43 protein-coding genes and 1 pseudogene are annotated in these 44,919 nt (G+C 60.8%); 34 read left to right on the plus strand and 10 right to left on the minus strand.

Features of this window, described 5'->3' with window-relative positions:
• A pseudogene (locus LO50_RS16210) lies at positions 1 to 391 on the plus strand (phosphoketolase family protein); the annotation flags it as partial.
• A 55-nt stretch (positions 392 to 446) separates the two neighbouring features.
• Here LO50_RS16210 and LO50_RS16215 read toward each other — a convergent pair.
• Positions 447 to 845 carry a PA3611 family quorum-sensing-regulated virulence factor gene (locus LO50_RS16215; protein ID WP_014819882.1) on the minus strand — a complete coding sequence of 133 codons (399 nt, stop codon included), beginning with the start codon at positions 843 to 845 and terminating at the stop codon, positions 447 to 449.
• 127 nt (positions 846 to 972) lie between these two features.
• Here LO50_RS16215 and LO50_RS16220 point away from each other — a divergent pair, with 127 nt between their 5' ends.
• Complete coding sequence (locus LO50_RS16220; RefSeq protein ID WP_044315645.1) at positions 973 to 1,683, plus strand: tRNA-uridine aminocarboxypropyltransferase; 711 nt, start codon at positions 973 to 975, stop codon at positions 1,681 to 1,683.
• Between the two features lie 13 nt (positions 1,684 to 1,696).
• On the opposite strand, the gene LO50_RS16225 is transcribed toward LO50_RS16220, so the two are convergent.
• Complete coding sequence (locus LO50_RS16225; protein ID WP_042925694.1) at positions 1,697 to 2,608, minus strand: DMT family transporter; 912 nt, start codon at positions 2,606 to 2,608, stop codon at positions 1,697 to 1,699.
• Positions 2,609 to 2,854: 246 nt separating this feature from the next.
• On the opposite strand from LO50_RS16225, the gene erdR reads away from it, so the two are divergent.
• Positions 2,855 to 3,505 (plus strand): response regulator transcription factor ErdR, encoded by a 651-nt coding sequence (erdR, locus tag LO50_RS16230; protein WP_003299411.1) that lies wholly within the window; start codon positions 2,855 to 2,857, stop codon positions 3,503 to 3,505.
• A gap of 14 nt (positions 3,506 to 3,519) precedes the next feature.
• Here the strand turns inward: erdR and LO50_RS16235 are convergent, their stop codons facing one another.
• Complete coding sequence (locus tag LO50_RS16235) at positions 3,520 to 4,446, minus strand: LysR family transcriptional regulator (protein WP_042925690.1); 927 nt, start codon at positions 4,444 to 4,446, stop codon at positions 3,520 to 3,522.
• Between the two features lie 113 nt (positions 4,447 to 4,559).
• Here LO50_RS16235 and fpr point away from each other — a divergent pair, with 113 nt between their 5' ends.
• The gene (gene fpr, locus LO50_RS16240) at positions 4,560 to 5,336 is read left to right on the plus strand and encodes a ferredoxin-NADP reductase (RefSeq protein ID WP_014819886.1); all 777 of its coding nucleotides are present in this window, start codon (positions 4,560 to 4,562) and stop codon (positions 5,334 to 5,336) included.
• Between the two features lie 55 nt (positions 5,337 to 5,391).
• Here fpr and LO50_RS16245 read toward each other — a convergent pair whose 3' ends face one another.
• Entirely contained in the window at positions 5,392 to 5,877 is a 486-nt protein-coding gene (locus LO50_RS16245) for a YchJ family protein (RefSeq protein WP_044315646.1), read from the minus strand.
• Position 5,878: 1 nt separating this feature from the next.
• On the minus strand, positions 5,879 to 6,376 hold the full coding sequence (locus tag LO50_RS16250) for a DUF6231 family protein (protein ID WP_042925687.1): 498 nt from the start codon (positions 6,374 to 6,376) through the stop codon (positions 5,879 to 5,881).
• 132 nt (positions 6,377 to 6,508) lie between these two features.
• Between LO50_RS16250 and LO50_RS25600 the strand changes: the two genes are divergently transcribed.
• The gene (locus LO50_RS25600) at positions 6,509 to 7,147 is read left to right on the plus strand and encodes an OmpA family protein (protein WP_473243922.1); all 639 of its coding nucleotides are present in this window, start codon (positions 6,509 to 6,511) and stop codon (positions 7,145 to 7,147) included.
• Between the two features lie 59 nt (positions 7,148 to 7,206).
• Here the strand turns inward: LO50_RS25600 and LO50_RS16260 are convergent, their stop codons facing one another.
• Positions 7,207 to 7,671, minus strand: coding sequence for a CopD family protein (locus LO50_RS16260; RefSeq protein WP_023444824.1), 465 nt, complete (start codon positions 7,669 to 7,671; stop codon positions 7,207 to 7,209).
• 87 nt (positions 7,672 to 7,758) lie between these two features.
• On the opposite strand from LO50_RS16260, the gene dinG reads away from it, so the two are divergent.
• The 4 genes from dinG to pdxH all read left to right on the plus strand — a co-directional run bounded on the left by dinG (position 7,759) and on the right by pdxH (position 12,768).
• Entirely contained in the window at positions 7,759 to 9,903 is a 2,145-nt protein-coding gene (gene dinG / locus LO50_RS16265; RefSeq protein ID WP_044315647.1) for an ATP-dependent DNA helicase DinG, read from the plus strand.
• 109 nt (positions 9,904 to 10,012) lie between these two features.
• Positions 10,013 to 11,161 (plus strand): EstA family serine hydrolase, encoded by a 1,149-nt coding sequence (locus LO50_RS16270; RefSeq protein WP_044315661.1) that lies wholly within the window; start codon positions 10,013 to 10,015, stop codon positions 11,159 to 11,161.
• 136 nt (positions 11,162 to 11,297) lie between these two features.
• The gene (locus LO50_RS16275; protein ID WP_014819893.1) at positions 11,298 to 11,924 is read left to right on the plus strand and encodes an OmpA family protein; all 627 of its coding nucleotides are present in this window, start codon (positions 11,298 to 11,300) and stop codon (positions 11,922 to 11,924) included.
• 196 nt (positions 11,925 to 12,120) lie between these two features.
• The gene (pdxH, locus tag LO50_RS16280; protein WP_014819894.1) at positions 12,121 to 12,768 is read left to right on the plus strand and encodes a pyridoxamine 5'-phosphate oxidase; all 648 of its coding nucleotides are present in this window, start codon (positions 12,121 to 12,123) and stop codon (positions 12,766 to 12,768) included.
• Between the two features lie 224 nt (positions 12,769 to 12,992).
• On the opposite strand, the gene LO50_RS16285 is transcribed toward pdxH, so the two are convergent.
• Positions 12,993 to 13,229 carry a hypothetical protein gene (locus LO50_RS16285; RefSeq protein ID WP_014819895.1) on the minus strand — a complete coding sequence of 79 codons (237 nt, stop codon included), beginning with the start codon at positions 13,227 to 13,229 and terminating at the stop codon, positions 12,993 to 12,995.
• Between the two features lie 164 nt (positions 13,230 to 13,393).
• Here LO50_RS16285 and LO50_RS16290 point away from each other — a divergent pair, with 164 nt between their 5' ends.
• The 7 genes from LO50_RS16290 (at position 13,394) to LO50_RS16320 (ending at position 19,780) form a co-directional block, all read left to right on the plus strand.
• Positions 13,394 to 13,855 (plus strand): outer membrane lipoprotein, encoded by a 462-nt coding sequence (locus LO50_RS16290; protein ID WP_041754299.1) that lies wholly within the window; start codon positions 13,394 to 13,396, stop codon positions 13,853 to 13,855.
• Between the two features lie 216 nt (positions 13,856 to 14,071).
• Entirely contained in the window at positions 14,072 to 16,864 is a 2,793-nt protein-coding gene (locus tag LO50_RS16295; protein WP_044315648.1) for a monovalent cation/H+ antiporter subunit A, read from the plus strand.
• Complete coding sequence (locus LO50_RS16300; protein ID WP_003299385.1) at positions 16,864 to 17,193, plus strand: Na+/H+ antiporter subunit C; 330 nt, start codon at positions 16,864 to 16,866, stop codon at positions 17,191 to 17,193. The genes LO50_RS16295 and LO50_RS16300 overlap by 1 nt, the downstream gene beginning before the upstream one ends.
• Positions 17,190 to 18,689 (plus strand): monovalent cation/H+ antiporter subunit D, encoded by a 1,500-nt coding sequence (locus LO50_RS16305; RefSeq protein ID WP_044315649.1) that lies wholly within the window; start codon positions 17,190 to 17,192, stop codon positions 18,687 to 18,689. The genes LO50_RS16300 and LO50_RS16305 overlap by 4 nt, the downstream gene beginning before the upstream one ends.
• Positions 18,686 to 19,186, plus strand: a complete 501-nt coding sequence (locus LO50_RS16310; RefSeq protein ID WP_044315650.1) for a Na+/H+ antiporter subunit E — start codon at positions 18,686 to 18,688, stop codon at positions 19,184 to 19,186. The genes LO50_RS16305 and LO50_RS16310 overlap by 4 nt, the downstream gene beginning before the upstream one ends.
• Positions 19,171 to 19,440, plus strand: coding sequence for a K+/H+ antiporter subunit F (locus tag LO50_RS16315; protein ID WP_003299380.1), 270 nt, complete (start codon positions 19,171 to 19,173; stop codon positions 19,438 to 19,440). Before LO50_RS16310 ends, LO50_RS16315 begins: the two co-directional genes overlap by 16 nt.
• A 10-nt stretch (positions 19,441 to 19,450) precedes the next feature.
• On the plus strand, positions 19,451 to 19,780 hold the full coding sequence (locus LO50_RS16320) for a Na+/H+ antiporter subunit G (RefSeq protein WP_003299378.1): 330 nt from the start codon (positions 19,451 to 19,453) through the stop codon (positions 19,778 to 19,780).
• Positions 19,781 to 19,833: 53 nt separating this feature from the next.
• Here LO50_RS16320 and LO50_RS16325 read toward each other — a convergent pair whose 3' ends face one another.
• On the minus strand, positions 19,834 to 22,536 hold the full coding sequence (locus tag LO50_RS16325; RefSeq protein ID WP_023443743.1) for a [protein-PII] uridylyltransferase: 2,703 nt from the start codon (positions 22,534 to 22,536) through the stop codon (positions 19,834 to 19,836).
• 31 nt (positions 22,537 to 22,567) lie between these two features.
• A complete protein-coding gene (gene map / locus LO50_RS16330; protein WP_044315651.1) occupies positions 22,568 to 23,350 on the minus strand; it encodes a type I methionyl aminopeptidase in 783 nt (260 codons plus the stop codon).
• Positions 23,351 to 23,636: 286 nt separating this feature from the next.
• On the opposite strand from map, the gene rpsB reads away from it, so the two are divergent.
• From rpsB to LO50_RS16415, 17 genes are all read left to right on the plus strand, one after another.
• Positions 23,637 to 24,377: a 30S ribosomal protein S2 gene (gene rpsB / locus LO50_RS16335; RefSeq protein ID WP_014819902.1), complete on the plus strand. Its 741-nt coding sequence runs from the start codon at positions 23,637 to 23,639 to the stop codon at positions 24,375 to 24,377.
• A gap of 127 nt (positions 24,378 to 24,504) precedes the next feature.
• Positions 24,505 to 25,368, plus strand: coding sequence for a translation elongation factor Ts (gene tsf / locus LO50_RS16340; RefSeq protein ID WP_042925668.1), 864 nt, complete (start codon positions 24,505 to 24,507; stop codon positions 25,366 to 25,368).
• Between the two features lie 200 nt (positions 25,369 to 25,568).
• A complete protein-coding gene (gene pyrH / locus LO50_RS16345) occupies positions 25,569 to 26,312 on the plus strand; it encodes a UMP kinase (protein WP_014819904.1) in 744 nt (247 codons plus the stop codon).
• On the plus strand, positions 26,309 to 26,866 hold the full coding sequence (gene frr / locus LO50_RS16350) for a ribosome recycling factor (protein ID WP_014819905.1): 558 nt from the start codon (positions 26,309 to 26,311) through the stop codon (positions 26,864 to 26,866). The genes pyrH and frr overlap by 4 nt, the downstream gene beginning before the upstream one ends.
• A gap of 137 nt (positions 26,867 to 27,003) precedes the next feature.
• A complete protein-coding gene (gene uppS / locus LO50_RS16355; RefSeq protein WP_014819906.1) occupies positions 27,004 to 27,765 on the plus strand; it encodes a polyprenyl diphosphate synthase in 762 nt (253 codons plus the stop codon).
• Positions 27,759 to 28,574, plus strand: a complete 816-nt coding sequence (locus LO50_RS16360) for a phosphatidate cytidylyltransferase (RefSeq protein WP_044315652.1) — start codon at positions 27,759 to 27,761, stop codon at positions 28,572 to 28,574. The genes uppS and LO50_RS16360 overlap by 7 nt, the downstream gene beginning before the upstream one ends.
• Complete coding sequence (gene ispC, locus LO50_RS16365; protein ID WP_044315653.1) at positions 28,571 to 29,761, plus strand: 1-deoxy-D-xylulose-5-phosphate reductoisomerase; 1,191 nt, start codon at positions 28,571 to 28,573, stop codon at positions 29,759 to 29,761. The genes LO50_RS16360 and ispC overlap by 4 nt, the downstream gene beginning before the upstream one ends.
• Positions 29,762 to 29,820: 59 nt before the next feature.
• Positions 29,821 to 31,173, plus strand: coding sequence for an RIP metalloprotease RseP (gene rseP, locus LO50_RS16370; RefSeq protein ID WP_044315654.1), 1,353 nt, complete (start codon positions 29,821 to 29,823; stop codon positions 31,171 to 31,173).
• A 69-nt stretch (positions 31,174 to 31,242) separates the two neighbouring features.
• Positions 31,243 to 33,594: an outer membrane protein assembly factor BamA gene (gene bamA / locus LO50_RS16375; RefSeq protein WP_044315655.1), complete on the plus strand. Its 2,352-nt coding sequence runs from the start codon at positions 31,243 to 31,245 to the stop codon at positions 33,592 to 33,594.
• Between the two features lie 48 nt (positions 33,595 to 33,642).
• Positions 33,643 to 34,146 carry an OmpH family outer membrane protein gene (locus LO50_RS16380; protein WP_044315662.1) on the plus strand — a complete coding sequence of 168 codons (504 nt, stop codon included), beginning with the start codon at positions 33,643 to 33,645 and terminating at the stop codon, positions 34,144 to 34,146.
• Position 34,147: 1 nt separating this feature from the next.
• On the plus strand, positions 34,148 to 35,206 hold the full coding sequence (lpxD, locus tag LO50_RS16385; RefSeq protein ID WP_044315656.1) for a UDP-3-O-(3-hydroxymyristoyl)glucosamine N-acyltransferase: 1,059 nt from the start codon (positions 34,148 to 34,150) through the stop codon (positions 35,204 to 35,206).
• A gap of 103 nt (positions 35,207 to 35,309) precedes the next feature.
• Complete coding sequence (gene fabZ / locus LO50_RS16390; protein WP_003299359.1) at positions 35,310 to 35,750, plus strand: 3-hydroxyacyl-ACP dehydratase FabZ; 441 nt, start codon at positions 35,310 to 35,312, stop codon at positions 35,748 to 35,750.
• The gene (gene lpxA, locus LO50_RS16395) at positions 35,747 to 36,523 is read left to right on the plus strand and encodes an acyl-ACP--UDP-N-acetylglucosamine O-acyltransferase (RefSeq protein WP_003299358.1); all 777 of its coding nucleotides are present in this window, start codon (positions 35,747 to 35,749) and stop codon (positions 36,521 to 36,523) included. Before fabZ ends, lpxA begins: the two co-directional genes overlap by 4 nt.
• Position 36,524: 1 nt before the next feature.
• Complete coding sequence (gene lpxB, locus LO50_RS16400; RefSeq protein WP_003299357.1) at positions 36,525 to 37,658, plus strand: lipid-A-disaccharide synthase; 1,134 nt, start codon at positions 36,525 to 36,527, stop codon at positions 37,656 to 37,658.
• On the plus strand, positions 37,658 to 38,296 hold the full coding sequence (gene rnhB / locus LO50_RS16405; protein ID WP_044315657.1) for a ribonuclease HII: 639 nt from the start codon (positions 37,658 to 37,660) through the stop codon (positions 38,294 to 38,296). The genes lpxB and rnhB overlap by 1 nt, the downstream gene beginning before the upstream one ends.
• A 155-nt stretch (positions 38,297 to 38,451) precedes the next feature.
• Positions 38,452 to 41,973 (plus strand): DNA polymerase III subunit alpha, encoded by a 3,522-nt coding sequence (dnaE, locus tag LO50_RS16410; RefSeq protein ID WP_044315658.1) that lies wholly within the window; start codon positions 38,452 to 38,454, stop codon positions 41,971 to 41,973.
• A gap of 182 nt (positions 41,974 to 42,155) precedes the next feature.
• Entirely contained in the window at positions 42,156 to 43,106 is a 951-nt protein-coding gene (locus LO50_RS16415) for an acetyl-CoA carboxylase carboxyltransferase subunit alpha (RefSeq protein ID WP_044315659.1), read from the plus strand.
• Between the two features lie 341 nt (positions 43,107 to 43,447).
• On the opposite strand, the gene LO50_RS16420 is transcribed toward LO50_RS16415, so the two are convergent.
• Complete coding sequence (locus LO50_RS16420) at positions 43,448 to 44,170, minus strand: TorF family putative porin (RefSeq protein ID WP_003299352.1); 723 nt, start codon at positions 44,168 to 44,170, stop codon at positions 43,448 to 43,450.
• 343 nt (positions 44,171 to 44,513) lie between these two features.
• Here LO50_RS16420 and tilS point away from each other — a divergent pair.
• On the plus strand, positions 44,514 to 44,919 hold a 406-nt coding region (gene tilS / locus LO50_RS16425), incomplete at its 3' end, for a tRNA lysidine(34) synthetase TilS (protein ID WP_044315660.1).

Consider the following 44,919-nt stretch of genomic DNA (forward strand, 5'->3'; position numbering starts at 1 on the left):
GCTGGTCTATCTGCAGGAGCCGGGCCGCTTCCGCGGGCCGCGCGATCATTGGGAAGTCGGGGTGCGCGCCAGCGAAGGCGTGGTGGAGCGGTTGTTCCCGGATGCGATGGAAATGCGCGTGCTGTTGACGCACATGCGGCCGGAAGTGGCGCGCGGTCACCTGTGGCCGATTCTGCCGGACGCGCGCAAGTGCTCGGCGCTCGGCTATCGCAACCGCGGCGGCACGCTGGATGAATTCGGTATGCAATTCGCCAACCGCGCCAGCTGGGCCAACGTGCTCGCGGCCTGCGCACGCCTGCGTAACGTGCCGCGCACGGCGCTGCTTACCAGGGACGAGGCTGCCGCTGTAGCTGGCAGGGGGGATCCGCAGATACTGCGGGGCGACGCTTGATAAATAAACCTGGCAGGACGGCGGGCCGTGGCCTGCTCCTGCCAGCGTTCACCTGTTAGCGGTCGCAGTCCGAGGCCTTGTAGCGCTCGCTGGCGATGGGCTTGTTGCTCTGGTACTCGCTGAAGTCATAGCGCAGGACTGCGCCCTGGCTCATCAGCTTGCGTAGTCCTTCATTGCCACAGACGCTAACAGCGAGCTGGCTGCGCACATCGGCCGGGTTATCGCGCATCTGCGCCGCATGCCGCGGCTGTACGCTGAGATGGTTTACCAGCATGTTGTTTTCTACGGTGTAGCCCTGATCAAGAATGTCTTCGTTGATCGCGCGAGGCGTTCCGACACTGCTTTCGCGGGCGACCTGCTCGAGCAGCTGATTCAGCTGTTGCTCCTGCAGCGAGGCAGCGTGGGCAACGGGGAGGGCGAGGCTCAGAGCGAGCAGGGTGGTCAGACGATACATGGCGGTCTCCTTTTGACTGCGCTATTTCGACCGGCTGCCTGTGGTGCGGTTCATTTAACGGTGCTGGGCAGAAGTCTCGCTGGCGCTGGTAGACTGCCGCGCTTCATCGTCACCCTCGAGTCAATTCATGCCCCATGCCGTAGCCCGTCTGCGCAGCGAACGCCTGGCGAAAAGCCTCAAGCCCTTCGTTGCCCGCGGCTCCCGGGCGCCGCGCTGCGAGCGCTGCCGGGTACCATTCAGCCATTGCCTTTGCCCTTGGTTGCCGACGATCGAGAGCGATTGCGGCGTCTGCCTGCTGATGCACGATATCGAGCCGCTCAAGCCTAGCAATACGGGCTGGCTGATTGCCGATGTGGTGCGCGATACCTTCGCCTTCACCTGGCAGCGCACGGGCGTGGACCCGCGATTGCTGGCGCTGCTGGCCGATCCGCAATGGCAGCCACTGGTGATCTTTCCGGGCGAATACGCCGAGTCGAGGCGGGTGGTCGAGCAAGTTGAGCGGGATAACGCTAAGCGCCCGCTGTTCATACTGCTCGATGCCACCTGGACCGAGGCGCGCAAGATGTTTCGCAAGAGCCCTTACCTGGATGGCCTGCCGGTGCTGAGCCTGCGACCGGAGGCGCTGTCGCGCTACCGGCTGCGCCGGTCGACCCGCAGTGACCATCTGTGCACCGCCGAGGTCGCAGCGCTCTGTCTGGATCTGGCTGGAGATTCGGCCGCGGCGAACACGCTCGATGCCTTGCTCGACGTGTTCACCGAGCACTATCTGGGCGCCAAGTATCATCGCCAGCCGGACCTGCAGAACGCCGCGCATCTGGCATTGAAGCCTGCGCGCTGAACTCGATTGGCCGTCAGGCCTTGGCAGGACTGGCTGCGGTTAGCGGCTCGGCTTTGCGCGGCCAGAGCTGTGCGGCGAGCATGCCGATGAACATCAATACGCAGCCCATGTAGCCGCGCAGCGTCAGGCTTTCCTCAAGGAACAGTGCGCCCGCGATGGCTGCGAACACCGCTTCCAGTGAGAGGATGATCGCCGCATGGGAGGCGATCGCATGCTTTTGCGCAACAACCTGCAGCGTGTAGCCAACCGCAACGGCGAACAATCCGCCATAGATGAGGGCCGGCCCGGCGAGCCAGATGCTGGTCGGCTCGATCTCTTCAAAGATCAATGCCAGCAGCAGGCTGACCACGGCACAGGTGGCGAACTGCAGGAAGGCCAGGCGAATCGCGTCGTGGCGGCTGACGAAGTAGCTCACCAGCAGCACATGCAGGCCCCAGACGAAGGCGCCGGCCAACTGGATCCAGTCACCAGAGGCAACGGTGAAATCCTCGCCGATGCTCAGCAGCGCCATGCCGGCAACGGCGAGAAAGGCGCCGACCCAGGTTCCGAGGCCTGTCCTGTGGCCAATGATCAGTCCCAGCAGTGGCACCACGATCACGTACAGGCCAGTGATGAATCCCGAGTTGGTCACGCTGGTAAACAGCAGGCCCACCTGCTGCAGGTTGATTCCCACGGTCAGCGCAAGCCCCATGCTCAGGCCGCCGAGCAGCAGGCCACGTTGCAGAAAGGGTTCGTGCCGGGCTTTGGTGCGGCCCAGGTAGATCACCAGTGGCAGCAGCGCGAGAGCGCCCAGGGCGAAGCGCAGGCCGGTAAATAGAAACGGGCCGATGTTGTCCATGCCGATGCGTTGGGCGACAAAGGCCGTGCCCCAGATCATGGCGGTGATCAGCATCAGGAAGTCGGCGCGGAGGGCTTGGCTACGCATGTTTCGGCTCGGTCGGGAAAAGTCGCAGACTTTGCTACAAAGCGCCGCGCTTGACCACTTATTCATGGGTGGGCATGCTTGCGCCGCTTGATTTGTTGTGGCGGGCGGCCGATATTCGGTCTGGCCGGCCGAAAATTTCACATCGGACCATCCCCGGAGCGTTGTCTCGGGGTTTCTGCCGTCATCTTGTCGGCATCGGCTGCTCAAGCCGATGAAAAAGCGCCAATAAAAACTACAGGTCTGCCAATGGCTGCTTACGAAATAATCATTGCCGATGATCACCCGCTTTTCCGCAGCGCGCTGCAACAGGCGCTCACCATGGGGCTAGGGGAAAACGTACGTCTGGTGGAAGCGGCCAGCATCGCCGAACTGGAAAGCCTTCTAAATCAGGGCGCCGATTGGGATCTGGTGCTGCTGGATCTGAACATGCCTGGAGCCTATGGTTTCTCGGGGCTGGTACTGCTGAGGGGGCAGTATCCGCATCTACCGGTAGTCATGATCTCGGCACAGGAGGACGCGGCGGTCGTTGCGCGCTCCCGTGAGTTCGGTGCCAGCGGTTTCATTCCCAAGTCCAGTTCTCTGGAAACCATCCAGGAAGCGGTACGTGCTGTTTTGGATGGCGATGTCTGGTGGCCTAGCAACATCCAGGATGTAGCCAACGTCAGCGATGAGGCCAAGGCTGCCAGCGCCGGGCTTGCCAGCCTGACGCCGCAACAGTTCCGAGTGCTGACCATGGTCTGTGACGGGCTGTTGAACAAGCAGATCGCCTACGAACTGAGCGTTTCCGAAGCGACCATCAAGGCCCACGTTACCGCTATCTTCCGCAAGCTCGGCGTGCGTACCCGCACCCAGGCAGCCCTGTTGCTGCAGCAGATGGGTTCCATTCCAACCAGCTGATCCGGATGCGGGTCTCAGGCGATCGGCGGCAGCTGGATTTCATCGCTGCGGCGCACGCCTGAGGTCAGGGCGCGGCACTGTTCGACGAACTCGAGCATGGCCGCGGTCTGATACTTGTGCGAATGCCATATGAAGTAGAACTGGCGGCGCAGGTCCAGCTCGGGCGTCGCCACCGGTACCAGGCTGCCACGGCGAAAGGCGTCACGCAGCGCCAGTCGAGAAATACAGCCGATCCCCAGTCCCGACTCCACCGCGCGTTTGATCGCTTCGGTGTGCTCCAGCTCGAGCCGCACGTTCAGCTTGCCTGGCCGATGTCGCACAGCCTGTTCGAAGGTCATCCGCGTGCCGGAGCCCTGCTCGCGGAGAATCCACGCTTCGCTGGTCAGCTCGTCCAGGCCCACCTCGCTGCGCCCGGCCAGCGGGTGCTGCGGCGCGCAGAACACCACCAGCTCATCTTCGATCCACGGCTGGACCTCAAGGTCCGGGTGCTGGCAATCACCTTCGATCAAACCCAGATCAAGTTCGTGTTGCGCGATCTGATGCACGATGTGCGCAGTGTTGTGCACGTGCAGCTTCACTCGGCATTCCGGGTGGCGCTGCATGAAGCTGCCAATCAGCAACGTGGCGAGGTAGTTGCCGATCGTCAGCGTCGCACCGACCGCCAGTGAGCCGAAGCCGCTCTTGCCGTTGAGCAAATCCTCGATGGCGCGTGCCTGATCGAGCAGGGCAACCGCCTGCGGCAGCAGCTGTTGTCCGAGCGCGTTCAAGCAGAGCCTTTTGCCGGCTCGGTCGAAGAGCTGGCAGCCGGACTGGCGTTCCAGTTCGGCCAGCGACGTACTGGTTGCGGACTGTGACAACGAGAGGCTCTCGGCTGCGCGCGACACGCTTTCCTGGCGGGCGACAGCGGCAAACACTTCGATCTGGCGGAGAGTAAAATGCATATCTATATAACCGATAACCTATATCTTTATTATCCAGTTAACGAATAAAGACGCCATCGCTAGACTGGCGCCACGTAACGACGCCCGTCGCGACACCACGAGGAATTCGTAGCATGAGCAATCTGAACGTAGAGCGCGTTCTCAGTGTGCACCATTGGAACGACACGCTGTTCAGCTTCAAGACCACCCGCAATGCAGGCTTGCGCTTCGAGAACGGCCAGTTCGTCATGATCGGCCTAGAGGTCGAGGGCCGTCCGCTGATGCGCGCCTACAGTATCGCCAGTCCCAACTACGAAGAGTATCTGGAGTTCTTCAGCATCAAGGTGCAGAACGGCCCGCTGACTTCTCGACTGCAGCACCTGCAGGAAGGCGACCAGATCATGGTCAGCCGCAAGCCAACCGGAACACTGGTGCTCGACGACCTGCTGCCTGGCAAGCATCTTTACCTGCTCAGCACCGGCACGGGCCTGGCGCCATTCATGAGTGTCATCCAGGACCCGGAAACCTACGAGCGCTTCGAAAAAGTCGTGCTGGTGCATGGTGTTCGCTACGCAAACGAAGTCGCCTATCGCGAATTCATCACCGAGCACCTGCCGCAGAACGAGTTCTTTGGTGAGGCGGTGAAGGAAAAACTGATCTATTACCCGACTGTGACGCGCGAGCCTTTCGAGAATCAGGGTCGCCTGACCGAGCTGATGCGCAGCGGCAAACTGTTCAGCGACATCGGCCTGCCTCCGATCAATCCGCAGGACGATCGCGCGATGATTTGCGGCAGTCCGAGCATGCTGGACGAAACCAGCCAGGTGCTGGACAGCTTCGGTCTGAGCGTCTCGCCGCGCATGGGCGATCCGGGGCACTACCTGATCGAGCGCGCATTCGTCGAGAAGTAGCGCATCCGCTCCACGCCGCCGCCTCGCGCGGCGGCTATCCCGGTGCGGTCTGGCATCAGACGTAGGCGGCGCAGCACTTCTTGAATTTCGAACCGCTGCCGCATGGGCAGGGATCGTTGCGTCCGGCCCTGAGTGGCACCGTCGGATCGATGAAATACCATTTTCCGTCGCATTGAACGAAGGCCGAGCGTTCCTGGTGGACATGCTCGCCCGCCTGGTCGTGCCAGCGGGCGGTGAAGGTCACCCGTGCATGTTCAGGCTTGCCGCCGAGCACTGCACTCTCGTTCACTTCCAGCCCCAACCAGGTGCTGTCCAGGCTCCAGCGGCGCATGCCGTCCATGTCCAGCGCCGTCTGTTGCACCGGCAGCGTGGTGGCCTGCAGATAGTCGACCAGACCCAGCACGTAGGCGCTATAGCGCGAGCGCATCAGCAGTTCGGCGCTGGGTGCCGGTGTGCCCGCGTGATAACGGCCGCAGCACTGCTCAAGCGTATTGCCGCTGCCGCAAGGGCAGTTAGGCGCGAGGGGGCGCTGTTCGCTCATGTCACCACCAGTACTTTCCGAAGTTTTCCGGGTTGGCCCAGAACCTGGCATTCAGCCAGTCCGGAACCTGCTTGTATTGGAGCAGGTCGTAGGTGAAGAGCGTCAAGGTCTGTCCGTCGCGCTGGAAGCGCTCGCTGACTTGCAGGGCTAGTGCATAGAAGTCTGTGGTCTGCCATTCGGATGCGTCGAGATCCACGAGTACCGCCATACGGCTGGCATTCAGATTGCGAACGCTGCCGAGCAGCTCCAGGCCGTTACGCTTGGGCATGTGCTCCAGACAGTCGACGAACAGGGCCAAATCGTAGCGCTGAGAGGCCAGTTGTTCTGATAGCGGCGCGGCATCGGCGCGGTCTAGCTGAAACTCCGGATGACATTCGGCGTAGGCAGCCAGAGCAGGTTGATCACTGCGCCCCACGTGCAATAGACGGCCTGGGGCATAGTGCTCGAGCATCGCCGCAAGCGCTTGTTGTGGCGTGTGCACTACAGGGTTTTCAGTCAATCGAGAATCCTCGTTTCAAAGGTGAAGACTAGCGCGGTGCCGTTTGTCGGCCTAGTCTGAAAATAACCGGAGCCGCCCGGATTTCCGTACGTGGCGATTCTGGCTGAATGTCCACACTGGAGGTTTTGATCGATGAGTACATTACGGACAGCAGTACCCGTTATTGTCATGACCACGTTCCTGGCTGGTTGTGCAGGCGTGCAGAAACAGGATTGGCCGACATGTGCGGCCGTGGGTGGCGTGAGCGGTGCCGCGCTGGGGGCCATCGAGAGCAGCTCCTATGCCGGTTGGGGTGCGCTGATCGGTGGTGGTGTCGCGGCAGCCTATTGTTGGGCCAACGGCATGGAAGAGGAAACGGTCGCCGTCGTCGAGACGGTCGAGCCGATGCCTCAGTCCGAGCCGGAACCGGAGCCTGCGGCAGAGCCGGTGCGCGTCGAACTGGACGTCAAGTTCGACTTCGATCGTGATGTGGTCAAGCAGGATAGCTATGGCGACATCCAGAATCTGGCTGATTTCATGAAGGAATATGGCCAGACCACGACCGTGCTCGAAGGCCACACCGACTCCGTCGGTACCGATGCCTACAATCAGCGCCTTTCCGAGCGCCGCGCCAATGCGGTTCGTAAAGTGCTGGTCGACGAGTATGGCGTTGGTGGCGATCGGGTGAATGCGGTTGGCTACGGTGAGTCGCGCCCGGTGGCCGATAACGCAACCGAAGAAGGCCGAGCTATCAACCGTCGCGTAGAGGCTGAGGTCGAAGCACGCCCTTGAGTCGAATGCGGTAACAGATCCAGCCGGGCCCAGTGTCCGGCTGTTTTATTTTACGGCTGTCAGAACGACGGCCGTACGCTGGCCAGCGCGATCACCAGCAGGCCGAGCACGAGGTTGATGCCCACCAGTCGGCGAATCTGCCCGAGGACCGCACCACCGTCCGGCCACCGCTCGGCCTCGACCGCGCGCTTGAGGACCGGCAACTGCAGTAGCTGGATACGCAGAAACAGCGCCAGCATCACCAGATACAGACCGGCCATGATGTGAACGTAGCGCGGTGCGCTTTCCAGCGGGCCGAAACGCATGTGCCACATGCCGATGCCGCTTAGCGGCAATACCAGCACCGCCACCCAGACCCAGACGAAAAAACGTCGGAACACATCTGCCCATAAGGTCAACCGTTCCGGTGCCTGCAGCACCGCCACCGCCGCCGGGCGCAGCACCATCCAGGCGAAAAACATTCCGCCCACCCAGACCGTCGCGGCGAGTACATGCAGGGTGTAAAGCAGGGCAAATGACGTCATGGGGCAAATCTCCGGTGGCGGCAGGGCGAACGCGCGCTATCATAGCCGCCCCATTGAAGTACTGAAAATATATACAGCTCCGCGCCCATGCTCAGCACCGAACTCAAGTCCCAGATCCAGGGCGCCTACAGCCGTTTTCTCGAAGCCAAGGGGCTCAAGGCCCGCTATGGCCAGCGCCTGATGATCGCCGAGGTCGCCAAGGTGCTCGGCACTATCAAGACCGACGATGAAGGGCGTCGCGAGAGCGAGCCCGCGGTCGTCGCGGTCGAGGCGGGCACCGGTACAGGCAAGACCGTCGCCTATAGTCTGGCGGCGATCCCCACCGCCAAGGCGGCTGGCAAGCGGCTGGTGATCGCCACGGCAACGGTCGCCCTGCAGGAGCAGATCGTGCACAAGGATCTGCCGGACCTGATGCGCAACAGCGGACTGAATTTCAGCTTCGCATTGGCCAAGGGCCGCGGGCGCTACCTGTGCCTGTCAAAGCTGGATCTGTTACTGCAGGAAGGCCAGGCGCAGAGCGCGACCGCCCAGTTGTTCGAGGAAGAAGGCTTCCGCATCGAGGTCGACGAGCGCAGCCAGAAGCTTTTCACCGGCATGATCGAGAAGTTGGCGGGTAATCGCTGGGATGGCGACCGCGACACCTGGCCGGAGGAGCTGGGCGATGCGGACTGGTCGCAGCTCACCACGGATCACAGCCAATGCACCGGCCGGCATTGCCCCAACTTTCAGCAGTGCGCGTTCTACAAGGCGCGCGAGGGCATGACCAAGGTCGACGTGATCGTCACCAACCACGACATGGTTCTGGCTGACCTGGCCCTTGGCGGCGGTGCGGTGTTGCCCGATCCACGTGACACCATCTACGTCTTCGACGAAGGGCATCACCTGCCGGACAAGGCCATCGGTCACTTCGCCCATTTCACCCGGTTGCGCTCCACGGCTGACTGGCTCGGGCAGGTGGAAAAGAACCTGACCAAGCTGCTTGCCCAGCATCCGCTGCCGGGCGAGCTCGGTCGGCTGGTGGAGGGCATCCCAGAACTGGCTCGTGATCTGCGCACCCAACAGCAGTTCATGTTCAGCGCCTGTGAGCAATTGGCCGATTTCAAGGCCGGTGAGGACATGGAGGGCCGTGAGCGGCCGCGGCACCGCTTCGTCGGTGGCGTGGTGCCGGAGCATCTGATCGAGCTGGGCACCGAGCTGAAGAAGGGTTTTTCCAAGCTGACCGATCTGTTCAGTCGGATCGCTGAACTGCTCAAGGAGGCCATGGACGGCGAAGCAGGTGGCGGAATCGCCAGCCATCAGGCCGAGGAGTGGTACCCGCTGTTCGGCAGTCTGCTGACGCGTTCGCAGAACAATTGGGAGTTGTGGACCGCATTCACCGTCGAAGACCCGGAGGATAGCCCGCCAATGGCGCGCTGGCTGACCCTGGCGGAAGGCGGGGCGCTGTTCGATATCGAGGTCAATGCCAGCCCGATCCTTGCAGCGGAAACATTGCGGCGCAATCTCTGGAATGTCGCCTTTGGTGCGCTGGTGACATCGGCGACGCTCACGGCGCTGAACAGTTTCGACCGCTACCGCATGCGGGCCGGCTTGCCCAAGGCTGCGGTCACCGCCGTGGTGCCGAGTCCTTTTCATCATGCCGATGCCGGGGTGCTGCGCGTCCCCGATCTGAAGGCCGATCCGCGCGATGCTGCAGCACACACGGCAGCCATCGTCCGCGAACTGCCGGGATTGGTCGAAGGTGCACGGGGAACGCTTGTACTGTTCTCGTCACGCAAGCAGATGCAGGACGTGTTCGACGGCCTGGAGCGTGAATGGCGTCGGCGGGTGCTGATCCAGGGCAACCTGTCCAAGCAGGAAACCCTGAACAAGCACAAGGCGCGGGTGGACGATGGCGAGTCCAGTGTGCTGTTCGGGCTTGCCAGCTTTGCCGAAGGCGTCGATCTGCCGGGGGCATACTGCGAGCATGTGGTGATTGCGAAGATTCCGTTTGCGGTCCCCGATGACCCGGTCGAGGCCGCATTGGCAGAGTGGATCGAGGCGCGCGGCGGCAACCCCTTCATGGAGATCGCCGTTCCAGATGCCTCTCTGCGGCTAGTGCAGGCCTGTGGGCGGCTGCTGCGTACCGAGGCGGACCGTGGAACCATCACGCTGCTCGACCGGCGAGTGGTGACGCAGCGCTATGGCAAGGCGATCCTCAATGCGCTGCCGCCGTTCCGTCGCGAGATCAGTTGATAGGCGAGATAACCGGTCGCGATATCACCCCATCACCGCTTCGTCTGGCGGTTTTGTTGCGTAATGGCGGCTGCAAGAATCCCGAGAATTGATTGCGAGAGGTGACAGCGTGCAGGTTCAGGGCTATTTCGATCTTCGTTTCGAGGCCGTTCGCGATGCGTTCGGCGCGCTGTTCGACGGCACCCAGCAGCGCGGCGCGGGACTCTGCGTGCAGATCGGCGGCGAGACGGTCGTCGATCTCTGGGCCGGCGTTGCCGACAATCAGGGCGAGCAGGTGTGGCACAGCGATACGGTGGTCAACCTGTTCTCCTGCACCAAGACCTTCACCGGGGTTGCTGCGCTGCAGCTGGTCGAGGAAGGCAAGCTGCAGCTGGATGAGCCCGTCGGCCGTATATGGCCGGAGTTCGCAGTCAATGGCAAGGAAACCATCACCCTGCGTCAGCTGCTCTGTCATCGGGCGGGATTGCCGGCGATTCGCAGACCGCTAGCCGCCGAAGCGCTGTACGACTGGGACGTCATGACCGCCGCGCTAGCAGCCGAAGAGCCATCGTGGGCGCCCGGCACCGATCAGGGCTACGCGGCGATGACCTACGGCTGGCTGGTTGGTGAGCTCCTGCGTCGTGTCGATGGCTGTGGGCCTGGGGAGTCGATCGTTCGTCGTACGGCGGTGCCGCTCGGGCTTGACTTCCATATCGGTCTCGGCGACTCCGAGGCTCATCGTGTCGCTTATCTCACGCGCACCAAGAACGACTTCGGTGACGCTGCCGCGCAGCGCCTGTTCAAGGCCTTGATGAGCGAGCCGGAGTCAATAAGTGTCCGGGCCTTCAACAATCCACCGTCCATCATGAGCAGTGGTAACAAACCGGAATGGCGACGCATGGCGCAACCGGCAGCCAACGGCCATGGCAATGCCCGCTCGTTGGCGGGTTTCTATACAGGGTTGCTGCAGGGCAAACTTCTGGATGAGTCGCTGCTGCGCGAGATGACCAGTGAGCACAGCGCAGGACAAGACCGCACTCTGTTGGCGGCCACGCGTTTCGGCCTCGGCTGCTGGTTGGATCAGCCGCACGTCGCCAATGCCACCTTTGGTATGGGAGAGCAGGCGTTCGGTCACCCTGGTGCCGGTGGCAGTGTTGGTTTTGCCGATCCGGAGCGTGAACTGGGGTTCGGTTTCGTGACCAATACCCTCGGCCCCTATGTGCTGATGGACCCGCGTGCTCAATCGCTGGCGCGCAGCGTTGCAGCATGCCTGCGTTGAACCACTCGTCACTTCTGGCCTCGCAGGCTTTTCAAAAGAAGGGCTTGCGTCCACAATTTCAACTCGAACTCAATAGTGGCCTCACCTCGATTGGTCGCACCCTCCTAGAACGCTTCTGGTTGACGGAACCTGCCTCATGAACCTGCTGAAGAGCGTCTCCCTGATTTTCTGCATGATCGTCGTTGCCGGGTGCAGCTCGAAGAGCGAGAAACCGAGCGAGGCCGCTGCCCCGGCTACGGTCAAGGTGGATTACGCCTGGCTCGATGAGTACGAGCCGCAGTTGAAGGATGCGCTCGTGGGCAGTGGTTTCGAGGTGGAGCGCCGTGACAGCGTGCTGGTGGTGACTGCGCCGGTGGACTCGTCCTTCAATCCGGATCGTCCCGGCATGCTCCTGCCGGTAACCCTCGGGCCGATCACCCGTGTTGCAAAGCTGGTCGAGAAGGACGACAAGACTGCCGTAGTCGTACTCGGTCATGCCGACAGCACTGGCTCTGCGGACACCAATCGCACCGTAAGTCGCGAGCGTGCCGGTGCCGTGGCGGCCATTTTCCGCCTGAGTGGCCTCAAGCATAACCGCCTGCGCATTCGAGGCCTGGGTTCCGACATGCCGCGTGCAGCCAACGACAGCAAGGAAGGCCGGGCTCTGAACCGTCGGGTCGAGATGGTACTGGCGCCGCAGGCGACGATGCTCGCATTGATCGCTAAGTACGAGCAGCCGGCGCAGGCCGCGACTCAGGTGGCGCAAGCCGAGGTCGCCAAGTAGCGCTGCCAGGCATTGGATATCGACAGGCCCGCATGCGGGCCTGTTTTCGTTGGGCATGGTTGCCTTGAATCAAGCGCGTTGCCTGAGCACGCGGATAAGCTAGTTCATGCAGGCCGGCTGGGTTCAACCACCGTCGCCCGGCGAATGGCCGCCTGGTAGGCTGAAGCCTGCTTATTCGACTACAAGGAGCCCCGCGATGATCCAGACCCTGGCCGATATGCGCCGTGACTACACCCGTGACGGACTCAGCGAGGCCAATGCACCAGCCGAGCCGTTCGGATTGTTTCGTCAGTGGTTCACCGAGGCCACGAAAACCGAACAGGCGCCGGTGGAACCTAACGCGATGTCCCTGGCTACGGTCGACTCCGACGGCCGTCCTCACTGTCGCATCCTGCTTCTCAAGGCGCTGGATGATCGAGGCTTTACCTTTTTCACCAATTACGACAGCGCCAAGGGTGAGCAACTGAATGCTTCGCCCTATGCAGCCATGACTTTCTTCTGGCCGACACTCGAGCGTCAGGTTCGTATCGAGGGGCGGGTGGAGAAGGTTACTCAGGAGGAGTCGGATGCTTATTTTCAAGTCCGCCCCTTGGGTAGCCGGCTCGGTGCCTGGGCATCGCCGCAGAGCCAGGTGATTCGCGATCGCGCCGAACTTGAGCGTTTGCTGGCGGAAACCGAGCAGCGCTTTCTCGACACGGCACCCCATTGTCCGCCGCACTGGGGTGGTTATCGCTTGTTGCCGGAGCGTATGGAGTTCTGGCAGGGCCGGCCTAGCCGCCTGCATGATCGTCTCGACTATCGTTTGATCGCAAACAGCTGGCAGCGGGAGCGCTTGGCGCCCTAAATGGGCTCCCAGCAACGAACTAGTCCAGGCGCTGTTGCTCCAAACCTCTTGTACCGGAGAGCGGCGCTTTGCTGGAGCGCCAGCGGGTAAGCTCTCGCGCCGTGCTGGTAACCTTCTGTAACCAGCAAACGATCACCTGGTGCATAGGGATGTGCTTGCCGATGGTCAGAGACCCTGAAAGCGTGGCTTGTCTGTTCGGGTCTGATCTTCTGAAAGTGTCCGAATCAGAGGCCGGGGTAGCGTTGTACCTGCTGCTCCAGCCAGCTTTGTAGTTCCCGCCGCTTGATCTTCTGACTCTTCGCGTCAGCGAGGCGTTGTAGCATCCAGCTGCGCTTGTCTGGGTCGCTGCCGGCGATTGAAAGCGCCAGGTCCCGATCGGCCCAAAGTCGGAAGCGCATGATCAGCCAGCCGTGAAAAGCCAGGCCAGCTATGGTGGTGATGGCTATGATGAAGTAATCCATGGATCGTCTCGGCGAGAGGAACCGGTGCGCCAGGTTCGACTCGCATATGTATGCTAGGAAGGTAGTAAATGCTGAGTCAGGACGGAGAAGTTGCCAAGCGCTTTTTTGTCGCTACTGCTCATGCCGCCGTTCAGAACGAAACAGCTGTCCGCAGGAGAATTGCAATGCGTAGGTCCATTTATGTCGCTTCCTTTACAGCTCTGACGCTCGCTCTGGGTGGGTGCGCCTCCAGCCTGACCGGAGATACCTATTCTCGGGACGAGGCGCGAGCCGTACAGACCGTGCGTTACGGAACCATCGAATCGCTGCGTCCAGTGAAGATCGAGGGAACCAAGACCCCCATCGGCACCGGCGCCGGCGCAGTGGTTGGTGGCGTTGCCGGCAGTGGCATCGGCGGCGGCCGTGGCAGTGCGGTTGCTGCAGTGATTGGTGCGGTGGCAGGTGGCATGCTGGGGTCGGCGGCGGAAGAGGGGATTACCCGTACCCAGGGTGTCGAGATCACCGTGCGTGAGGATGACGGCAACGTGCGCGCCTATGTGCAGGCCGTGGAGCCCAATCAGGTATTTCGCGTGGGACAGCGAGTTCGCATCATGACCGTCAGTGGCACCAGTCGCGTGGCGCCCTGATCTTCATAGCAGCTGCCCGAGGCTGAAGTCAGAGCGCTGTCACAGCTCCGTGCACGGAGCGGTGACAGCGCTTTTTGTTTTTCGAAATACATGAATCCATGACGCCAGCATCATCGGTATGGATAATCGGGCACACATTTATGTGCTGTTTCAGGCAGTTGCTGTGCCTGCAAGGATAAGAATGCCTCCGCTCAGGTGGCTTAAGGGGTCTCGTTCATGGCGCTTGCGCTGATCATCGCTTTGCCATTTCTGGGCATCTTCCTGCCTTTGCTCCTGGAGCGGTTTGGTCGCTCCGCTTGTGCCTTTGGCGCGGGCCTGGCGCCACTGACAGCGCTGATTCTGCTGCTGACCAAACGGGCCGACGTATTTGCCGGCCAAACCGAAATCATCCATTACGAGTGGTTGCCGCAGCTCGGACTCAACCTGAGCCTGCGCCTTGATGGATTGGGCTTCCTCTTCGCCCTGCTGATTCTCGGCATCGGTCTTCTGGTCATTCTTTACGCTCGCTATTACCTGTCGAAGAAGGACCCGATGGGGCGATTCTTCGGCTTCTTCTTGCTGTTCATGGGTGCCATGCTCGGCGTGGTGCTGTCCGAGAATCTGCTGCTGATGCTTATGTTCTGGGAGCTGACGAGCCTTTCGTCGTTCCTGCTCATTGGTTACTGGAATCACCGCGCCGATGCCCGCCAAGGCGCGCGCATGGCGCTCGCCATCACCGGAGGCGGCGGTCTCGCCTTGCTCGCCGGTATTCTGCTGATTGGCCATATCGTCGGCAGTTTCGAGCTCACAACCGTGCTCGCTTCGGGCGATTTGATCCGTGCCAATTCGCTGTACCCGCTGACCTTGATTCTCGTGTTGCTCGGTGTGTTCACCAAGTCCGCGCAGTTCCCTTTTCACTTCTGGTTGCCACAGGCAATGGCAGCGCCCACGCCGGTATCGGCCTTCCTGCATTCCGCGACGATGGTCAAGGCCGGTGTCTTCCTGCTCGCTCGGCTGTATCCGGCGCTGGCCGAGTCGGAGTGGTGGTTCTACATGGTCAGCGTCACCGGGCTGGCGACATTGCTGCTGGGTGCGGTGATGGCGCTGTTCCAGCACGACCTGAAAGGCCTGCTGGCCTATTCCACTATCAGCCACCTGGGCCTGATTACCTTGCTCTTTGGCCTGGATTCGCGTCTTGCAGCGGTGGCGGCGATCTTTCACATCATTAACCACGCAACCTTCAAGGCTTCGCTGTTCATGGCCGCCGGGATCATCGATCACGAGACGGGCACTCGCGACATGCGCCGCATCAATGGCATGTGGAAGTACATGCCACACACCGCGGCACTCGCGATGGTGGCGTCGCTGGCAATGGCCGGTGTCCCATTGCTCAATGGTTTCCTGAGCAAGGAAATGTTCTTCGCCGAGACGCTCGATCAGCACCTGCTCGGTAGCTTCTATTGGACGATTCCCGCGGCAGCGACGCTGGCCGGTGCGTTCTCGGTCGCCTATTCGCTGCGTTTTGTTCACGACGTGTTCTTCAACGGCGAGCCGATCGATCTGCCGAAGTACCCGCCACACGAACCTGCACGCTACATGAAGATTCCGGTGGAAATCCTCGTGTTGCTCTGCCTGCTGGTGGGGATGCTACCGGCTTTCACCGTAGGCCCATTGTTGGCGGCGGCGGTGTCGGGAACGCTGAATGGCAACGTGCCTGAATACAGCCTGTCGATCTGGCACGGCTTCAACTTGCCGCTGGCCATGAGCTTTGCTGCGCTGATTGGCGGGATAATGATCTATTCGCTGCGCAAGTGGGCGTTCCGCTGGTACGAAGGGTTGCCCACGGTCGATTCGCTGGAGGTGTTCGAACGGGTGATGGGCGGACTGACCCTCGCCGCACGTCACGTCACCTGTCTGCTGGAAAACGGCTCGCTGCAACGCTACATCGCCCTCATGCTGCTCAGTACGCTGGTGCTCGTGGTTTTTGCGTTGACCCCGTTGGAAACGCTGCATGGGCCGGTCGCGCTGACGCCGCTTGATGGAATCACCGTGCTGGGTATGGCGATTCTGGCGCTGACTTCGCTGCTGACCGTGCTTTTCCATCGCCGCCGTCTGACCGCGCTGATCGTACTCAGTGTCGTTGGTCTCATGGTTGCGCTCGGGTTTGCCCGTTATTCCGCCCCGGATCTGGCGCTGACCCAGCTTTCGGTAGAGGTGGTGACGATCATCCTGCTGATTCTCGCGCTGTTCTTCATGCCCGACCGTACGCCGGCCGAGTCGAGCAGTCTGCGTGCCTTCCGCGATTTCGTTCTCGCGGGCGGCAGCGGCACCATGGTCGCGCTGCTTGCCTACACCGTGCTGACCCGGCCCTATGACAGCATCGCGTCGTACTTCCTCGAGAACAGTGTTTCCGGCGGCGGCGGCAAGAACGTCGTGAATGTGATCCTGGTGGACTTCCGTGGGTTCGATACCCTGGGCGAGATCGCAGTGCTGGCGATCGCCGGCGTAGGCATCTATGCGCTACTCAAAGGCCTGCGCCTGCCGCACCCGGTTCGCGACTACGGCGGGCGACCCTGGTCGGTTGACCGGCACCCCATGGTTCTGGATGCACTTGCCCGCGCGCTGCTACCGATGGCGCTGCTGATTTCCGCCTTCATCTTCCTACGCGGGCACAACCTGCCGGGTGGCGGATTCATTGCGGGTCTCATCACCGCGGTGGCACTGATTCTCCAATACATCGCGCATGGCGTGAGCTGGGCACAGGCGCGGCAACCGATCAGCTATCACGCACTCTGCGGCGCAGGCCTGCTTATTGCGGGGCTGACGGGGCTGGGCAGCTGGGCGTTCGGCTACGCGTTCCTGACGTCGTCATTCGGGTATTTCCATCTGCCTCTCGTCGGAGAGTTCGAGCTGGCGACTGCAATGCTCTTCGATCTGGGGGTTTATCTGGTGGTTGTCGGCGCGACATTGCTGATTCTTTCCAACATCGGCCAGGTCAGCCAGGACGATTCCAACAGGGAGGTGCTGTAGTGGAAGCGCTGTTCGCAATCACGCTGGGAATCATGACGGCCAGTGGCGTCTATCTGCTCCTGCGTGCCCGGATCTTTCCGGTGGTGATGGGGCTGACGCTGATTTCCTATGCGGTCAATCTGTTCATCTTTTCCATGGGCCGGCTGGCGACCGGCGTTCCGGCGGTGATAGGCAAGAGCGCGGAGTATGGCGATCCGCTGCCGCAGGCGCTGGTGCTTACGGCCATTGTCATCGGCTTCGCCATGACCGCCTTCGTGGTGGTGCTGGCGTTGCGCAGCATCGGAGAGCTGCGTACCGATCACGTCGATGGTGAGGAGCCGCGCAAATGAATCATGCGTTGATTCTCCCGCTGCTGCTGCCGTTGTTCATGGGGGCGCTGTTGCTGTTCGCTCATCGCGCCAACAAGTCGACCAAGCGCCTGCTTTCACTGGCGGCAACCTGGACCCTGGTCCCGATTGCGATATGGTTGGTGCTGCTTGCCGATGATGGCCAGCTGCGGATCTATGCGCTGGGTAGCTGGCAGCCGCCATTCGGCATCATTCTCATGCTGGACCGGTTGAGCGCGCTGATGCTGCTGGTGACGGCGGTGCTGGCTGGTTTCGCAGCGCTTTATGCGTGCCGTGGTGATGATGAGCGCGGGCCGAACTTTCACGCCCTCTATCAGTTCCAGCTGCTCGGCATCAATGGTGCCTTCCTGACCGGCGACCTGTTCAACCTGTTCGTGTTCTTCGAGATCCTGTTGATCTCTTCGTATGCCTTGCTGCTGCACGGCCATGGTCAGCGCAGGGTGCGCTCGGGTATGCACTATGTTGTGCTGAATCTGCTCGGCTCCTCGCTGTTTCTGATCGGCGTGAGCATGCTCTACGGACTGCTGGGCACCCTGAACATGGTCGACATGGCTGCCCGTGTGAGCGCGGCCGATCCGGCCGATGCGCCGCTGCTGGCGGCCGCCGGGTATCTGCTGCTGGTGGTGTTCGCGCTCAAGGGCGCAATCCTGCCGCTGTACTTCTGGTTGCCGCGGGCTTACGCATCGGCCACCGCGCCGGTCGCTGCGCTATTCGCGATCATGACCAAGGTCGGTCTGTACGCGATCATTCGTGTGTTCACCCTGGTCTTCGGCAGCGAAGCGGGCGAGTTGAGCGGCATGGTCGATGTCTGGCTCTGGCCGCTGGCTCTGCTGACGCTCGGTGCGGCCGTGATAGGCGCATTGGCCGCTCGCAGCCTGCAGGTGCTGCTGGCCTATCTGGTGGTCGTGTCAGTGGGCACGCTTCTGGCGGGTATTGCGCTCGGCAGCGAGGCCGGGCTTGCTGCGGCACTTTATTACCTGGTCCACAGCACGCTGGTTGCGGGCGGCTTGTTCCTGCTCGCCGATCTGATAGCTCGTCAGCGCGGAGACCTGGGGACCGATCTGATTTCGGCGCCTGCGCTGCGTCAGCCGCTGCTGCTGGGCACGCTGTTCTTCATGGGCGCCATCTCCGTGGCCGGTTTGCCTCCGTTCTCCGGCTTTCTCGGCAAGGTGATGCTGCTGCGCGCCATCGAGCTTGGCGCAGACGCTATCGCGCTGTGGGCCGTGGTGCTGGTCGGCGGGCTGGGCATGCTGATTTCACTGAGCCGAGCCGGCAGCCTGGTGTTCTGGCGTCCCAGTGCCGAGGCGGTGGGGCAGCCTGCCGATGCCATTCGGATTCTGGCGACGGTCGGCCTGCTGCTTGGTAGTGTGATGCTGGTTGTCGCCGCCGGCCCGCTGCAGGCGTTCGTGCAGGCCACTGCTGCGCAGTTGCTGGATGTTGCGCCTTATCTGCAGATACTTCAGGAAGGTGCGGCATGAAAGCGCGCTGGTTACCTAATCCCGCCCTGACCTTGATGCTGGCCATTCTCTGGCTGCTGCTCAACAACACGCTCAGCTTCGGGCAGTTCTTGCTCGGTCTGTTTCTTGGTTGGGCGATTCCACTTCTGGTTCGGGGGTTTCTCATCGAGGTGCCGCGCATACGCAAGCCGCTGCAGCTGTGCGTGTTCTCGCTCAAGGTGCTCTATGACATCGTCGTGGCCAATGTGCACGTCGCCAAGCTGGTGCTGGGGCCGAAGAAAAACCTGCGCCCTGCGTTCATCGAGGTGCCCATGGCCATCGAGAACGAGTTCGTCCTGTCCACCCTGACCAGCATCATCTCGCTGACGCCTGGGACGGTATCTGCCTGTCTGAGTCAGGATCGCCAGATGCTTATGGTGCATGCGCTGGACGTGCCTGACGTCGATGCGCTGATCGCTGACGTCAAGCGTAACTATGAAGCGCCACTGCTGGAGATCTTCGAATGCTCGCCTACGTGATTCCGTTCTGTATGGCCGTTTTGGGGCTGGCGGCGGTGTTGAATGTCGTTCGTCTGGTCCAGGGGCCGGACATGCCCGACCGAGTGCTCGCGCTCGATACGCTGTACATCAACGCGCTCGCGCTTATCGTGCTGTTCGGCATCTGGCTCGCCTCCGATCTGTTCTTCGAGGCGGCACTGCTGATTGCCGTGATGGGTTTCGTCAGTACCGTGGCAGTCGGTAAGCACCTGCTGCACGGCGACATCATTGATTGAGGGAAACGACATGCCATTCTGGATCGAAGTGCTGGTAAGCGTGTTCCTTATTATCGGCAGTCTGTTCGCGCTGATCGGTGCGATCGGCCTCTACCGGCTGCCGGATTTCTACACGCGCCTGCATGGCCCGACCAAGGCGACGACGCTGGGTGTTGGCGGTATCGTGATCGCGTCGATGATCTTCTTCAGCAGCCAGAACGATGGCTTGAGTCTGCACGAGCTGCTGATCACGCTGTTTCTCTTCCTTACTGCGCCGGTCAGTGCGCACATGCTGGCCAAGGCTGCAATGCAGCAGAAACTGCCAGCTGTCGAACAAACGCGGGGTCAGCCCTGGGATTGAGCCTGCCTCCTACCTGTCTTGCAGCGCCAGGTAGGTGAGCAGGCGAGGCCATTTCAGATCAGGATGCTGCTCGGTGAGGGTTGCTGTTCGTTCTCCTGCTGCAGCTCCTTGACGAGCGCCTGCTGCAGGCGCAGGCAGAACTGCGGGTCGGACAGCGGCTGGTTGTCTGCGTCGGTGACGAAGAATACGTCCTCCACGCGTTCGCCCAAGGTCGCGATCTTGGCGTTCTGCACCGATAGATCGAAATCGAGGAACAACTGGCCCACACGCGCCAACAGGCCGGGCCGGTCCGGTGCAATGATTTCCAGAATGGTCTGCGGTCGCTGTGTGTCGTTGTGGATGGTGACCTGCGGCGGGAAGGCGAAGTGTTTGAGTTGCCGTGGGACACGGCGCTGGATGATGGTCAGGTAGTCGTCCGGGTTGCGCAGGGCGGCGATCAGGCCGCTGCGAATCTCCTCGATCCGCTTCGGATTATTGCCGATCGGGCTGCCGTCGGCGTCCAGCACGATGTAGGTGTCCAGCGTGAACTGGCTGCTCGACGTCAGAATGCGTGCGTCATGGATGTTCAGGTTGAGCTGATCCATGGCCGCCACGGTTACCGCGAAGAAGTCATGCTGGTCTGGCGCGTAGATGAATATTTGCGTGCCTCCCTCAAACTCCCGCTGCGTGGTTTCCTTGATCAGCACCAGCGGCCCACCGTTGGCCGGGTGCTCGATGATCGCGTCGGTATGCCAGGCCACATCGGTGGCGGTGTGCCGGAGGAAATAGTCGTCGCCCAGCTGTGACCAGAGCTGCTCGGCGTCATCCGGATCGGTGCCCTGGCGCACCAGGTCATCCAGCGCAGCGCGTTGGGTCTGGCGGATTTGCTCTTCGCGCCCCAGCGGGTTTTCCAGCCCGCGTTTCAAGGCCCGCTTTGTTTCGGTATAGAGCTGACGCAGCAGGCTCGCGCGCCAGGAATTCCACAGGGTCGGGTTGGTGGCGTTGATGTCGGCCACGGTCAGGACGTAGAGATAGTCCAGGTGCGTCTCGTCGCCGACCAGTTGGGCGAAATCATTGATCACCTGCGGATCGGACAGATCCTTGCGCTGCGCTGTGGTGGACATGACCAGATGGTTTTCCACCAGCCAGACCACCAGTCGGGTATCCCACGCCGGCAGCTTGTGACGACTGCAGAATTGCTCGGCATCCACCGCGCCGAGTTCCGAATGGTCGCCGCCACGGCCCTTGGCAATGTCGTGATAGAGCCCGGCAATGTAGATCAGCTCTGGTTTGGGCAGCCTTTCGACCAGCTTGCTGGCCAGCGGATATTTCTCGGCGACGCCCGGCTTGGTCAGCTTGCGCAGGTACTTGATGACATTCAGCGTGTGCGCGTCGACGGTGTAGATGTGGAACAGGTCGTGCTGCATTTGCCCGACGATGTGGCCGAACTCCGGCAGATAGCGGCCCAGGATGCCGTAGCGGTTCATTCGGCGAAGGTTGCGGTGAATACCTTCCTTGCACTTGAACAGCTCGATGAACAGGCTGGTGTTGCGCAGATCCTGGCGAAAGATGTCATCGATCAGGTAACGGTGATCGCGGAGCAGGCGAATGGTGTCCGAGCGAACGCCCTGGATGTCGGGATGCTGGGCGAGCAGCACGAAGGTTTCCAGGATCGCGAAAGGGGTGCGTTTGAAGATAGCTGCGTTGCTCACCTCAAGGTAGCCGTCGCGTACCTGAAATCGGCTGTTTAGTGGCACGATCGGGCCTGACTCGCCTTCCCAGAGAATCACTTCGGCGAAGTGCTGACCGACAAGATCGCTGAGTTCGGCAATGCTCATGACGATCCGGTAGTACTTCTGCATGAAGCGTTCGATGGCCAGCTTGGCATCATTGTCTTCATAGCCCAGCAGCGCGGCCAAACTGCGCTGATGGTCAAACAGCAGGCGATCCTCGGCGCGACCGGCAAGCATGTGCAGGCCGTAGCGCACCTTCCAGAGAAACTCCTGGGCGGCGGTCAGCAGGCTGTGTTCACCCTCGGTAAGAAAGCCCTGATCGACCATCGCCTGCAGATTGAGCGTGCCGAACTCGCGACGGGCGATCCAGAGGATGGTCTGGATGTCGCGCAGGCCGCCGGGGGAGCCTTTGACATTGGGCTCCAGGTTGTACTCGGTGTTGTTGTACTTGGCGTGTCGTGCGCGCTGCTCGTTGCGCTTGGCGAGGAAGAATTCCTTGCTAGGCCACATCTGTTGGGTGCTGGTGACCCGCAGCATCGCTTGGCGCAGGCGCTCCGGGCCGGCGATCGTCCGGCTTTCCATGAGGTTGGTGATGACCGTGAGATCGGCGCGCGCTTCGTCGGCGCATTCGGCAACGGAGCGCACGGCCTGCCCGACTTCCAGGCCGATATCCCAGAGCAGGGTCAGAAAGCCCTCGATCGAGTCGCGAAAGATTTCCTGGTCGTTGGCGTCGAGCAGAATGAGCAGGTCGATATCGGAGTAGGGGTGCAGTTCACCTCGGCCGTAGCCACCCACGGCGACGAGCGCGATATCTGCGCCATTGTTCCAGTCGAAGCGATCCCAGGCCGAGCGCAGAATCTGATCGACGAACCAGGCGCGATCCTGAATCAGGCGACGGATGTCCCGACCTGCCTTGAACCGCTCGTCCAGTACCTGCCGCGCCTGGCGTATGGCCTTCTTGTACGCAGCGATGGGGCTGGCCTTCAGAGCCAGCTCCGCCTGAAACTGGCTGCGGTCAAACAGCTCCGGGTCAACCTGGGGCATGCGAACGTCCTCCCGTGGGGGCTGTGAAATCTCAGGCAGGGGTGCGAGCGATGGTGTCGTCGCTGCGCAGAGTGAAGATCTCGTAGCCGTCAGCGGTCACCAGGATGGTGTGTTCCCATTGCGCCGACAGCTTGCGATCCTTGGTGATCGCGGTCCAGCCATCGCCAAGCAGGCGGGTTTCCGAGCGACCCTGGTTGATCATCGGCTCGATGGTGAAGGTCATGCCTTCCTTGAGCTCCATGCCGGTGCCGGCACGGCCGTAATGCAGAACCTGCGGCTCCTCATGGAAGACCTTGCCGATGCCGTGGCCACAGTATTCGCGGACCACGGAGAACCCATTCTTCTCGGCATGTTTCTGGATGACTTCACCGATGTCCCCGAGTCGTGCGCCCGGGCGAACCAGCTCGATGCCTTTATAGAGGCATTCCTGAGTGACCTGGCAGAGGCGATCGGCCCACTCGGGCACCTTGCCGACCAAGAACATCTTGCTGGTGTCGCCGTGATAGCCGTCCTTGATCACAGTGATATCGATGTTGAGGATGTCGCCGTCTTTCAGCGGCTTGTCGTTCGGGATGCCGTGGCAGACAACATGGTTGATCGAGGTGCAGATCGATTTGGGAAAGCCCTTGTAGTTCAGCGGAGCGGGAATGGCCTGCTGAACGTTGACGATATGCTCGTGGCAAAGGCGGTCGAGTTCCTCGGTAGTGACGCCTGGCTTGACGTGCTCGCCGATCATCTCGAGAACTTCGGCGGCGAGGCGCCCGGCAATGCGCATCTTCTCGATATCTTCGGGCGTCTTGATGGTGACAGTCATGCAAAACCTCTTGTATGCCCGCAGGCGAAGGCAATAACGGAAAGTCGCGATGATAAACCAAAGCGCCTGCGGCCTGCAGGTCAGGGCTGATTGCACCGCTGAGCCTGTTGTAGAGAGTTCAAAGCAGTAGCCTCTCGATGGTCGTTGTGCTATAAAACGCGCCGCTCAGCGGGTAGACCCCGTCGAGCCTAACCCCACACACGTGTCGACACGGTATCCTGGGTGCTCGCAAGAGTTGGATATCGGGACGCGTGGAGGCCTAACCCGACTTATTCGAGGACTGATCATGTCTCAAGTCACTATGCGCGATATGCTGAAGGCCGGTGTGCACTTCGGCCACCAGACCCGTTACTGGAATCCGAAAATGGATAAATACATTTTCGGCGCGCGCAACAAGATCCATATCATCAACCTGGAAAAAACCCTGCCGATGTTCAACGACGCGCTGCGTTTCGTTGAGAAGCTGGCTGCAGGCAAGAACAAGATTCTGTTCGTTGGCACCAAGCGTTCCGCCGGCAAGATCGTTCGCGAAGAAGCTGCTCGTTGTGGCTCGCCGTACGTCGATCATCGCTGGTTGGGTGGCATGCTGACCAACTACAAGACCATCCGCGCCTCCATCAAGCGTCTGCGTGAGCTGGAAGGGCAGTCCCAGGACGGTACTTTCGAGAAGCTGACCAAGAAAGAAGCTCTGATGCGTACCCGTGATCTCGAGAAGCTCGAGCGCAGCCTGGGTGGTATCAAGGATATGGGCGGCCTGCCGGACGCCATGTTCGTCGTCGACGTCGATCACGAGCGCATCGCTATCTCCGAAGCCAACAAGCTGGGTATCCCGGTCATCGGCATCGTCGATACCAACAGCAGCCCGGAAGGCGTTGACTACATCATTCCCGGTAATGATGACGCCATCCGTGCCGTGCAACTCTACCTCGGCTCCATGGCTGACGCTGTTCTGCGCGGTCGCCAGAACGGTGCCGGTGGCGCTGACGAGTTCGTCGAGGAAGTTGCTTCCGAAGCGGCTCAGGGCTGAGTGCGGCGCACTGCAGCGTGACACCCGATGAACAAAAAGGGGGCTAGGCCCCCTTTTTGTCTCTTGCGAATTGATCACCCGTGTATTGGGTGAGTGGTTTAGAAACCAAATCGAGAGGATTCCCAACATGGCAGAAATCACTGCAGCCTTGGTCAAAGAACTGCGCGAGCGTACCGGTCAGGGCATGATGGAGTGCAAGAAGGCTCTGGTCGCCGCTGGTGGTGACATCGAAAAGGCGATTGACGACATGCGTGCCTCGGGCGCCATCAAGGCCGCCAAGAAGTCGGGCAACATCGCTGCCGAGGGCTCGATCGCCGTTCGCGTCGAGGGTGGCCGTGGTCTGATCATCGAAGTCAACTCGCAGACTGACTTCCTGGCTCTGCAGGATGACTTCAAGGCGTTCGTCAAGGAAAGCCTGGACGAGGCCTTCGAGCAGAAGCTGGCCGATGTGGCCCCGCTGATCGCTTCTCGTGAATCCGCGCGCGAAGCGCTGGTCGCCAAGTGCGGCGAGAACGTCAACATACGTCGCCTGACCGCAGTGGAAGGTGAAGTGGTTGGTGCTTATCTGCACGGTCACCGCATCGGTGTGCTGGTCACCCTGAAGGGTGGCGATGCCGAGCTGGCCAAGGATATCGCCATGCACGTGGCTGCCAGCAATCCTGCGGTTCTGAGCCCGGCTGATGTTTCCGAAGAGCTGGTTGCCAAGGAAAAGGAAATCTTCCTGCAGCTCAATGCCGACAAGATCGCCGGCAAGCCGGAAAACATCGTCGAGAACATGGTCAAGGGCCGTATCAACAAGTTCCTGGCCGAAGCCAGCCTGGTTGAGCAGGCGTTCGTCAAGAACCCGGAAATCAAGGTTGGTGAGCTGGCCAAGAAAGCTGGTGCCGAAATCGTATCCTTTGTTCGCTACGAAGTAGGCGAGGGCATCGAGAAGGCCGAAGTCGACTTTGCTGCCGAAGTTGCTGCTCAGGTCGCTGCGACCAAGAAATAAGGCCGCTTCGGTGGTTCTGGCAAAGAGGCTGCCCGCTCACGCGCGCGGCCTCTTTGTCGAATTGGGCAGCGGAATTGTTTTTTTGTCACGATATAGTCATCGCCTGGCACCAACCCCCGGTTGAGCTGTCAAAGCGCAGATATTTTTTGGTCTGAGTCATTCAGACTTGATCACAGCACGCCGCAGGAGATAACACGCCAATGGCTCAGCAGATGAGTGCACGCAATCCTCGCTATAAACGCATTCTGCTCAAATTGAGCGGCGAGGCCCTGATGGGCTCCGAAGACTTTGGCATAGATCCCAAGGTCCTTGACCGTATGGCTCTGGAAGTCGGCCAGTTGGTGGGCATCGGCGTCGAGGTCGGACTGGTCATCGGTGGTGGCAACCTCTTTCGTGGTGCTGCGCTCTCGGCGGCCGGTATGGATCGCGTCACCGGCGACCATATGGGTATGCTGGCCACTGTGATGAACGCGCTGGCCATGCGCGACGCGCTTGAGCGTTCGAACATCCCGGCGCTGGTCATGTCTGCCATTTCCATGGTCGGTGTGACTGATCACTATGACCGTCGCAAGGCGATGCGTCATTTGAAGACCGGCGAGGTGGTTATTTTCTCCGCCGGTACCGGCAACCCATTCTTCACCACCGACTCGGCCGCCTGTCTGCGTGCGATCGAGATCCAGGCGGATGTCGTGCTCAAGGCCACCAAGGTCGATGGTGTTTACACCGCAGATCCGTTCAAGGATCCGAATGCGGAGAAATTTGCCGAGCTCACGTACGACGAAGTGCTGGATCGCAAGCTTGGCGTGATGGATCTGACAGCCATCTGTCTGTGCCGTGACCACAACATGCCGCTGCGGGTCTTCAACATGAACAAGCCCGGCGCCCTGCTCAACATCGTGCTAGGTGGCGCTGAAGGAACCCTGATCGAGGAATCGAAAGAATGATCAACGAGATCAAGCAAGACGCGCAGGAGCGCATGAAGAAAACCCTGGAATCGCTGGACCATGCATTCGCCAAGATCCGTACCGGCCGTGCGCATCCCAGTATTCTCGATAGCGTTATGGTCTCCTATTACGGTTCCGACACTCCGCTGCGTCAGGTTGCCAACGTAATCGCCGAAGACTCCCGCACTCTGGCATTGACAGTGTTCGACAAGAGCATGATCCAGGCGGTAGAGAAGGCGATCATGACCTCGGACCTGGGGCTGAATCCGGCCACCGCTGGCACCACGATTCGTGTGCCGATGCCCGCGCTGACCGAGGAGACCCGCAAGGGCTACACCAAGCAGGCCCGCGCAGAGGCCGAGAACGCCCGAGTCGCAGTGCGCAACATCCGCCGTGATGCGATCGCGCAGCTGAAGGACCTGGTCAAGGAAAAGGAAATCAGTGAGGACGAGGAACGTCGTGGCCAGGATGACGTCCAGAAGCTAACCGACAAGTACGTTGCCGAGATCGACAAGGCCCTCGAAGCCAAAGAAGGCGACCTGATGGCCGTATAAGGCCGGCATCGAATCGCTGCTGTCGTGTCCTGAATCGGGGGGCCGGTTCGTGATGCGACAGTGCAGATGCCCCAGAGCTGTTGCTTGCAGCTTTTTCTTTTGGTTCGCAGCGTGTTTTAGCGCAAGTAGAGTTGTTCATGGAAAAGGTCAGGCAGATCGCCGGGCGGAATGTACCCCGTCACGTGGCGATCATCATGGATGGCAACAATCGCTGGGCGAAGAGGCGTTTGCTGCCCGGTGTGGCCGGGCATAAAGCCGGTGTCGACGCGGTTCGCGCCGTGATTGAGGTCTGCGCCGATTCCGGCGTCGAGGTGCTGACGCTGTTTGCGTTCTCCAGCGAGAACTGGCAGCGCCCGGCAGATGAAGTCGGTGCGCTGATGGAACTGTTCCTGTCGGCGTTGCGGCGTGAGGCGCGCAAGCTCGATGAGAACGGCATTCGCCTGCGCATCATCGGGGATCGTGCCCGTTTCCATCCCGAATTGCAGGCCGCGATGCTGGAGGTGGAAGAGATGACTTCCGCCAATCATCGTTTCGTCCTCCAGGTTGCCGCCAATTACGGTGGGCAGTGGGACATTCTTCAGGCGGCTCAGCACTTGGCTGCCGAGGCGCAGTCCGGGCGTCTGAATCCGGCAGAAATTACGCCTGCTCTGTTTCAGAGCTATCTGGCGACCGGCGACATGCCGTTGCCCGATCTGTGCATTCGCACCGGCGGTGAGCGGCGCATCAGCAATTTCCTGCTTTGGCAGCTCGCCTACGCGGAACTGTATTTTTCCGATCTTTATTGGCCCGACTTCAAGCACGTTGCCATGCGCAAGGCGCTCGCCGATTTCGCTACTCGACAGCGGCGATTTGGCAAAACGGGCGAACAGGTCGAAAGCGAGGTCAAGGCCGAATGCTGAAGCAGCGCATCATCACCGCCGCCATCCTTCTGCCCGTCGCGATCATTGGGTTCTTTCTCCTTCATGGACTCGCTTTCGCCATCTTCATTGGGCTGGTCGTTGCGCTAGGTGCCTGGGAATGGGCTCGGTTGGCTGGATTCGCGGGCCAGCCGGTGAGAATCGCTTATGCGGCGCTGGTCGTGGCGCTGCTTGCCGTGCTGTATCAATTTCCGGCACTGGCCCCCTGGCTGTTGGCGCTCGCCGTGCTCTGGTGGCTGACAGCAACCTATCTGGTGTTGACCTATCCGCAGAGCAGTCGTCTCTGGGGTGGCTCCGCTGGCAGTCTGGTGATCGGTCTGGCGATTCTGCTTCCGTCGTGGCAGGCACTGGTGGTGCTCAAGCAATGGCCATTGGGTAACTGGTTGATCCTTGCCGTGATGATTCTGGTCTGGGCTGCGGATATCGGGGCGTATTTCTCCGGCAAGACGTTCGGCAAGCGCAAGCTTGCACCGCAGGTCAGTCCTGGCAAGAGCTGGGAGGGGCTGATAGGTGGCCTGTTGACCAGTCTGCTGATCACGCTGGCGGTTGGCATTTACCGCGGCTGGTCGGTGCGAGAGCTGGTGCTAGCGCTGCTGGGTGCGGCGGTGGTGGTGTTGATCTCGGTGATCGGTGACCTCACCGAGAGCATGTTCAAGCGTAGCTCGGGCATCAAGGACAGTAGTCAGCTGCTGCCCGGGCACGGCGGTGTAATGGATCGCATAGACAGTCTTACCGCGGCCATTCCTATCTTTGCGGTGCTTCTTTGGCTTGCTGGCTGGGGCGTGCTGTGACGCGACCTCTACAAATAACCGTGCTGGGGGCGACCGGTTCGATCGGACTGAGCACATTGGATGTCATCGCTCGTCATCCCGATCGCTATAGCGTATTTGCGCTGACCGGCTTCAGCCGGCTCGTCGACCTGCGTTCGCTCTGCCTCAAGCATCGTCCGAGCTACGCAGTGGTCGGTGATGAAGCGCAAGCCGGCGTGCTGCGGGGGCAGTTGCAGTCCGATGGCGTTGCCACCCGAGTGCTGAGCGGCGAGGGCGGTCTGAGCGAGGTGGCGGGCCATCCCGAGGTCGATGTCGTGATGGCTGCAATCGTCGGTGCCGCTGGGCTGAAGCCGACTCTCGCCGCCGTGCAGGCAGGCAAGCGAGTGTTGCTGGCGAACAAGGAAGCGCTGGTAATGTCCGGCGCGTTGTTCATGCAGGCACTGCACGATAGCGATGCGGTGTTGCTGCCGATCGATAGCGAACACAACGCGATTTTTCAATGCTTGCCATCCGATTATGCCCGCGGGCTTGGTGCTGTCGGTGTGCGGCGGATATTGCTCACCGCTTCTGGCGGGCCGTTTCGAGATATTGCGCCGCAGAATCTGGCGGATGTATCCCCGGAGCAGGCCTGTGCTCATCCCAACTGGTCGATGGGGCGCAAGATTTCCGTGGATTCGGCCAGCATGATGAACAAGGGGCTTGAGCTGATCGAGGCCTGTTGGTTGTTCAACGCGCGACCAGATCAGGTCGAGGTGGTGATTCACCCGCAAAGCGTTATCCACTCTATGGTGGACTACGTGGATGGTTCGGTGCTCGCGCAACTCGGCAATCCCGACATGCGTACGCCGATTGCGCATGCGCTGGCATGGCCGGAGCGAATCGATTCCGGTGTGTCGGCGCTGGATCTGTTGCAGGTTGGGCGACTGGATTTCCAGGCTCCGGACAACCTGCGTTTCCCTTGTCTGCGGCTTGCTCGCCTGGCCGCGGAGACCGGTGGTACGGCGCCGGCGATGCTCAATGCCGCGAACGAAGTGGCGGTTGACGCCTTTCTCAATCGACGCATCCGCTTCACCGAGATCGCGAGTATCATCGACGACGTGTTGAATCGAGAGGCATCGGTTCCGACTGTCTGCCTTGAAGATGTGCTGGCAGCTGACAACCAGGCTCGTGAAACTGCCGACCACTGGTTGAGCTGCCGCGGGCGATAGGGTCTGCCGGCCTCGCGGCTTGCAGCGAAACGTCAACAGACCCACTCCCGGAGGAAAATATGGGCGCGCTCTACATGATCATCGGCACCCTCGTTGCGCTCGGGGTGCTGGTGACCTTTCACGAATTCGGTCATTTCTGGGTTGCCCGTCGCTGTGGCGTGAAGGTGCTGCGATTCTCCGTTGGCTTCGGTAGTCCGCTGCTTCGCTGGCATGACCGGCAGGGCACCGAGTTCGTCATCGCTGCGATACCGCTTGGCGGTTACGTCAAGATGCTCGACGAACGTGAGGGCGACGTGCCTCCCGCTTTGCTCGACAGTGCATTCAATCGCAAGAGCGTCCGCCAGCGCTTCGCTATCGTATCCGCCGGGCCGTTGGCCAATTTCCTGTTAGCTATGGTGTTCTTCTGGCTGCTGGCGATGCTTGGCAGCGAACAGGTGCGGCCTGTTGTCGGTGCTGTCGTGCCAGGCAGTCTCGCTGCTCAGGCGGGGATGGCGGTCGATCAGGAGATCGTTGCGGTCAATGGCAAGCCAGTCAGTGGCTGGTCCGAGGTCAATCTACAGTTGGTACGGCGCCTGGGCGAGAGCGGTCAGCTCGATATGACGGTGCGAGAGCTTGGCGGTTCTGGCGAGCAGCACTTGCAGATCCCGTTGCAGAATTGGCTGAAAGGCGTGGAGGAGCCGGACCCGATCACCTCGCTCGGAATCAGACCCTGGCGCCCTCAGATTGCCCCAGTGGTCGCTCAGTTGGACCCTGAAGGCCCGGCGCAGGCCGCAGGTATTCGTCTCGGTGACCGCCTGTTGAGTATGGATCAGCAGCCACTGGACGATTGGCAGCAGGTGATCGACGCAGTCAAGGTACTGCCCGGTGAGCCGGTATCCCTGCATGTGGAGCGCGCCGGTGAGCGACTCGATGTGTCGTTGACGCTGGCCGCGCGTGGCGAAGGCGATGCGCGCCGCGGTTATCTGGGGGCGGGTGTCGAAGGTGGTGAATGGCCAGCGGAAATGCTGCGCGAAGTCAGCTTCGGTCCTCTTGAAGCGGTGGTCGAAGGCGTAAGGCGCACCTGGACCATGAGCCTGCTGACCCTCGATTCGCTGAAGAAAATGCTCTTCGGGGAGCTCTCGGTAAAAAACTTGAGCGGTCCGATAACCATTGCTAAAGTGGCGGGCGCTTCTGCCCAGTCGGGGCTGGGGGATTTCCTCAATTTCCTCGCCTATCTGAGCATTAGTCTGGGGGTTCTCAATCTATTGCCTATCCCGGTGCTCGATGGCGGCCATCTGCTCTTCTATCTCGTCGAGTGGGTCCGCGGACGTCCTCTGTCGGAGCGGGTACAGGGATGGGGAGTACAGATCGGCATCAGCCTGGTGGTTGGGGTGATGCTGCTTGCACTGGTCAATGACCTTGGCCGTCTGTAATGCCGAATCCGTAGTGTCGCCATGCCGAATCGCCGGTTCATTTATCAGGTTTGAATAAGAAAGGACTTCATGAAACGTCTGCTGCTACCTGCGGTTATCTCCGCATTGATGATCGCCGAAGTTCACGCTGAGTCCTTCACTATTTCCGATATCCGGGTCAATGGCCTGCAGCGGGTTTCCGCCGGCAGCGTATTCGGCGCTCTGCCTTTGAACGTGGGTGAGCCTGCCGATGACAATCGCCTCGTCGATGCCACTCGTGCGCTCTTTCGAACCGGTTTCTTTCAGGATATTCAGCTGGGGCGGGATGGCGATGTGCTGGTCATCAGCGTAGTCGAGCGACCATCCATTTCCGGCATCGAGATCGAAGGCAACAAGGCGATCAAGACCGAAGATCTGCTGTCAGGTTTGCAGCAGTCCGGTCTGGCCGAAGGGGAAATCTTTCAGCAGGCCACGCTCGAGGGTGTACGTAATGAACTGCAGCGCCAGTACGTTGCCCAGGGGCGCTATTCGGCGACCATCGAAACCGAGGTCATTTCGCAGCCGCGTAATCGGGTGGCGTTGAAGATCAAGATCAACGAAGGCTCGGTGGCGGCGATCAAGCACGTCAATATCGTGGGCAATTCTGTCTTCGCGGACGAAGATCTGGTGGATCTGTTCGAGCTGAAGACCACAAACTGGCTGTCGTTCTTCCGCAACGACGACAAGTACGCGCGTGAAAAGCTCTCCGGTGACCTGGAACGCCTGCGCTCGTATTACCTGGATCGCGGTTACATCAACATGGATATCACCTCGACCCAGGTATCCATAACGCCAGACAAGAAGCACGTCTATGTCACCGTGAACATCGACGAAGGCGAGCGCTATACCGTGCGCGACGTCAAGCTGAGCGGTGATCTCAAGGTTCCGCAGGAAGAGATCAAGGCGCTGTTGCTGGCAAAAGAAGGTCAGGTGTTCTCGCGCAAGGTGATGACTACCACCTCCGAGCTGATTACCCGGCGCTTGGGTAACGAAGGCTATACCTTTGCCAACGTCAACGGTGTTCCTGAAGCTCACGACGAAGACAATACGGTGTCGATCACGTTCGTCGTCGATCCGGGTAAGCGTGCGTACGTCAATCGCGTCAATTTCCGCGGGAATACCAAGACCGAAGATGAAGTGCTGCGTCGCGAGATGCGCCAGATGGAAGGTGGTTGGGCGTCGACCTATTTGATCGACCAATCCAAGACTCGTCTCGAGCGCCTGGGCTTCTTCAAGGAAGTGAACGTAGAAACGCCGCAGGTTCCAGGTACGGATGATCAGATCGACGTCAACTACAGCGTCGAGGAGCAACCGTCCGGTTCGATCATGGCCAGCATCGGTTTTGCGCAGAACGCAGGCCTGATTCTGGGTGGCTCCATCAGCCAGAACAACTTCCTCGGTACCGGTAACCGGGTCTCCCTGGGCTTGACTCGCAGCGAATACCAGACGCGTTACAACTTCGGTTTCGTCGACCCCTACTGGACCGAAGACGGTGTCAGCCTGGGGTATAACGCCTTCTATCGCACCACCGATTACGACGAGCTCGATTACGACGTTTCCAGTTATTCGGTGGATAGCCTTGGTGGCGGCATCAACATCGGCTACCCGATCAGCGAGACGTCTCGACTGTCATTCGGCCTGACTGTGCAGCAGGATGATCTTGATACTGGCCGTTATACCGTGGACGAGATCTTCGACTTCATGGAGGAGGAGGGCGACAGCTTCCTCAACTTCAAGGCATCTGCAGGTTGGTCCGAGTCGACCCTCAATCGCGGCGTGCTCGCCACTCGCGGCCATTCGCAGAGCCTGGTATTCGAAAGTACTATTCCGGGTAGCGACCTGTCTTTCTACAAACTCGACTACAACGGCCAGCTGTTCGTACCGATGAGCAAGGATTACACCCTGCGCATGCATACGCGCCTGGGTTACGGGGACGCCTATGGCTCGACCTCGAGCCTGCCGTTCTACGAGCATTACTATGCCGGCGGCTTCAATTCGGTACGCGGCTTCGAGGATAGCAGCCTCGGCCCCCGTAGCACGCCGAGTGACGGGTCGCGCCCAGGCACCATCGCCGACCCGGATCAGGATCCTCTACCGTTCGGTGGTAACGTACTCATCCAGGGAGGCTTGGAAGTGCTGTTCCCCATGCCGTTCGTCAAGGATCAGCGCTCGCTGCGTACCTCGGTGTTCTGGGACGTAGGTAATGTGTACAACACCAATTGCCCAACAGAGTCGAGTAATTGCAGCGATATCGACTTCGGCGATATGGCCAGCTCGGTGGGTGTCGGTCTGACCTGGATTACCGCAATGGGCCCGCTGAGCTTCAGTCTGGCTATGCCGGTGGTCAAGCCGGACGAGGCCGATACTCAGGTATTCCAGTTCTCGCTGGGACAAACGTTCTAACATTGCGGCGTGATGCCTCAGTGCTTTCTTTCAGGAGTGGTGTTTACCGTGCGTAAGTTGACTCAACTGTTTCTCGTCGTTGCCGCGCTGGCAGCGACCCCAGCATTTGCCGAAATGAAGATCGCCGTCATGAACTATCAGATGGCGCTGCTTGAGTCGGATGCGGCCAAACGTTACGCGGTCGACGCGGAGAAGAAGTTCGGCCCCCAACTGAGCAAGCTGAAGACACTCGAAAGCGACGCCAAGCGTATTCAGGATCGCCTGGTCAAGGACGGCGACAAGATGCAGCAGGCCGAGCGTGAGCGTCTGGAGCTCGAATTCAAGCAAAAGGCCCGTGACTTCCAGTTCCAGTCCAAGGAATTGAACGAGGCAAAGGCTGTGGCGGATCGGGACATGCTCAAGCAGCTCAAGCCGAAGCTCGATCAGGCTGTCGAAGAAGTCATCAAGAAGGGCAACTACGACCTGGTGTTCGAGCGTGGTGCCGTGGTGGATGTCAAACCGCAGTTCGATATCACCCGCCAGGTCATCGAGCGCATGAATCAGCTGCGCTGATATGGCAGGCGCAGTCTATACACTCGGCCAGCTGGCCGAGGAACTGGGTGGCACCCTGCGCGGCGATGCTGACCAGACTATTAGCGGGCTCGCTACCCTGCAGGAGGCGGGCCCGGCGCATTTGAGCTTCCTTGCCAATGCTCAGTATCGCAAGTACCTGTCGACCACCCAGGCCGCCGCGGTGTTGTTGGCTCCCGCTGATGCCGAAGGCTACGAAGGCGCGGCAATTGTCGTTAGCGACCCCTATCTGGCTTATGCGCGCGCGTCGCACCTGTTCGAGACTCGACCGGTAGCGAATAGCGGCATTCACCCGACGGCGGTGGTCGCTGCCGATGCTTATGTAGATTCGTCGGCCAGCATTGGTCCCTATGTGGTGATCGAGTCCGGCGCAACCATCGAGGCGGATGTGGTGATCGGTGCGCAGTCATTCGTCGGCGCCCGTAGCCGAATCGGCGCTGGCGGGCGACTCGCACCGCGAGTCACGCTTTATCACGACGTGCAGATCGGTAAGCGCGTGGTGATCCAGTCCGGTGCCGTGATCGGTGGTGAGGGGTTCGGCTTCGCCAAGGAAAAAGGTGCCTGGCAGAAGATCGCTCAAATCGGCGGTGTGCGTATCGGGGATGATGTGGAGATTGGCTCGAATACCACCATCGACCGCGGCGCCCTTTCCGATACGCTGATTGGCAACGGCGTGAAGCTAGATAATCAGATCATGATCGCGCACAACGTGCAGGTCGGTGACAACACGGCGATGGCTGGCTGTGCCGGCATCTCCGGTAGCACCAAGATCGGACGCAATTGCATGATCGCCGGTGGCGTCGGCATGGTTGGGCACATCGAAGTGTGCGACAACGTGTTCGTGACGGGTATGACGATGGTCACGCGCTCGATCACGGAACCCGGAAGCTACTCCTCGGGCACGGCGATGCAGAATGCTGCCGATTGGAGAAAGAGTGCGGCGCGTATTCGTCAGTTGGATGACATGGCTCGCCGGCTGCAACAGCTGGAGAAAAGCCTGGCTACCGTGACTCAGGGTCAGAATCCGGCTTCTGATGCCTGAGCTTACCGTCTGATCCGGTTTTTTTCGGGGTTAATGCCTGTCAGTGCTCGCGCGGGCTTTCAGCGCAGGCGGCCCTATACTTTTTTACAGGCTCTTTCCTGACATGATGGATATCAACGAGATTCGCGAATATTTGCCTCACCGCTACCCGTTCCTGCTGGTGGACCGTGTGACGGAGATGGACGTCGAGGCCAAGCGCGTTCGTGCCTACAAGAACGTGACCATCAACGAACCGTTCTTCAATGGGCATTTTCCACAGCATCCGATCATGCCAGGCGTGCTGATCATCGAAGCCATGGCGCAGGCGGCCGGTCTGCTTGGTTTCAAGATGATGGGCGTCAAGCCAGCCGATGGCACGCTTTACTATTTCGTCGGCTCTGACAAGCTGCGCTTCCGTCAGCCGGTGGTTCCGGGCGATCAGTTGGTGCTGGAAGCTTCCTTCATCAGCGCCAAACGCGGCATCTGGAAGTTCGATTGTCGTGCCAGCGTCGAGGGCAAGCCGGTCTGCTCGGCAGAAATCATCTGCGCGGAACAGAAGATATGAGTTTGATCGACCCTCGCGCCATCATCGACCCTGCGGCTCGCTTGGCGGATGACGTCCAGGTCGGCCCATGGTCGATCATTGGTCCGGACGTCGAAATTGGCGAGGGTACGGTGATCGCGTCGCATGTGGTCATCAAAGGGCCGACCCGTATCGGTCGGCACAATCGCATCTATCAGTTCTCCTCGGTTGGCGAAGATACGCCGGATCTGAAGTACAAGGGTGAGCCGACGCGCCTGGTGATTGGCGATCACAACGTGATTCGCGAGGGTGTCACCATCCATCGCGGCACCGTGCAGGATCGCTCCGAAACCACCCTCGGTGATCACAACCTGATCATGGCTTATGCTCACATCGGCCACGACAGCGTGATCGCCAATCATTGCATTCTGGTCAACAACACCGCGCTGGCCGGGCACGTCCATGTGGGCGACTGGGCCATTCTCTCCGGTTACACCCTGGTGCATCAATTCTGCCATATCGGCGCCCATAGTTTTTCCGGCATGGGCACGGCAATCGGCAAGGATGTACCGGCGTTTGTCACTGTGTTCGGCAATCCGGCGGAGGCGCGCAGCATGAACTTCGAGGGCATGCGTCGTCGTGGCTTCAGCGCCGAAGCCGTTCACGCCCTGCGCAACGCTTACAAGGTCGTCTACCGCAAGGGGTTGACCGTGGAGGCCGCACTCACCGAGCTGGCCGAAAGTGCAGCGGCATTCCCCGAGGTTGCGATCTTCCGCGACTCGATTCAGGCTTCAACTCGTGGGATCACTCGCTGAGATGAACCGGCCGCTCAGGGTTGCCTTGGTAGCCGGGGAGTCCTCCGGTGACATCCTTGGTGCGGGCCTGATGCAGGCGCTGAAGGCTCAGCACGCGAATGTCGAATTCATCGGCGTCGGCGGCTCGCGCATGCAGGCCGAAGGGTTGCAGTCGTACTTTCCGCTCGAGCGTCTGGCAGTGATGGGCCTGGTCGAAGTGCTCGGTCGTTTGCCGGAGCTGCTGGCCCGCCGCAAACGCCTGGTGGACACGCTGATCCAGCAGCGGCCGGATGTATTCATCGGCATCGACGCGCCGGACTTCAATCTCGGGCTTGAGCTCAAGCTGCGTCGGGCCGGAATCAAGACCGTGCACTACGTCAGTCCGTCGGTCTGGGCCTGGCGTCAGAAGCGGGTACTGAAGATCCGTGACGCCTGCGATCTGATGCTCACGCTGTTTCCGTTCGAGGCTAGGTTCTACGACGAGCACCAGGTACCGGTTCGCTTCGTCGGTCATCCCCTAGCTGATGCCATTCCGCTTTGCGCCGATCGTGCCGCGGCACGGCAAGCGCTCGGATTGCCAGCGGATGGCCTGGTCGTCGCGCTGATGCCCGGTAGCAGGGGCGGCGAAGTCGCTCGACTGGGGGATCTGTTCCTTTCCGCTGCCGAGCGGTTGCGCGCCATGCGTCCCGGGATTCGTTTTGTCATGCCTTGCGCCAGCCCCGAGCGGCGGCTGCAGCTTGAGCAGATGCTGGTTACGCGTGATTTGCCGCTGACCCTGCTCGATGGCCGGTCCCATGAGGCATTGGCCGCCTGCAACGCCGTGTTGATTGCTTCCGGTACGGCAACGCTTGAGGCGCTGTTGTTCAAACGCCCTATGGTGGTGGCCTACAGCGTAGCGCCAATGACTTACCGCATCCTCCGGCGGCTGGTGAAGAGCCCCTATGTTGCGCTTCCCAACCTGCTGGCCCAGCGTCTGCTGGTTCCCGAGTTGCTGCAGGACGCCGCTACCCCCGAAGCGCTTGCGCAGTCTCTGTCGCCACTGCTGGACGATGGTGACGTGCAGACCGAAGGCTTCGACAGTATTCATCGCACCCTGCGTTGCGATGCGTCGAGTCAGGCCGCCGATGCCGTGTTGCGCCTGGTTGGAGTTCGTTGATGCAGTTCGGACTCGATTTCAATCTGGTCGAAGAGCTGGTTGCCGGCGTCGACGAGGTCGGGCGCGGGCCGCTGTGTGGTCCTGTAGTGACCGCCGCAGTGATCCTCGATCCGGCGCGTCCGATCGAAGGCCTCAACGACTCGAAAAAGCTGAGCGAAGCCCGTCGTGAAGCGTTGTTCGACGAGATCTGCGAAAAGGCGGTGGCGTGGTGCATTGCCCGAGCCGAGGTCGAAGAGATCGATCAGCTGAATATCCTTCACGCCACGATGCTCGCCATGCAGCGTGCGGTTGATGGACTGAGTGTCACGCCGCGGCTGGCACTAATCGATGGCAATCGGCGCCCTCAGCTGAACGTGCCCAGCGCACCGGTGATCCAGGGCGACGGTCAGGTGCCGGCTATCGCTGCGGCATCCATCCTGGCCAAGGTCAGTCGTGATCGCGAAATGCAGGTCCTGGATCTCTGCTATCCGGGTTATGGGCTGGCCGGGCACAAGGGGTATCCGACTCCAAGCCATCTGGAGGCGCTTCGTCGGCTTGGGCCAACGCCCATTCATCGGCGCTCTTTCGCCCCCGTGCGTACGCTGCTTGAGCAGGCAGTTGTCGAGACCGACATCCCGGCCAGCGTGCTGCTGGTCTAGCTGGTAACTGTACGCGGGCCAGCCAGGTGCTTCATGAGGTCCTGGGCCGCCGAACACCCTTTTGCCGTGTCGGCTACCGTTAGCGCGGTCGCCAGCCCGTCCGTGCTTTCCGGTACAATCCCGCGCTTGTCGTTCTGCCAGCTCAAGGTCTTTTCATGCCTGTTTCCTTCGTCCATCTACGTCTGCATACCGAGTACTCGCTGGTCGATGGGCTGGTTCGGGTCAAGCCGCTGATCAAGGCGGTCGCGGCAGGTGGCATGCCGGCGGTGGCGGTGACCGACATGAGCAATATGTGCTCGCTGGTCAAGTTCTATAAGGCCGCGCAGGGCGCCGGCATAAAGCCGATTTGCGGTGCCGATATCTGGATGGCCGGTTGTGACGAGGACGGTCCTCTCAGCCGCTTGACCTTGCTGGCGATGAATCCCAAGGGGTATCGCAATCTCACCGAGTTGATCTCTCGCGGCTGGACCGAAGGCCAGCGCAACGATCTGGTGATCATCGAGCGTGACTGGGTCAAGCAGGCCGCCGAAGGTGTGATCGCCTTGTCTGGCGCCAGGGAGGGAGAGGTCGGCCAGGCGCTGCTCAATGGCGACGAAGCACTGGCCGAATCGCGTCTGGCTGAATGGCGCGATGTGTTTGCCGACCGCTTCTACCTGGAAGTTCAGCGCACCAGCCGGGTCAATGACGAAGAGTATCTGCACGCTGCAGTCGCGCTCGCCGAGCGCAGCGGTACGCCGCTGGTCGCGACGAACGACGTGCGTTTCCTCAAGCAGGAAGACTTCGAGGCCCACGAGACCCGCGTATGCATCGGTGAAGGCCGAACTCTGGACGATCCGCGGCGGCCGCGTACCTATTCCGATCAGCAGTATCTGAAAACGCCCGAGGAAATGTACGAGCTGTTCAGTGACCTCCCCGAGGCGCTGGAAAATACCGTCGAGATCGCCAGGCGCTGCAACATCGAGGTGCAGCTGGGCACCTACTTCCTGCCCGATTTCCCGGTGCCGGACGGCATGACCATGGACGATTACTTTCGCAAGGTCTCGTTCGATGGCCTCGAAGAGCGGCTGGAAGTGCTGCTGCCCCGCGATACGCCCGATTACGAGGCGAAGAGGCAGGTCTATGTCGATCGGCTGAATTTCGAGCTGGATATCATTATCCAGATGGGCTTTCCGGGTTACTTCCTGATCGTCATGGACTTTATCCAGTGGGCCAAGAGCAATGGGGTGCCTGTAGGGCCAGGCCGTGGCTCGGGTGCCGGCTCGCTGGTGGCTTATGTGCAGAAAATCACCGACCTGGACCCGCTGGCCTACGATCTGCTGTTTGAGCGCTTCCTCAACCCTGAGCGGGTTTCCATGCCCGACTTCGACGTCGACTTCTGCATGGATGGCCGCGACCGGGTCATCGATTACGTGGCTGAGAAATACGGTCGCAATGCGGTGAGCCAGATCATCACCTTCGGCACCATGGCGGCCAAGGCGGTGGTGCGTGACGTGGCGCGGGTGCAGGGCAAGTCCTACGGGCTGGCGGATCGCCTGTCGAAGATGATCCCCTTTGAAGTAGGCATGACGCTGGAAAAAGCCTACGAGATGGAAGAGCCGCTGCGCGACTTCCTTGCCGTCGATGAAGACGCCAGGGAAATCTGGGACATGGCGCTCAAGCTCGAAGGCATCACCCGCGGCACCGGCAAGCATGCCGGCGGCGTGGTGATTGCGCCGACCAAACTCACCGATTTCGCCCCCATCGCCTGCGATGACGAGGGCGGCAGCCTGGTCACCCAGTTCGACAAGGACGACGTCGAGTCTGCCGGTCTGGTCAAGTTCGACTTTCTCGGCCTGCGCACGCTGACCATCATCAAGTGGGCGTTGGAAACCATCAACCGCGAACAGGCACGTAAGGGTCTCGAACCGGTCGACATCGACTTTATCCCGCTGGATGACAAGCCCACCTACTCGCTGCTGCAAAAGGCCGAAACCACGGCGGTGTTCCAGCTCGAATCGCGTGGCATGAAAGAGCTGATCAAAAAGCTCAAACCCGACTGCCTGGAAGACCTGATCGCACTGGTGGCGCTGTTCCGTCCCGGTCCGTTGCAATCGGGCATGGTGGACGACTTCATCAACCGCAAGCACGGGCGTGCCGAAGTCTCCTATCCACACCCGGACTACCAGTACGCCGGGCTGGAGCCAGTGCTCAAGCCTACCTACGGCATCATCCTGTACCAGGAACAGGTGATGCAGATCGCACAGGTCATGGCCGGCTATACGCTGGGTGGTGCGGACATGCTGCGCCGCGCCATGGGCAAGAAGAAGCCCGAGGAGATGGCCAAGCAGCGCGGTGGTTTCATCGAAGGCTGTTCCAACAATGGCATCGACAAAGAACTCTCAGGCAACATCTTCGACCTGGTAGAGAAGTTCGCCGGTTACGGTTTCAACAAGTCGCACTCGGCGGCCTACGGTCTGGTTTCCTACCAGACGGCCTGGCTCAAGGCGCACTACCCGTCGCCGTTCATGGCTGCCGTGCTCTCGGCGGATATGCACAATACCGACAAGGTGGTGATCCTCATCGAGGAATGCCGCAGCATGAAGCTGCGCATCGACCCGCCCGATGTGAACATTTCCGAGTTCAAGTTCACCGTCAACGATGACGGCCGTATCGTCTATGGCCTAGGTGCAGTCAAGGGCGTGGGCGAGGGGCCGGTCGAGGCCATCGCTGAATGTCGTGCCGAAGGTGGGTCATTCAAGGACCTGTTCGACTTCTGCGCGCGGATCGACCTGAAACGGATCAACAAGCGTACCCTTGAGGCGCTGATTCGCTCCGGTGCGCTGGATCGTCTGGGTCCGTATTTCTTCGAAGAGGTCAAGGCCTATCAAGCCAACATCGACCGCAATCGGGCGGTTTTGCTGGCGGCGATGGAAGAAGCGGTGCAGGCCGCGGAGCAGACGGCGCGCAGCGCTGAGAGCGGCCACATGGACCTGTTTGGCGGCTTGTTCGCCGAGCCCGAAGCTGACGTTTACGCCAACCACCGCAAGGCGCGTGAGCTGTCTCTGAAGGAGCGTCTGAAAGGTGAAAAGGACACCCTCGGCCTCTATCTCACTGGTCACCCGATCGATGAATACGAGGGCGAGGTGCGGCGCTTCGCCCGCCAGCGCATCGTCGATCTACGTCCGGCGCGTGGCGAGCAGACCATTGCCGGCCTGATCGTCAATCTGCGGGTAATGAAGAACAAGAAGGGCGACAAGATGGGTTTCATCACCCTGGATGACCGCTCGGGGCGCATCGAGGCGTCACTGTTCGCCGAGGCTTTCAATACTGCTCAGGCGTTGTTGCAAACCGATGCGCTGGTCGTGGTGGAGGGCGAGGTAAGCAACGATGACTTTTCCGGTGGCCTGCGGTTGCGCGCCAAGCGGGTTATGAGCCTGGAAGAGGCGCGCACCGGGCTTGCCGAAAGTCTACGGGTCAAGGTCGCTGGTGAAGCGCTCAAGGGTGAGCGCATGCGTTGGCTGGCCGAGGTCTGTGGCCGTCATCGCGGGGCCTGCCCGATTACGCTGGAATACACCGGTCGCGACGCGCGTGCCCTGCTGCAGTTCGGTGAAGCCTGGCGGATCGACCCGGCCGACAACTTGATTCAGGCATTGCGTGACCAGTTCGGACGCGACAACGTCTTCCTGCAATACCGATAGAGGGCCGAGGCCCGGAAGGTCGCCGATGGCGCTTTCCGGGTCAGGCCCGAACGGCCCGGTGATGACCGGGTCATGGTTCAGAACAATTTTTGTTCGACCTGAATGCGCCCGTCCCGTAAGGTAAGGCGCAAAAAACGGAACAGCCTCCCGGCCGCCTGGCCGTCGACGCATGACGGATGCCTATGAACCCGAATTTCCTGGATTTCGAACAGCCGATCGCCGACCTGCAAGCCAAGATCGAAGAATTGCGCCTGGTTGGTAACGACAACTCGCTGAACATCGGCGATGAGATTGCCCGCCTGCAGGACAAGAGCGAATCGCTCACCGAGAGCATCTTCGGCAATCTGACCAGCTGGCAGATCGCCCGCCTGGCTCGCCACCCGCAGCGCCCCTACACCCTCGACTACATCAATCACCTGTTCACCGAGTTCGAAGAACTGCACGGTGATCGCCACTTCTCCGACGACGCCGCCATCGTCGGTGGCATTGCGCGTCTGGACGACCAGCCGGTGATGATCATCGGCCACCAGAAGGGCCGTGAAGTCCGCGAGAAGGTACGCCGCAACTTCGGCATGCCGCGTCCGGAGGGCTACCGCAAGGCATGCCGTCTGATGGAGATGGCCGAGCGCTTCAAGATGCCAATCCTCACCTTCATCGACACCCCCGGCGCTTATCCGGGTATCGACGCCGAAGAGCGCAACCAGAGCGAAGCCATCGCCTGGAACCTGCGCGTGATGGCGCGGCTGAAAACGCCGATCATCGCCACTGTCATCGGTGAAGGCGGTTCCGGTGGTGCACTGGCCATCGGTGTCTGCGACCAGCTGAACATGCTGCAGTACTCCACCTACGCGGTGATCTCGCCGGAAGGCTGCGCCTCGATTCTCTGGCGCACCGCCGACAAGGCACCCGAAGCGGCCGACGCCATGGGCGTGACTGCCGAGCGCCTGAAGGACCTCGGGATCGTCGACAAGGTGATTTCCGAGCCCCTGGGCGGCGCGCATCGCAACCCGGCCGTCACCGCGGCTTCGCTGCGTGACGAACTCAGGACTCAGCTGGAAATGCTCAAGGCGCTGGATACCGACGCGCTGCTGGAGCGCCGCTACGCGCGCCTGATGAGCTACGGTATCGCCTGATCGGATGCCGTTTTGTCCGCTGCAGAAACCCCGCCTACCCGGCGTGGTTTTTCGTTTCCGGGCCTGTTCAGACGGGGTCCAGCAACAGGCGCAGCGGCATCATCGGCGAGCGCTGAACCCCTGGCGTATGTAGCTTTATAGGGCGGGTGAAACCCGCGCGGTTACACCTCACCGCCCGACAAACGAAACCCTGCCTCGCGGCGGGGTTTCGTTTTTTCTGGGCCTTGCATCGCTCTTACAACAAGGCGGAGGGCCACGTTCGGCGGGTGTCACCCGCTCTACGTCCTGCAGACCATGCGACACGTGACTGGGTCAGGCCTTTGTTGCGGTCCCGACAGGAGTTACAAGCTCTTCGAAACCGAAACCACGAAGGTCGCGTCGCAGTAGTCGTCCTTGCCGACGAAGCCTGCGCATTCGCTGCCGCTCAAGCTGGTGTCGGAGTAGGTCAGGCCGAAGTCCAGACCGGCCATGGTCTTGCTCAGGCCGACCGACCAGTCGTTGTAGGTATCGTCGTTGCCGAAGGTGGCGTCCTTGAAATCGTACTTGCCGTACTGCAGGGCCAGACCGACGTCGTAGGGCAGGGCGTATTCGTAGCCGAGATAGGAGTACAGGGTGGTGTCGTCGCCGGCGAAGTCGTCGGAGTAGGCCGCGCCGGCCGTGAAGCCGTAGGCGCTCAGGCTGCCGTAGTACTCGCTGAAGTTCAGCGCGCTTTCGCCCGGGTAGTCGTACTTGATCCAGCCCAGATCGTAGGAGATGTTCTCGGTGATGTTGTTACCGAAGCCCAGGTAGTAGTCGAATTCCACCGAGGCGTCACCGCCGAAGTCGACGTTGGACGCCCAGGTGCCAACGTACAGGCCGCTCTCGTGGGCTACGTCCAGACCGCCCTGGATGGCGCCGTTGCCCTGGGTTTGCGAGATACCGCGGAACATGTAGTCCGAGGTCAGGCCGACGTTCATGCTGACGTCGAAGTCGCCAACGGGGCTGGAGACGGTTTCCGCGACGGCGAAGCTGCTGGCAGTCACGGCGCTGGCGGCGGCGATGGCGAGGGTCAGTTTCTTGAGCATGGTGGTATGTCCCTAAAGGTGGCGCCGGGTATTCAGTAGCCCGGCTGGTAAGTCAGCAACAGCTTTTGGAATAAGCTGAGCGGACTTTTGCATTTCCCTTGCCAACTACGAGAAAGCCAACGATTACAGAGGCCTAGCTCGAATTTGAATGCCTCGATCTGTTTGCGGCGATCTCAGATAGCCATGGGTGTGCACTGTTTTGGAGCGGCGCGGTGCGGAGGGCGTCAACGAAGGTGCGCCGCTGTGTTTGCGTCGTGCTCTTGAAAGGTGCGCACCGCTGGCGGCTGTAGTCGTGGCGTGCGCTGCCTTATGCTGGCCGCCTTGCCTGAATGAGTCGATTTCCATGCCGGTCGAATCCAAACTGCTCGATGCACTGCGCCCGTGGCTAGCCGCGCGGCGCTGGCTGGTCGGCTTTTCCGGCGGGCTCGATTCGACGGTGCTGCTGCATGCACTGGTGCGACTGACGCAGGGCCGAAGGTTGCCGCCAATCAGCGCCGTCCATGTGCATCACGGCCTGCAGGCGGTCGCCGATGCCTGGCCGGAGCACTGCCGGCAGGTTTGCGAGGGGCTAGGCGTGCCGCTCGAAATCGTGCGGGTGCAGGTCGCGCACGGCGCAAGCCTGGAGCGTGCCGCGCGGGATGCGCGTTACGCCGCCTTCGCTGAACGCCTCGGCGAAGGTGATCTGCTGCTGACCGCGCAGCACCGCGACGACCAGGCCGAGACGCTGCTGTTTCGTCTGTTGCGTGGTG

Origin of the sequence: Stutzerimonas stutzeri (genome assembly GCF_000935215.1) — a bacterium.
Classification (GTDB): domain Bacteria; phylum Pseudomonadota; class Gammaproteobacteria; order Pseudomonadales; family Pseudomonadaceae; genus Stutzerimonas.

Excerpts from the sequence above, each read along its gene's own strand:
- LO50_RS16215 (WP_014819882.1), bottom strand. The coding sequence starts at position 845 with ATGTATCGTCTGACCACCCTGCTCGCTCTGAGCCTCGCCCTCCCCGTT.
- LO50_RS16220 (WP_044315645.1), top strand. The coding sequence starts at position 973 with ATGCCCCATGCCGTAGCCCGTCTGCGCAGCGAACGCCTGGCGAAAAGC.
- LO50_RS16225 (WP_042925694.1), bottom strand. The coding sequence starts at position 2,608 with ATGCGTAGCCAAGCCCTCCGCGCCGACTTCCTGATGCTGATCACCGCC.
- erdR (WP_003299411.1), top strand. The coding sequence starts at position 2,855 with ATGGCTGCTTACGAAATAATCATTGCCGATGATCACCCGCTTTTCCGC.
- LO50_RS16235 (WP_042925690.1), bottom strand. The coding sequence starts at position 4,446 with ATGCATTTTACTCTCCGCCAGATCGAAGTGTTTGCCGCTGTCGCCCGC.
- fpr (WP_014819886.1), top strand. The coding sequence starts at position 4,560 with ATGAGCAATCTGAACGTAGAGCGCGTTCTCAGTGTGCACCATTGGAAC.
- LO50_RS16245 (WP_044315646.1), bottom strand. The coding sequence starts at position 5,877 with ATGAGCGAACAGCGCCCCCTCGCGCCTAACTGCCCTTGCGGCAGCGGC.
- LO50_RS25600 (WP_473243922.1), top strand. The coding sequence starts at position 6,509 with ATGAGTACATTACGGACAGCAGTACCCGTTATTGTCATGACCACGTTC.
- LO50_RS16260 (WP_023444824.1), bottom strand. The coding sequence starts at position 7,671 with ATGACGTCATTTGCCCTGCTTTACACCCTGCATGTACTCGCCGCGACG.
- dinG (WP_044315647.1), top strand. The coding sequence starts at position 7,759 with ATGCTCAGCACCGAACTCAAGTCCCAGATCCAGGGCGCCTACAGCCGT.
- LO50_RS16275 (WP_014819893.1), top strand. The coding sequence starts at position 11,298 with ATGAACCTGCTGAAGAGCGTCTCCCTGATTTTCTGCATGATCGTCGTT.
- pdxH (WP_014819894.1), top strand. The coding sequence starts at position 12,121 with ATGATCCAGACCCTGGCCGATATGCGCCGTGACTACACCCGTGACGGA.
- LO50_RS16285 (WP_014819895.1), bottom strand. The coding sequence starts at position 13,229 with ATGGATTACTTCATCATAGCCATCACCACCATAGCTGGCCTGGCTTTT.
- LO50_RS16290 (WP_041754299.1), top strand. The coding sequence starts at position 13,394 with ATGCGTAGGTCCATTTATGTCGCTTCCTTTACAGCTCTGACGCTCGCT.
- LO50_RS16295 (WP_044315648.1), top strand. The coding sequence starts at position 14,072 with ATGGCGCTTGCGCTGATCATCGCTTTGCCATTTCTGGGCATCTTCCTG.
- LO50_RS16305 (WP_044315649.1), top strand. The coding sequence starts at position 17,190 with ATGAATCATGCGTTGATTCTCCCGCTGCTGCTGCCGTTGTTCATGGGG.
- LO50_RS16310 (WP_044315650.1), top strand. The coding sequence starts at position 18,686 with ATGAAAGCGCGCTGGTTACCTAATCCCGCCCTGACCTTGATGCTGGCC.
- LO50_RS16315 (WP_003299380.1), top strand. The coding sequence starts at position 19,171 with ATGCTCGCCTACGTGATTCCGTTCTGTATGGCCGTTTTGGGGCTGGCG.
- LO50_RS16320 (WP_003299378.1), top strand. The coding sequence starts at position 19,451 with ATGCCATTCTGGATCGAAGTGCTGGTAAGCGTGTTCCTTATTATCGGC.
- LO50_RS16325 (WP_023443743.1), bottom strand. The coding sequence starts at position 22,536 with ATGCCCCAGGTTGACCCGGAGCTGTTTGACCGCAGCCAGTTTCAGGCG.
- map (WP_044315651.1), bottom strand. The coding sequence starts at position 23,350 with ATGACTGTCACCATCAAGACGCCCGAAGATATCGAGAAGATGCGCATT.
- rpsB (WP_014819902.1), top strand. The coding sequence starts at position 23,637 with ATGTCTCAAGTCACTATGCGCGATATGCTGAAGGCCGGTGTGCACTTC.
- tsf (WP_042925668.1), top strand. The coding sequence starts at position 24,505 with ATGGCAGAAATCACTGCAGCCTTGGTCAAAGAACTGCGCGAGCGTACC.
- pyrH (WP_014819904.1), top strand. The coding sequence starts at position 25,569 with ATGGCTCAGCAGATGAGTGCACGCAATCCTCGCTATAAACGCATTCTG.
- frr (WP_014819905.1), top strand. The coding sequence starts at position 26,309 with ATGATCAACGAGATCAAGCAAGACGCGCAGGAGCGCATGAAGAAAACC.
- uppS (WP_014819906.1), top strand. The coding sequence starts at position 27,004 with ATGGAAAAGGTCAGGCAGATCGCCGGGCGGAATGTACCCCGTCACGTG.
- LO50_RS16360 (WP_044315652.1), top strand. The coding sequence starts at position 27,759 with ATGCTGAAGCAGCGCATCATCACCGCCGCCATCCTTCTGCCCGTCGCG.
- rseP (WP_044315654.1), top strand. The coding sequence starts at position 29,821 with ATGGGCGCGCTCTACATGATCATCGGCACCCTCGTTGCGCTCGGGGTG.
- bamA (WP_044315655.1), top strand. The coding sequence starts at position 31,243 with ATGAAACGTCTGCTGCTACCTGCGGTTATCTCCGCATTGATGATCGCC.
- lpxD (WP_044315656.1), top strand. The coding sequence starts at position 34,148 with ATGGCAGGCGCAGTCTATACACTCGGCCAGCTGGCCGAGGAACTGGGT.
- fabZ (WP_003299359.1), top strand. The coding sequence starts at position 35,310 with ATGATGGATATCAACGAGATTCGCGAATATTTGCCTCACCGCTACCCG.
- lpxA (WP_003299358.1), top strand. The coding sequence starts at position 35,747 with ATGAGTTTGATCGACCCTCGCGCCATCATCGACCCTGCGGCTCGCTTG.
- lpxB (WP_003299357.1), top strand. The coding sequence starts at position 36,525 with ATGAACCGGCCGCTCAGGGTTGCCTTGGTAGCCGGGGAGTCCTCCGGT.
- rnhB (WP_044315657.1), top strand. The coding sequence starts at position 37,658 with ATGCAGTTCGGACTCGATTTCAATCTGGTCGAAGAGCTGGTTGCCGGC.
- dnaE (WP_044315658.1), top strand. The coding sequence starts at position 38,452 with ATGCCTGTTTCCTTCGTCCATCTACGTCTGCATACCGAGTACTCGCTG.
- LO50_RS16415 (WP_044315659.1), top strand. The coding sequence starts at position 42,156 with ATGAACCCGAATTTCCTGGATTTCGAACAGCCGATCGCCGACCTGCAA.
- LO50_RS16420 (WP_003299352.1), bottom strand. The coding sequence starts at position 44,170 with ATGCTCAAGAAACTGACCCTCGCCATCGCCGCCGCCAGCGCCGTGACT.